Origin of the sequence: Pantoea sp. PNA 03-3, from assembly GCF_003201175.1 — a bacterium.
In the GTDB taxonomy this organism is placed as follows: Bacteria; Pseudomonadota; Gammaproteobacteria; order Enterobacterales; family Enterobacteriaceae; genus Pantoea; species Pantoea stewartii.
The window spans coordinates 1,208,156-1,265,495 of record NZ_QICO01000001.1 but is presented as its reverse complement, the minus strand read 5'-3'; the positions used below and the strand labels follow the sequence as shown (position 1 = coordinate 1,265,495).

Genomic DNA, 57,340 nt, shown 5'->3' with positions numbered 1-57,340 from the left:
GGCACCGGCAACATCAGCGCAGAAAGCCGCATTGTCGAAGCTGTCACCTGAAATGGTCAGTGCAGATACGCTGGCGGGCGATCCGATTACCGCGCGCTTAACGGCCGCTCCCGGTAATGGCGCGTCTATCGGTGGACTGAAAGTCATGACGGAAAACGGCTGGTTCGCCGCGCGTCCATCGGGCACCGAAGACGCGTATAAGATCTACTGTGAAAGCTTCCTGGGCGCAGAGCACCGTGCGCAGATCGAGAAAGAAGCCGTCGAGATTGTCAGCGAAGTGCTGAAAAACGCCTGATAAATCTGCTAAATAAAAAAAGCGCCGCTGGCGCTTTTTTTTATGGCATGAACCGGTAGCCGATACCGGTTTCCGTCAGCAGGTGAACGGGTTGTGTCGGATTGGCTTCAAGCTTTTGCCGCAGATGGCCCATATAAATGCGCAGGTAATGGCTGTGTTCGACAGCATTTGGCCCCCAGACCTGATTCAGCAACTGACGCTGCGTCAGAACTTTCCCCGCATTATTCAGTAATGTGGTCAGCAAACGAAACTCGATGGGCGTAAGGTGAACTTCTTCGCCCGCGCGCAGCACACGGCGTGCGGCAATATCGACGACCACGTCGGCGAAGCTGACCTTCGGATCGGGGTGCTTCCCGGCATGACGCCGCAGGGCGACCCGAACACGCGCCAGCAGTTCACCAATCCCAAAAGGTTTAGTCAGGTAATCATCGGCACCAGCATCCAGTGCGTCAATTTTGTCCTGCTCGTCAGTACGGGCAGAGAGAACAATAACCGGCAGCGTGCTCCACTGGCGGAGTTCACCAATAAACGTCTTGCCGTCGCCATCAGGTAAACCCAGATCAAGGATGACTAAATCGGGCTTTCGCGTGGCGGCTTCGATCAGCCCACGTTGCAGCGTCTCAGCATCGAAAACCTTCAGGCCTTCACTTTCCAGCGCGAGGCGCACGAAGCGGCGAATTTCTTTCTCATCTTCAATGATTAAAACCGTGGTCACACCAATCCTGCCATTGCCTGAAAAGGGAAAACACACTGTATCAACTTTTCTGGCGTTCGTCCGTGTTGCCATGAAATCCGTTGAAGGATCACCTCTGTAACTCATAATTAACCTGGGTATAACGGCCAGGTAAACTTACCCGTGCAGAACAAAAAAGACGCAAATTTAGTGGTCAGATGAGTAGTAAAATCATCCAACCCGGCGTAATATTAGACACAGATCACATTTATGACGTTTTTTTACTCAGGAGGCTGCTATGTACCGCACCTATCCACTTCACAAAATTATTTTGCGCCGAACGCTGGTCATCCTCTCAGGTCTGCTCGCTCTGCCAGTTATGCTGTTTCGCCAGGATCGGGCGCGCTTCTACAGCTACCTGCATCGGATGTGGTGCAAAACCAGCGCCAAACCGGTCTGGCTGGCGCAGTCTGAAGCAGCGGCGGGTATTTTCTGGTAAGTCCCTGCTGTGCGCTTGATTTTACGCCGCACAGGCCTGGGGACACATCCCGACAGCGGGGATTGCCAGCGTTTTCAGACGTGCTTATCTGTTTTTCACCTGCAGTGTGCTGTGGCCCGGTGTTAAGGTCGACACAGCGCCTCTTTTTTCCCTGTTCATTCCGTCACGCAGCTTAGTTGCGCCTTAGCTTTGCGCCAGTGACGCAGGAAATCTTCTCAGTGTCCGGGCAAGCCGCCCCGTCTGCCAGTGCCCGTTCACGGGCAGCCCTTCCTTATTATCTGACCGGTAGCCCCCACATCGCGGCCCGACGGGCACCGCACTTTACGCGCTTCAGAACCCGCTGCAATATCGCCCACAGGCAGAAGCACTGACGGCAGACCGCTAGCGTTTAGGCACCGGCGGGGCAAACTGCAGCGCGCCTGCGATACGGTTCCAGGCATTGATCGCGGCAACAGCCGAGGTAAGAAACGCGATCTCCTGTTTATCGAAGACGCGGCTGACCTCAGCATAAACCGCATCAGAAACCGGCTGCTGCGCCATTAAGGTCAGGGCCTCTGTCCAGGCCAGCGCCGCACATTCCCGCTCCGAATAGATACCGGCTTCGCGCCATACGGCGACCAGATCCATTTTTACCGGGCTCAAATCGGTCTTACGCGCCAGATTGAGATGGTACTGGAGGCAAAAAGCGCACGCATTCAGCTGTGAAGCGCGCAGTTTGATCAGCTCAGTGAGCGATTTTTCCAGCCCGGAATCGTCAACGGCTTTGCCCAGCATCGCTAAGGCTGCCACCACATCGGGTGCGGTATGTTCGAACGAAGACCAGTCGCTGCGACGGTGATTAAGTGATGTCACGATATACCTCATCTGTTAATATAAGAATTCGAACAACAATATACGAACTCTTATATTATGCGCAAGTCAGATCTGCAGAGCACCACCATCCCCGAACCCGGTGAAGGAAAACGCGGTGAGTCAGGCCATATTGGTTATCTGCTGCGTCAGGCCCATGCGGCTCATAAAATCAGAATGGAAAATGCGCTGAAGGATAAAGGCGTCACGTTGCCGCAATTTTCGGTGCTGACCATGCTTGCGGCCTATCCCGGCGCATCGGGTGCCGACCTTGCGCGTCTGTCGCTGCTGACGCCACAGACGATGAGCGTCATTGTGGCGAATCTGGAGCGGGCCGGAATGATTCGTCGTCGTCCGCACGCGGTGCACGGCAGAATTCAGGTGATTGAGATTGCTGACGCCGGGCGTGACGTTCTCGCGCAGTGCAAAGTAGCGGTTCAGTCGGTTGAGGCCAGCCTGCTTTCGGGTGTCACGCCTGAGGATGAAAAGGTGATTCGGCGCTGGCTGGTCAGCGTGGCAGTGGGAGAATAAACCGTTAAAAAAGACCACGGGCTGGTCATCTGAAAGGCTTCGCGGCGTTCACTTTTGCTACACAGAATCTGTACCATCCCGGTCGTTTTACGCTACACTTAAACCTCTACAAGTTTTCGGAGGTTGTACAAGTATGAGCGAAAAAATTCCCGTTGGGATCAGCGCTTGCCTGCTTGGTGAGAGCGTCAGATTTGATGGCGGCCACAAGCGGCTCGCGTTCGCCACTGAGCAACTGACGCCTTTTGTTCGCTTCGAACCCGTTTGCCCTGAAATGGCGATTGGGCTGCCCACGCCGCGCCCGGCGCTGCGCTTAGTTAAGCAGAGCGACGACGATGAACTGCATCTTTGCTTCAGCAAAGAGGGCGGCGATGACATCACCGATAAGATGCGCGACTGGTCCGAAAAACGCGTGAAATCGCTGCATCACCTGTGCGGCTACATACTGTGTGCAAAATCACCCAGTTGTGGGATGGAGCGCGTGCGTATCTACGAGCCCGCCACCAATAATAACCGTAAAGCGGGAACCGGTATATTTACCCGTTTTCTGCAACGTGAAATGCCCTGGTTACCGCTCGAAGAAGACGGGCGTCTGAACGATCCGACATTACGTGAAAACTTTATCGGCCGGATTTGCGCGCTGCACGAGTTTCATGAAATGTGGAAAAAGGGGCTGACCCGTCATGGCCTGATTGCCTTCCACAGCCAGTATAAATTGTTACTGCTGGCGCATTCGCAAAAAAAATACCGTGAACTGGGCCCCTTTGTTGCCTCGATGAACCAGTGGGAGTCACTGGAGGCGTTTGCCTTCGAGTACCGCAACCGCCTTATGGATCTGATGTCACAACCGGCCTCGCGCACTAACCACACCAATGTGTTGATGCATGTTCAGGGTTATTTCCGCAGTCAACTGAGTTCGCCGCAACGCAGAGAACTGACGTCACTGATTGATTGTTACCGTCAGGGCACGCAACCGTTACTGGCGCCGATTACGATTCTTAAGCACTACATGGCTGAATATCCTCATCCGTGGCTGACGCAGCAGCGCTACTTCGATCCTTACCCGGAAGCGCTGCGCCTGCGCTACGGACAATGAGTCGGGAGCATGATGACGACCCATCTTGTCTGGTTCCGTAATGACCTGCGCATCAATGATAACCTTGCGCTGCATGCCGCCTGCAGCAAGTCAGATGCCCGTGTCATAGCACTGTTTATTGCCACGCTGGGACAGTGGCAGCAACACGATATGGCCCCCCGGCAGGCCGCGTTTATTCACCAGAATCTCTGCAGCCTGCAGGCATCACTGGCCGAAAAAGGCATCCCGCTGCATGTTTATCAGTGTGATGATTTCGCTGCCAGCGTGGATTTTCTCGTCACGTTTTGTGAACAGCAAAACGTTGATCAACTGTTTTATAACTACCAGTACGAATTTAACGAACGTCAGCGCGATGCGCAGGCGGAAAAGCGGTTAGATGAAGCGGACGTGATCTGTCAGGGGTTTGATGACAGCGTACTTTTGTCGCCCGGCAGTATCCAGACCGGCGATGGTGAGATGTACAAAGTGTTTACCCCGTTCAGCAAAGCCTTTATTCGTCGCCTGCAGCAGGGGTTGCCTGAGTGTGTCCCGGCGCCTAAAGCCCGGGATGGCGCGCCCCTGAACACACCAGAAGCGATTTCGCCATTTGATTACGACCATGCTGAGGTTGATGATGCGCTGTTTCCGGCCGGTGAACAGGCGGCGATTAAGCGGCTACGTGCGTTTGCGCAGCATGCCGTGCTGGATTATCCAAAGCAGCGTGACCTGCCTGCGCGCGACAGCACCAGCCGGTTATCGGCTTACCTGACCATCGGCGTGCTTTCACCGCGCCAGTGTCTGCATCGGGTGTTGCATGAACATCCCGGGGCGCTGGAAGGCAGCCCGGCGGCTGTCTGGATCAATGAACTCATCTGGCGTGAGTTCTATCGCCATCTCATCGTTGCGTTTCCCCGACTGTGTAAGCATCAGCCTTTTGTCCACTGGACGCGTCATGTCGCGTGGCAACGAAACGAGGCGCATTTTGACGCCTGGAAAGCCGGGAAAACCGGTTATCCCATCGTCGATGCGGCCATGCGACAGATGTTGCAGACCGGCTGGATGCATAACCGGCTTCGCATGATCACGGCCAGTTTTCTGGTAAAGGATCTGTTAATCGACTGGCGCCAAGGCGAGCGCTATTTCATGCAGCAGCTTATCGATGGCGACCTGGCCGCCAATAACGGCGGCTGGCAGTGGGCGGCGTCCACGGGGACCGATGCCGCGCCGTATTTCCGCATTTTTAACCCTACGACGCAAAGTGAGCGTTTCGATGAACAGGGTGATTTTATTCGTCACTACCTGCCCGAACTGAAAGACGTGCCGGACAGTGCGATTCATCAGCCGCACGAATGGGCGCGGAAAAACAACAAGACACTCGATTATCCAACACCGATCGTGGAACATAAGGATGCACGTAAAAAGACACTCGACGCCTTCGAGCGCGCAAAAAATGCGGCCTGAGGTGGCAAGGAGCAGAAATGAATCACTATGCGTTAGAAAAAATCGTTAACGATCAGCTGGCAACCCATACCTTCAGCGATTATGCGCCAAACGGGCTACAGGTCGAAGGCCGACCTGAAGTGAAAACGATCGTTACCGGCGTGACCGCCTGCCAGGCGCTGCTGGATGAAGCGGTGGCGCGCAAAGCCGATGCGGTGCTGGTACATCACGGTTATTTCTGGAAAAGTGAACCGGCGGTGATTAAAGGCATGAAACGCCAGCGTCTGCGCACGCTACTGGCAAACGATATTAACCTCTACGGCTGGCACCTGCCGCTGGATGCGCACCCTGAGCTGGGCAATAACGCGCAGTTGGCTAAGCTGCTGGGTATTAATGTGATGGGCGAGATTATGCCGCTGGTGCCCTGGGGCGAACTGACTCAGCCTGTGAGCGGCCATGCGTTGGCACAGCGTATTACTGAGGTGCTGGGACGGGAGCCGCTTCACTGTGGTGATAATGCGCCAGCAGCGATCCGTCGTGTTGCCTGGTGCAGTGGCGGCGGTCAGGGATTTATTGATAATGCGGCCGCCTTTGGCGTAGATGCCTTTATTACGGGCGAGGTCTCTGAGCAAACCATTCACAGCGCCCGTGAACAAGGCCTGCACTTTTTCGCCGCAGGCCACCATGCCACCGAACGCGCGGGTATTCGGGCGTTGGGTGAATGGCTGGCGGAGCATCATGGCCTGGATGTCACGTTTATTGATATTCCCAATCCCGCCTGATCCCCCTGGGTTCTGCCATCTGCGCAGAACCCAAACCTGTTGACACATTACCGTCACTTTCGCATAACTACCTTCCTGGGTTGTAAAACACATTTGGCTTTTGCGCGCCAGAATCCTGTCTGAGTGCCGCAAAGCTGTTTACCAGGAGGTACGTGTTGCAAAAAACACGATGCTATATGCTCGGCGAGCGCGCGGTGGTACTGGAGTTGTCTCCGCCCGTTTCGCTGGCCAGTCAGCAGCGAATCTGGCATCTGTGCCAGCGTTTGCAGTCACACGACGCGACCCGGGAAGTGATTCCCGGCATGAACAACCTGACGCTGCTGTTACGGGAGCCGCCCAGAGATGCCCGACAGGCGACGGCGCAACTTGAACAGTGGTGGCAGGAAAGTGAGGCGCAGAACACAGAGTCGCGCCTTGTGACCTTACCGGTCATCTATGGCGGCGAGGCGGGGCCGGACTTGCGTCAGGTGGCCGACCACGCCGGCATGACGGAAAAGCAGGTCGTCGCGTTACACAGCAGCACGGATTACGCGGTTTTCTTTATTGGTTTTCAGCCCGGCTTTCCTTACCTGGCCGGCCTGGATGCGCGCCTGCATATGCCGCGCCGCGCCGAACCGCGCGTTGCGGTTCCGGCTGGATCGGTGGGCATCGGCGGCAGCCAGACCGGTGTTTATCCGCTGGTCTCACCAGGCGGCTGGCAGTTGATTGGCAGGACGCAGGTCGCGCTTTTCACACCCAGCCAGCAGTCGCCAACCTTACTTCGTCCGGGTGACAATGTCCGGTTTGTGCCGCAAAAGGAAGGGATATGTTAAACATTCTTCGCGCGGGTCTGGCAACCAGCATTCAGGATTTCGGACGCTATCACTGGCGACAGTATGGCATCGGCGTCAGTGGTGTCCTGGATCAGCCCGCCATGATCACAGCCAATCTGCTGGCAGGCAATCCGCCGGGCAGCGCCGTGCTGGAGATTGTCCTCGGACAGTTTAAAGCGGAATTCCGTCGGGATGGGTGGTTTGCACTAACGGGAGCGGGTTGTCAGGCCGAACTGGATGGCAAGCCTGTCTGGACAGGCTGGCGTTTACCGGTAAAAAAAGGGCAGGTCCTGGTGTTGAAGAAACCGATTCACGGCATGCGCAGCTACCTGGCTGTACACGGTGGATTCGCTATTCCGCCAGTGCTGGGCTCATGCAGCACCGACATTAAGGCCGGTTTTGGCGGCTTTGAGGGGCGGACGCTGCAGGACGGCGACGTCATTCCGCTGGGCAAACCGCAACAGCACTTCACGAGCAAAAAAGGCGTGCGCCAGTTGCTCTGGGGTAACCGTATTCGGGCGTTACCCGGACCGGAATACCACGAATTCAGCGAAGCGTCACAACAGGCGTTCTGGCGAGCAGCCTGGAAGCTGAACCCTCAAAGTAATCGCATGGGCTACCGTTTGCAGGGGCCTGCTTTGCAACGCGACGTGCCGCGCGAGTTGTTATCGCATGGTCTGGTGCCCGGCGTCATTCAGGTGCCTGGAAACGGTCAGCCTATCGTCCTGCTGGCGGATGCACAGACCACCGGCGGCTATCCACGTATCGCCTGCGTCATTGAATGCGATCTTTATCATCTGGCGCAGATTCGTCTGGGCGAGCCGATTCATTTTATGCCCTGTACGCCCGAAGAGGCGCTGGCGGCAACGCGACAGCAGCAGCACGTATTGGGGCAAATGGCCTGGGGACTGGCAAATGAAAATTGATTTAAACGCCGATCTGGGCGAGGGGAGCAGCAGCGATCGTGCGCTGTTGCAGCTGGTGAGTTCCGCCAACATCGCCTGCGGCTTTCACGCAGGCGACGCGCAGATGATGTTGCAGGCCATTCGCTGGGCCAGCGAATTTGGCGTGGCGATTGGCGCGCATCCCAGCTTTCCCGATCGTGAAAACTTTGGCCGCAGTGCGATGCAACTGCCGCCGGAAACCGTCTATGCGCAAATCATCTATCAGGTTGGTGCGCTCAAAAGTCTGGCGGAAAGCGAAGGGCAGTCGCTTGTTCACGTTAAACCTCACGGTATGTTGTATAACCAGGCGGCGGCGGATGTCACGCTGGCCGAGGCGATTGTGCGAGCCGTCAAAGCCGTCGATGCCCGGCTGATCATGGTGGGGCTGGCTAACAGTGAGTTGATTCGCGCGGCGGCCCATCACGGCCTGAAAACCCGGGAGGAGGTGTTTGCCGATCGCGGCTATCTCAGCAGCGGCGCGCTGGTGCCCCGTGGCCAGCCCGGCGCATTGATTGAAGAGGAAGACCAGGCGATTCAGCAAACCCTGATGATGGTGCGACAGGGGCAGGTCATCAGTGTGACCGGTGAGGCGGTTCAGGTGAACGCAGAAACCGTCTGCCTGCATGGTGACGGGGCGCATGCACTGACGTTTGCACAACGTCTGCGTGCCAGCTTTGCCAGCCATGCTATCACCGTCACCAGTCAATAAAAAAACGGCATAACCAGCCTGAACGTCTCGGGCTGACTATTTCACGAGGGGAAAAGTATGGACAGCGTAGTAAATCTCTGGCCGCTGCTGGGCATTGCTGCCATCGTCGTTGGCTTCGTTTTGCGTTTTAATCCGGTGCTGGTGGTCATTGTTTCAGGCTTCGTCACCGGGATCGCTGCCCTGATGCCGCTGGGCGATATTTTACAAAAGCTGGGTGAGGGATTTCTGAATACCCGTAACCTGCCGTTGATCCTGCTGCTGCCGCTGGCGGTTATTGGCTTACTGGAACGTCATGGTCTGAAACAGCGTGCGCAGGCGTGGATTGCCCAGATCAAAACGGCGACGGCGGGACGGTTGCTCATTGTCTATCTGTTTGTGCGTGAGGTGACTGCGGCCCTCGGGCTGACCAGTCTCGGCGGTCATCCGCAAATGGTGCGCCCGCTACTTGCGCCGATGGCCGAGGGGGCCAGCGAAAACCGCTACGGGGCCCTACCGCCCGAGGTCCGTCATCGCCTGCGTGCCATGTCCGCTGCCACCGACAACGTTGGGCTGTTCTTTGGTGAGGATATCTTTGTCGCCTTTGGCGCCATTATTTTTATGCATAATTTTATGCAGGAGTCCGCCGGTATCCAGACTGAGCCACTGCATATTGCCCTGTGGGGCATTCCCACGGCGCTCTCAGCCTTTCTGATTCATTCCGCCCGCCTGATCAGGCTGGACCGCCAGCTGGCACGAGAACTGCGCGTCATCAACAGCGAGGCCATGAAAGCCAAAGGAGAGCCGTCATGATTCAGCAACAGTATCTGATGTGGCTGGCTGGCCTGATTCTGCTGGTTGTCGCGGTTTTATCCTGGCGCGACAGCGCAAATCCGCGCCGTTTCACCACTGGCTTATTTTGGGGACTCTATGGCCTGATTTTTCTGGTGGGTGACTGGACAACCGCTCTGATGACCCAACTGATGGGCTCTGCCGAAAGCGGCACACGTACGTTGCAAATTAGCGTGGGCGTAGCGGTGGTTATCATGGGGATCCTTGCCGGTTGTGGTGGGGTAAAAATGGGCCGCTATCACCAGCGCAGTGAGGCGGAAAAACAGGCCAGTGCCCAGCGTCTGGGCAACAAACTTTTCCTGCCAGCCCTGGCGATCCCCGTCGTGACAGTGATCGGTGTGTTAGCGTTTAATAACCTTCCCGGTCTGCAAACGTGGGTGTTCGGCGCGGGCAACCATTCCACCCTGATTACGCTGTTCTCCATGGCCACAGGCTGTCTGCTGGGCTGGCTGATCGCCATGAAAATGACGCATGAAACCCCAGTGCAGTCGATGCAGGAAACCCGACGTTTGCTGGACTGCATCGGCTGGGCGTTTCTCCTGCCGCAAATCCTGGCAACCCTGGGGCTACTGTTTACGGCCGCGGGCGTCGGTGGCGCGATCTCCCATCTCACCGAACATTATCTTGCCGTGGATAACCGCTTCATTGCGGTCACGGTTTACGCGGCAGGGATGGCACTGCTCACCATGGTGATGGGGAATGCGTTCGCGGCGTTCCCGATTATTACCGCGGGCATCGGCATTCCCATTCTGGTGTTACAGCATGGCGGTAACCCGGCGGTCATGGCGGCAATCGGGATGTTTTCCGGCTACTGCGGTACGTTAATGACGCCGATGGCAGCAAACTTCAACATTGTGCCTGCTGCCTTGCTGGAGTTACCGGATCGCAACGCGGTCATCAAAGCTCAGGTGCCAACCGGTGTGCTACTGTTAATTGTTAACATTTTCTTACTCTACTTCCTGATGTTTTTGTGAGGCAGCATGAAAACGGTATTAATGACGGCATTTGAGCCCTTTGGCGGCGAATCCATTAATCCCTCCTGGCAGGCGGTCAGTGCCCTTGAAGGCCAGACTATTGCCGGCGCACGCATCGTGACGCGCCAGTTGCCCGTCGTATTCAGCGAGGTGCTGGATGTGCTGTATCAGGCGCTGGAAACGATCAGGCCCGATGCCGTTATCGCTGTCGGGCAGGCAGGCGGTCGCAGCGATATCACGGTAGAGCGAATTGGTATTAATGTGGATGATGCGCGCATCCCGGATAATGCGGGCAGGCAACCCGTGGACGAACCCATCGTTCAGGATGGCCCGGCCGGATATTTTTCACGCCTGCCGATCAAAGCCATTGTGGCCGCGGTCCGGGAAGCGGGCATTCCGGCATCGGTGTCGCAAACCGCAGGAACCTTTACCTGTAACCGGGTGATGTATGGTCTGTTGCACTGGCTTGAAAGCAACGGCAGCCCGGCACGGGGCGGTTTCATTCATATTCCCTACCTGCCTGAACAGGCGGTGCATCACCCGGGTGCACCCAGTATGCCCGCCGCAACCGTTATTGAGGCGCTGAAAATTGCCGTACAAACGACCCTGACCACCGCTCAGGATGTGAAGGAAGTGGGTGGCGCAACGCATTAAGAGGACGAGTGATGCCTGAAGGACCGGAGATTCGCCGCGTGGCGGATCAGCTTGAAGTGGCCATCGTCGGCCAGCCCCTGACCGACGTCTGGTTTGCGTTTCCCGAATTAAAAACCTATGAGCCCGCATTGCTGGGAGAACAGGTGGCGTCGATAGAGACGCGCGGTAAAGCGTTGCTGACCCATTTCAGTAACGGCCTGACGCTGTATTCGCACAATCAGCTGTACGGCGTCTGGCGCATCGTCCCGCCAGACATGCAGCCCGAGACAAAACGGCAGTTACGTGTGCGTCTCGCGACGGCCAATCAGGCGATATTGCTTTACAGCGCGTCGGATATTGAACTCCTGAATGCGGAAACGCTTGCCCGTCATCCGTTTCTCAACCGCATCGGGCCGGATGTACTGAATGCGGAGTTGACCGTAGAGGCGGTCAGGGAACGGCTGTGCTCGCCGCGTTTCTGTCGCCGCCGGTTCAGCGGACTGTTACTGGATCAGGCTTTTCTGGCCGGACTGGGCAACTATTTACGTGCTGAGATCCTCTGGCTGGCCCAGTTGCTTCCCCGGCATAACGCACAGTCGCTGAGTGAGGCGCAACTGACGGCTTTCTGCGAAGCGCTGTTGTCCGTGCCGCGTCATGCCTATCGCATGCGCGGCACCATGAAAAAATACCACAGCGAAGCGGCATTTCGGTTTGAAGTGTTTCACCGCCAGGGCAAGACATGTCGCCGCTGCGGCGAAGTGATCGAAAAGGGCGTCCTGTCCGCCCGACCGTTTTACTGGTGCCCTGGCTGTCAGAGATAAAAACGCTGGCCTGTCCCGCCGTTGCACGCGGGCAATGTCACTCGTCAGCGAAGGATATCGTCACCCGGTTTTCTTCACAGCATAAGGAATCATCATGACACCTGAGATTGTGACGGAAAGGCTGCGCTTAAAACCCCTGTCGCTGGAGGATGCCGATGCCATGCAGATCGCGTTTCCGCGCTGGGAAATTGTACGCTACCTGATCGATTCGGTGCCCTGGCCTTATCCCGAGGGCGGGGCACGAGACTATATTGCTAATGTCGCCTTACCGGCGGTCGCGGCCGGGACGGGCTGGTACTGGACATTGCGGCCTAAAACGGCGGAACAGCAACTGATTGGCGTTATTTGCCTGATGGAGACGCCGGATAATAACCGGGGCTTCTGGTTGGTACCGGAGTGGCAGGGGCAGGGCTATATGACAGAAGCCTGCCTGGCCGTGACGGATTACTGGTTTACCGATCTGAAAAAACCGCTGCTGAGAACGCCAAAAGCGGCACTGAATCAGCGATCTGTGAACATTTCAGTCAACAGTGGGATGCGCTGTATCCGCACAGAGAAAAAACAGTACGTTTCAGGCACACATGACTCGCAATTATGGGAAGTGACGCGAGAAGAATGGCAGGCCTTTCGGGCATCTCAAACGTCCGCCGTTCATCCTCTCACTAAGATTCGCTCACGCTGACCGGCGGCGTCAGTAAAAAAAAGCGGCGGTGCCCGTAAGGACACCACCGCTTTTCGCCTTACCGCCCGTTGCCGGACAGCTTATTTATCCAGCTTCGAGCTGAACTCGCGTTCGGTGTAACCGGTATACAGCTGACGCGGACGGGCAATTTTCATGCCTTCGTCGTGCATTTCTTTCCAGTGCGCGATCCAGCCAACGGTACGCGCCATGGCGAAAATCACGGTAAACATGGACGAAGGGATGCCCATGGCTTTCAGGATGATACCGGAGTAGAAATCCACATTTGGATAGAGTTTGCGCTCGATGAAGTACGGGTCGTTCAGCGCAATGTGTTCCAGTTCCAGCGCCACTTCCAGCAGATCGTCTTTCATGCCCAGTTCGTTCAGCACTTCATGGCAGGTTTCACGCATAACGGTCGCGCGCGGGTCATAGTTTTTATAAACACGGTGACCAAAGCCCATCAGGCGGAAAGAGTCATTTTTGTCTTTAGCACGGCGCACAAACTCAGGAATGTGCTCGACGGTGCTGATCTCTTCCAGCATACGCAGACAGGCTTCGTTCGCGCCGCCGTGTGCGGGTCCCCACAGGGAGGCAATACCGGCCGCGATACAGGCAAACGGGTTAGCGCCTGACGAGCCAGCGGTACGTACGGTAGAGGTCGAGGCGTTCTGTTCATGATCGGCGTGCAGAATCAGAATGCGATCCATGGCGCGTTCAAGCACAGGGTTAACCTTGTATTCTTCACACGGTGTTGCAAACATCATGTGCAGGAAGTTACCGGCATAGGAGAGGTCGTTACGGGGATAGACGAACGGCTGACCGATTGAATACTTGTAACACATCGCTGCCATGGTAGGCATTTTCGACAGCAGACGGAAAGCGGCGATTTCACGGTGGCGCTCGATGTTTACATCCAGCGAATCGTGATAAAACGCAGCCAGTGCGCCGGTCACGCCGCACATCACCGCCATCGGGTGTGAATCACGACGGAAACCGTGGAACAGACGGGTAATCTGCTCGTGAATCATCGTGTGGCGCGTAACCGTTTGTTTAAACTCTTCAAACTGGGCTTTCGTGGGGGCTTCACCATTTAACAGGATGTAGCACACTTCCAGGTAGTTAGAGTGGGTAGCCAGTTGGTCAATAGGGAAGCCGCGGTGAAGCAGAATGCCTTCATCACCATCGATAAAGGTGATTTTTGATTCGCAGGACGCTGTAGACGTGAAACCAGGATCGAAGGTAAACAGGCCGTTGGAACCCAGTTGACGGACATCGACGACATCCTGGCCCAGCGTGCCTTGCAGTACACCCAGTTCAATGGACGTTTCATCTGATAGGGTTAGCGTCACTTTTTTATCTGTCATTTTCGTCTCCATAGCGCCTTAGGCAGGTAAGGATCTTTCGACACCTGAAACGCGTGCATGTTGCAATTTGGCAGTACTTCACGGTGTCACTCTGCATTATAAGCAGCGAAGGGTACAGAGTGAGAGGCGCGTTCCACTGGAAATGTAAAGCCGTGACATGTGCATATCGCGGTTGTTAAAGATCCGGTCAGGACATAACTTCTTTGTAACCAATAACCTGATGGTATTTAAAGCGGTTACCGACAATGTTACATAACTTCAGCTTAGGAGAAAGTGTATCCCCATAACTTTTGTGCATCATAGGATTTTATCGGACTAGTTTGTAACTGAATTGTTGAACTATTGTCAAATCAGATAATTAAATTTGTATGAATTGTGAAAAACGTGAGTGGGATCACTGTTCCATCGAAAATTCTCCAAAGAGTTTGTAGGGGAATTGTAATCAGAATGTGATCGTCCTATACTTCCGGCCAGGTCTCCGGAACACCCTGACACCAGGAGCCACCCAGCGTTTGTACCACGTCATTTAACACTGGATGTTGCTATTTTGGTGACGGATTAAGACTGAACCTTTTTTTCGGGTTTGGGCCTGTCTTCCGGAGGAAGCAAAATAAAAAAGAGCTGTGTGGGCAAAACCGTGAAAAAACAAAGACCTGTCAACTTGGATCTCTCGACGATCCGGTTTCCCGTTACTGCAATATCGTCCATTCTCCACCGTGTCTCCGGCGTCATCACTCTGGTTGCTCTCGGCATCCTGTTGTGGCTTCTCGGTCTTTCTCTCTCCTCTCCTGAAGGTTTTCAGCACGCGGCATCTATCATGAGCGGCTTCTTTGTGAAGTTTATCATGTGGGGCATTCTGACCGCGTTGGCCTATCATACGGTGGGCGGGATACGTCATATGTTAATGGATTTTGGTTATCTGGCGGAAACGCTCGAAGCAGGTAAGCGTTCTGCGCAGGTGACATTTGGTATTACTGTCGTGCTTTCAATCTTAGCAGGAGTCCTCGTATGGTAAGCAATGCATCCGCGTTGGGTCGCAATGGCATTCAGGACTGGCTGTTGCTGCGCGCGTCGGCAATCCTTATTACGCTTTACATCATCTACATGCTCGGTTTCGTGGTGATGACAGACACGCTGACGTATGACATCTGGCGTGGCTTCTTTGCCTCAGCATTTACAAAAGTGTTCACGCTCCTGACGCTGTTTTCCATCCTGATCCACGGCTGGATTGGTATGTGGCAGGTCTTAACGGACTACGTGAAATCGCTGGCGGCGCGTTTGCTGTTACAGCTGGTTATCGTGGTGGCACTGTTGTCATATGCAATTTATGGGTTTGTTGTGGTGTGGGGTGTGTAAATGAAGTTACCAGTCAGAGAATTTGATGCCGTGGTGATCGGCGCAGGTGGCGCGGGTATGCGCGCGGCACTGCAAATCTCCCAGTCGGGCCAGACGTGCGCCCTGCTGTCCAAAGTGTTCCCAACCCGTTCTCATACGGTATCCGCGCAGGGCGGTATTACCGTTGCGCTGGGCAATACCCATGACGATAACTGGGAATGGCATATGTATGACACCGTCAAAGGCTCCGACTATATCGGCGACCAGGACGCGATTGAATACATGTGCCACGTCGGTCCGGAAGCGATTCTGGAACTGGAACACATGGGCTTACCTTTCTCCCGTCTTGATGACGGCCGCGTTTATCAGCGTCCGTTTGGTGGTCAGTCAAAAAACTTCGGTGGTGAGCAGGCGGCGCGTACTGCCGCGGCAGCTGACCGTACTGGCCACGCCCTGCTGCATACGCTGTATCAGCAGAACCTGAAAAACAAAACCACCATCTTCTCCGAATGGTATGCACTGGATCTGGTCAAGAATGACGACGATGCGATTGTGGGTTGTACCGCTATCTGCATGGAAACCGGTGAAACCGTCTACTTCAAAGCCAAGGCGACCATTCTGGCGACCGGTGGTGCAGGACGTATCTATCAGTCGACGACCAATGCCCACATTAACACTGGCGACGGTGTTGGCATGGCGCTGCGCGCAGGTGTACCGGTGCAGGACATGGAAATGTGGCAGTTCCACCCAACCGGTATCGCAGGTGCGGGTGTGCTGGTCACCGAGGGCTGCCGCGGTGAAGGCGGCTATCTGCTGAACAAACACGGTGAACGCTTCATGGAGCGCTATGCGCCAAACGCCAAAGACCTGGCAGGTCGTGACGTGGTGGCCCGTTCTATGATGGTGGAAATTCGTGAAGGCCGGGGCTGTGATGGTCCATGGGGCCCGCACATCAAGTTGAAACTTGACCATCTGGGTGCCGAAGTGCTGGAGTCACGTCTGCCGGGAATCCTGGAACTGTCCCGTACCTTTGCGCACGTTGACCCGATTAAAGAGCCGATTCCTGTTATCCCAACCTGTCACTACATGATGGGCGGCGTACCGACCAAAGTGACCGGCCAGGCGCTGCGCGTCAATGCGCAGGGCGAAGATGAAGTGATTCCGGGCCTGTTCGCTGTGGGTGAAATCGCCTGCGTATCTGTTCACGGCGCGAACCGTCTGGGCGGAAACTCACTGCTGGACCTGGTGGTCTTTGGTCGCGCGGCGGGTGTTCATCTGCTTGAATGTCTGGAAGAGCAGGGTGAACTGCGCGAAGCCAGTCAGGAAAACATCGATGCTGCCATGGCGCGCTTCAATCGCTGGGAGAACAACACCACGGGTGAAGATCCGGTTGAAATTCGTAAAGCGTTGCAACGCTGCATGCAGAACAACTTCTCGGTCTTCCGCGAAGGTGATGCCATGCGTGAAGGTCTTGAAGAGCTGAAAGTGATTCGTGAGCGCCTGAAGTCTGCGCGTCTGGATGACCGTTCACCCGACTTCAATACACAGCGTATCGAGTGCCTTGAGCTGGATAACCTGATGGAAACCGCCTATGCCACAGCGGTTGCGGCTAACTTCCGTACAGAAAGCCGTGGTGCACACAGCCGCTTCGACTATCCGGAACGTGATGATGCGAACTGGCTGTGCCATAGCCTCTATGTTCCGCAAACGGAAAGCATGACGCGCCGTGAGGTGAACATGCAACCGAAACTGCGTGCGGCCTTCCCGCCAAAAGCGCGTACCTATTAATTGCGGAGATCATCATGAGACTAGAATTTTCGATCTATCGTTATAACCCGGACGTCGATGATAAACCGCGCATGCAGGATTACAGCCTGGAAGCGGAAGATGGCCGTGACATGATGCTGCTGGACGCGCTGATCCGTTTAAAAGAAAAGGATCCTACGCTGGCTTTCCGTCGCTCGTGCCGTGAAGGCGTGTGCGGATCAGATGGCCTGAACATGAACGGTAAAAACGGCCTGGCCTGCATTACGCCGGTTTCCGCTTTAGGCAACGGTAAGCAGAAGATTGTGATTCGTCCTCTGCCTGGCCTGCCTGTGGTGCGCGACCTCGTGGTAGACATGAGCCAGTTTTATACTCAGTATGAGAAAATTAAGCCTTTCTTGTTAAACAACGGTGAAAACCCACCTGCGCGTGAGCATCTGCAGACGCCGGGCGAGCGTGAGCATCTGGACGGCCTGTATGAGTGTATTCTCTGCGCCTGTTGCTCAACCTCATGCCCGTCGTTCTGGTGGAATCCCGATAAGTTCATCGGGCCTGCGGGTCTGCTGGCGGCATACCGCTTCATTATTGACAGTCGCGACACCGAAACCGATGCGCGTCTGGATAATCTGAGCGATGCATTCAGCGTGTTCCGCTGCCACAGCATCATGAACTGTGTCAGCGTGTGTCCTAAAGGTCTTAACCCCACGCGCGCCATCGGCCATATCAAGTCGATGCTGCTGCAACGCGGGGCATAGTGATACAGCCGGGAACCTCAGGTTCCCGGTGTTTTACGGAAGCCTCTTTAAACGCGGTCCCGACCACGTTTACAAAGGTTCCCTTACGGGCCGGGCGCGCGCTGCGCACAGTGCTCGTATCGCTGAACTCACTACGGCAAACCGCGAAAGCGGCAACAAATGAAACCTCAATAAAGCATAACATTGCTTAAGGGATCACAATGCAGAACAGCGCGATGAAGCCCTGGCTGGACTCCTCCTGGCTGGCCGGCGCGAATCAGTCTTACATAGAGCAACTCTATGAGGATTTCCTGACCGATCCTGACTCTGTGGATGCAGTGTGGCGCTCGATGTTCCAACAGTTACCAGGCACGGGAGTGAAACCCGAGCAGTTCCACTCCGCGACCCGCGAATATTTCCGTCGCCTGGCGAAAGACGCATCTCGTTACACCTCCTCAGTCACCGATCCGGCAACCAACTCCAAGCAAGTGAAAGTGCTGCAACTGATCAACGCGTTTCGTTTTCGCGGCCATCAGGAAGCAAACCTGGATCCGCTTGGCCTGTGGAAACAGGACCGTGTTGCCGATCTCGACCCTGCTTTTCACGATCTGACCGACGCCGATTTTCAGGAAAGCTTTAACGTAGGTTCTTTTGCTATTGGCAAAGAAACCATGAAGCTGGCCGATCTGTTCGAGGCGCTGAAGCAGACTTACTGTGGTTCGATTGGTGCAGAGTACATGCACATCAACAACACCGAAGAGAAACGCTGGATTCAGCAGCGTCTCGAATCCGGTGCTGGCCACTGTTCGTTCAGCGGTGAAGAGAAAAAAGGTTTCCTGAAAGAGCTGACTGCGGCAGAAGGCCTTGAAAAATATCTGGGCGCAAAATTCCCGGGTGCCAAACGCTTCTCGCTGGAAGGCGGTGATGCACTGGTGCCTATGCTGCGTGAGATGATTCGTCATGCAGGTAAAAGCGGCACCCGCGAAGTGGTGCTGGGGATGGCGCACCGTGGCCGTCTCAACGTCCTGATTAACGTGCTGGGTAAAAAGCCACAGGATCTGTTCGACGAGTTCTCAGGCAAACATAAAGAACACCTGGGCACCGGTGATGTGAAATATCACATGGGCTTCTCATCGGATATCGAAACCGAAGGCGGTCTGGTACACCTGGCGCTGGCCTTTAACCCGTCTCACCTGGAAATTGTCAGCCCGGTGGTCATGGGGTCGGTGCGTGCCCGTCTGGATCGTCTGGCTGAGCCGGTCAGCAATAAAGTGCTGCCCATCACTATTCACGGTGATGCGGCGGTCATTGGTCAGGGCGTGGTGCAGGAAACCCTGAACATGTCTCAGGCCCGCGGCTATGAAGTCGGTGGCACCGTGCGTATCGTGATCAACAACCAGGTGGGTTTCACCACCTCGAATCCGAAAGATGCGCGTTCTACACCGTACTGTACTGACATTGGTAAAATGGTGCTGGCACCGATTTTCCACGTCAATGCGGACGATCCGGAAGCGGTGGCCTTTGTGACCCGACTGGCGCTGGACTATCGCAATACCTTTAAACGCGATGTGTTTATCGATTTGGTGTGCTATCGCCGCCATGGTCACAACGAAGCGGATGAGCCAAGCGCCACGCAGCCGTTGATGTACCAGAAAATCAAAAAGCATCCCACACCGCGTAAAATCTACGCCGATCGTCTGGAAAGCGAAGGTGTCGCGTCGCAGGAAGATGCCACCGAAATGGTCAATCTGTACCGTGATGCGCTTGATGCCGGCGAATGCGTGGTGCCAGAATGGCGTCCGATGAGCCTGCACTCCTTCACGTGGTCACCGTATCTGAATCACGAGTGGGATGAACCCTATCCGGCTCAGGTGGACATGAAGCGTCTGAAGGAGCTGGCGCTGCGTATCAGCCAGATCCCTGAAGAGATTGAAGTCCAGTCTCGCGTCGCCAAGATCTATAACGATCGTAAGCTGATGGCCGAAGGCGAGAAAGCGTTTGACTGGGGCGGGGCTGAAAATCTGGCGTACGCCACGCTGGTCGATGAAGGCATTCCGGTACGTTTGTCGGGTGAAGACTCCGGCCGTGGCACCTTCTTCCACCGTCATGCCGTGATCCACAATCAGACCAACGGTTCAACCTACACGCCACTACACCATATTCATAACAGTCAGGGTGAATTCAAAGTCTGGGACTCCGTCCTGTCTGAAGAAGCCGTGCTGGCCTTTGAATACGGTTATGCCACCGCAGAGCCGCGCGTGCTGACCATTTGGGAAGCGCAGTTCGGCGATTTTGCTAACGGTGCGCAGGTGGTGATTGATCAGTTCATCAGCTCCGGCGAGCAAAAATGGGGCCGTATGTGTGGCCTGGTGATGCTGCTGCCACACGGCTATGAAGGTCAGGGCCCTGAGCACTCCTCCGCCCGTCTGGAACGTTATCTGCAGCTCTGCGCTGAGCAGAACATGCAGGTCTGCGTACCCTCAACACCGGCTCAGGTTTACCACATGCTGCGTCGTCAGGCGCTGCGCGGTATGCGCCGTCCGCTGGTGGTGATGTCACCGAAGTCGCTGTTGCGTCATCCTCTGGCGATTTCCTCGCTGGATGAACTGGCAAACGGCAGCTTCCAGCCAGCGATTGGCGAAATTGACGATCTGGATCCGCAAGGCATCAAGCGCGTCGTGCTGTGCTCCGGTAAGGTCTACTACGATCTGCTGGAACAGCGCCGTAAAGACGAAAAAACCGATGTCGCTATCGTGCGTATCGAACAACTTTACCCGTTCCCGCATCAGGCGGTACAGGAAGCGTTAAAAGCGTATTCCCACGTACAGGATTTTGTCTGGTGTCAGGAAGAGCCACTGAACCAGGGTGCCTGGTACTGTAGCCAGCACCATTTCCGTGATGTGGTACCGTTTGGTGCAACGCTGCGTTATGCAGGTCGCCCGGCATCGGCTTCACCGGCCGTGGGTTATATGTCCGTACATCAACAACAGCAGCAAGACCTGGTTAATGACGCACTGAACGTCAATTAATTAAAAGGAAAGATAATGAGTAGCGTAGATATTCTCGTTCCCGACCTGCCTGAATCGGTTGCAGATGCCACAGTAGCAACCTGGCACAAGAAACCAGGCGATGCAGTCAGTCGCGATGAAGTCATCGTCGAAATTGAAACCGACAAAGTGGTTCTGGAAGTGCCGGCGTCTGCGGACGGCGTGCTGGAAGCCGTACTGGAAGAGGAAGGGGCAACCGTTACCTCTCGTCAGATTCTCGGCCGCCTGAAAGAAGGCAACAGCGCTGGCAAAGAAAGCAGTGCGAAAGTCGACAGCAACGAATCCACACCAGCCCAGCGTCAGACCGCTTCTCTGGAAGAAGAGAGCAACGATGCGCTGAGCCCGGCGATTCGTCGTCTGATTGCCGAACACAACCTTGATGCCTCACAGATCAAAGGCACCGGCGTGGGTGGACGTTTAACGCGCGAAGATGTTGAAAAACATCTGGCGAACAAACCGCAGGCAGACAAAGCCGCGGCACCGGCATCTGACGCGCAGCCTGCCCAGCAGCCTGTGGCTAACCGCAGCGAAAAACGTGTGCCAATGACGCGCCTGCGTAAGCGCGTGGCGGAACGTCTGCTGGAAGCCAAGAACAGCACCGCCATGTTGACAACCTTCAACGAAATCAACATGAAGCCGATTATGGATCTGCGTAAGCAGTACGGCGAAGCGTTCGAGAAGCGTCACGGTGTGCGTCTGGGCTTTATGTCGTTCTACATTAAAGCCGTGGTGGAAGCGCTGAAGCGTTACCCTGAAGTCAACGCCTCAATTGATGGCGAAGACGTGGTTTACCACAACTACTTTGATGTCAGCATCGCCGTTTCTACCCCACGCGGCCTGGTGACCCCTGTTCTGCGTGATGTGGATGCGCTGAGCATGGCTGACATCGAGAAGAAAATTAAAGAACTGGCAGTAAAAGGCCGTGACGGCAAGCTGACGGTTGACGATCTGACGGGTGGTAACTTCACCATCACCAACGGTGGTGTGTTTGGTTCACTGATGTCAACGCCAATCATCAACCCGCCACAGAGCGCAATCCTGGGCATGCATGCCATTAAAGATCGTCCTATGGCGGTGAATGGTCAGGTTGTGATCCTGCCAATGATGTACCTGGCGCTCTCTTATGATCACCGTTTGATCGATGGTCGTGAATCTGTCGGCTATCTGGTCGCAGTGAAAGAGATGCTGGAAGATCCGGCGCGTCTGCTGCTGGATGTCTGATTCATCACTGGGCACGCGTTGCGTGCCCAACCTCAATACTCTTTTCAGATCTGAATGGATAGAACATCATGAACTTACACGAATACCAGGCTAAACAGCTGTTTGCACGGTATGGCATGCCAGCACCGACCGGCTACGCCTGTACTACACCACGTGAAGCAGAAGAAGCGGCATCGAAAATCGGTGCAGGCCCGTGGGTAGTTAAATGTCAGGTTCATGCCGGTGGCCGCGGTAAAGCGGGCGGTGTGAAGGTGGTTAACAGTAAAGAAGACATCCGTGCTTTCGCTGAAAACTGGCTGGGTAAACGTCTGGTGACCTACCAAACTGATGCCAATGGCCAGCCGGTAAACCAGATTCTGGTTGAAGCGGCGACCGACATCGATCAGGAGCTGTATCTGGGTGCCGTGGTCGACCGTGCAACGCGTCGCGTGATCTTCATGGCGTCAACCGAAGGCGGCGTGGAAATCGAGAAAGTGGCGGAAGAAACCCCGCACCTGATCCACAAAATGGCGCTCGATCCGCTGACCGGTCCTCAGCCTTATCAGGGCCGTGAGTTGGCGTTCAAACTGGGCCTGACCGGCAAGCAAGTCAGCCAGTTCACCAAAATTTTCATGGGTCTGGCGACCATGTTCCTGGAACGTGACCTGGCGATGGTTGAGATCAACCCGCTGGTCATCACCAAACAGGGCGATCTGATCTGTCTGGATGGCAAACTGGGTGCCGATGGCAATGCCCTGTTCCGTCAGCCAGAGCTGCGTGAAATGCGCGATCCAAGCCAGGAAGACCCACGTGAAGCACACGCAACGCAGTGGGAACTGAACTATGTTGCGCTGGAAGGCAACATCGGTTGTATGGTTAACGGCGCAGGCCTGGCGATGGGCACCATGGACATCGTTAAGCACCACGGCGGTCAGCCAGCAAACTTCCTGGATGTCGGCGGTGGCGCGACCAAAGAGCGCGTAACGGAAGCCTTCAAAATCATCCTGTCTGACGACGCCGTGAAAGCGGTTTTCGTTAACATCTTCGGCGGCATCGTGCGTTGCGACCTGATCGCAGACGGCATCATCGGTGCAGTGGCAGAAGTGGGTGTGAACGTACCGGTTGTGGTACGTCTGGAAGGTAACAACGCTGAGCTGGGCGCTAAGAAACTGGCGGACAGTGGTCTGAACATCATTGCAGCAACCAGTCTGACAGACGCGGCACAGCGTGTTGTTGCTGCTGCGGAGGGTAAATAATGTCCATTTTGATCGACAAAAACACCAAAGTCATTTGCCAGGGTTTCACCGGCGGACAAGGGACGTTCCACTCTGAGCAGGCGCTGGCTTACGGCACGCAGCTGGTCGGCGGTGTGACGCCAGGCAAAGGCGGCACCACTCATCTGGGGCTGCCGGTGTTTAACACCGTGCGTGAAGCGGTTGAAGCCACTGGCGCAACGGCTACCGTCATCTACGTTCCGGCTCCGTTCTGTAAAGACGGTATCCTGGAAGCGATCGATGCCGGCATCAAGCTGATCATCACCATCACCGAAGGCATCCCGACGCTGGATATGCTGACCGTGAAAATGAAGCTGGATGAAGCGGGCGTTCGCATGATCGGGCCAAACTGCCCGGGTGTGATCACCCCAGGCGAATGTAAGATCGGTATCATGCCGGGCCACATTCATCAGCCAGGCCGCGTCGGTATCGTATCGCGTTCAGGTACGCTGACGTATGAAGCCGTTAAGCAGACTACCGATATCGGTTACGGCCAGTCTACCTGTGTTGGTATTGGTGGTGACCCGATCCCGGGTTCTAACTTCATCGACATCCTGAAAATGTTCCAGGACGATCCACAGACTGAAGCGATCGTCATGATCGGTGAAATCGGGGGCAGCGCGGAAGAAGATGCGGCTGCCTTTATCAAAGATCACGTGACCAAGCCGGTTGTGGGCTACATCGCAGGCGTGACCGCGCCGAAAGGCAAACGTATGGGCCATGCAGGCGCCATCATCGCCGGCGGTAAAGGTACGGCAGACGAGAAGTTTGCTGCACTGGAAGCGGCGGGCGTGAAAACCGTACGCAGCCTGGCTGACATCGGTGATGCTGTTAAAGCCGTTCTGCCAGCGAAGTAATCGCATCCACTGAAAAAGCCACCTTCGGGTGGTTTTTTTTATGGCTGGCAAAACATTGCCGCACAGCCACAAGGCCGGTCACGAACGTGGGTAGTGAAAAAAGGGCGCTGGCCGGACGGGCAGGGCGGATTGCAGGCAGGATGATTGCCTGTCACTCACTTAAAAAATACGCTGCCCTCAGGCCCGTTTTTAGATATTGAATAAGAACGTGAAATAACCATTAAATTAATTTAAGTATTGCCCCGTTTATTTGCTATGATGAATTCAGCCCACCGCATCGTCGTCGCGGATCGTTAAGTTATTAAAAAGGGATCAAAGTTAAATTTCTTTATAATTAAAAATTAATAAGAGACAATTTTTTAACAAAGAACGCTTAAGAACATATTTCTATCTTTGCTTCATTATTCCAGATCAACTTCCCCTTATATATAACAAACTTTACCGCTAGCAAAGCCTACCGTTAAGCGCTTAAATTGCGCTGCATCAATCCAGCCTTTTAAAAAAATAAACAAACGTTTGTTCAAATACGGGAAAGCATCAATTTTTATTTATCCCCCGTTAAGCGTTTGAACCACGCCGCTGCGTTGATGTTTAACCAGGTTAGATTAACCGCTACTCCCTCATCTCAGGCCGCACAGCGTTATGACCTGCCGATGATAAAACTGGAATCAATAATCAGTCGTTCCTGACGCTTATTCGGCCCACACGGCTCAGGCGTTCATGCGAGGAGCAAGGAGTTTTTATGCTAGATATCGTCGAACTGTCGCGTTTACAGTTTGCCTTGACGGCGATGTACCATTTTCTGTTTGTGCCATTAACGCTCGGTATGGCGTTTTTACTGGCCATCATGGAAACGGTATACGTCCTGAGTGGTAAACAAATCTATAAAGATATGACCAAGTTCTGGGGTAAGTTGTTTGGTATTAACTTTGCCCTGGGCGTGGCCACCGGACTGACAATGGAATTTCAGTTCGGCACCAACTGGTCTTATTATTCTCATTATGTTGGCGATATTTTTGGTGCGCCGCTCGCGATTGAAGGCTTAATGGCTTTCTTCCTGGAATCCACCTTTGTGGGCCTGTTCTTTTTCGGCTGGGATCGCCTGGGTAAAGTGCAGCATCTGGCGGTGACCTGGCTGGTCGCAATCGGTTCGAATATGTCGGCACTGTGGATTCTGGTAGCGAATGGCTGGATGCAAAACCCCATCGCCTCTGAGTTTAACTTTGAAACCATGCGCATGGAGATGGTGAGCTTCTCTGAGCTGGTATTAAACCCGGTTGCGCAGGTGAAATTCGTGCATACCGTGGCGGCAGGCTATACCACAGGAGCCATGTTTATTTTAGGCATCAGCGCCTGGTATTTACTGAAAGGCCGTGACATGGCGTTTGCAAAACGCTCTTTTGCCATCGCGGCCAGTTTCGGCATGGCGGCGGTGCTGTCGGTGATTGTGCTGGGTGACGAATCCGGTTACGAGATGGGCGACGTACAGAAAACCAAGCTGGCCGCTATTGAAGCGGAATGGGAAACCCAACCGGCACCGGCCGCCTTTACGCTCTTTGGCGTGCCCGATCAGTCAGCACAGCACAACAAGTATGCGATCCAGATCCCTTATCTCCTAGGGCTCATTGCCACGCGGTCGACCGATACGCCGGTGACCGGACTAAAAGAACTGCTGGCGCAACACGAAGTGCGAATTCGTAACGGTATGAAGGCTTACGCGCTGCTGGATGAACTGCGACAGGGCAATACCGATCCGGCCGTCCGCGATGCCTTTAACCACAGCAAAAAAGACCTGGGTTATGGCCTGCTGTTAAAACGCTATACCGCGAACGTGTCGGATGCCAGTGAAGCGCAGATTAAACAGGCCACGCAGGATTCGATTCCTCGCGTCGCACCGCTCTACTTTGCGTTCCGTATCATGGTGCTTTGCGGCGTGCTGCTGCTCGGCGTCATTGCACTGTCATTCTGGAGTGTGATTCGAAATCGCATTGGTCAACAGCGCTGGTTACTCAAAGCCGCACTGTACGGCATTCCGCTGCCGTGGATTGCGGTAGAAGCGGGCTGGTTTGTGGCGGAGTACGGTCGTCAGCCCTGGGCGATTGGGGAAGTCCTGCCCACCGCGATTGCGAACTCCACGCTGACCGTGGGCGATGTCCTGTTCTCAATGATACTGATCTGCGGACTGTATACCCTGTTTCTGGTGGCCGAGATGTACCTGATGTTTAAGTTCGCGCGTCTGGGGCCCAGCAGCCTGAAAACAGGGCGCTATCACCATGAACAGATCGTTAAAAACGCTCAGCCGGTGCGTGGATAAGGAGAAGCCCCATGTTTGATTATGAAGTTCTGCGCTTTGTCTGGTGGCTGCTAATCGGCATTCTGCTGGTGGGCTTTGCCGTCACCGATGGTTTCGATATGGGCGTCGGGATGCTGACGCGCGTATTAGGCCGGACCGATACCGAGCGTCGTGTGATGATCAATTCTATCGCGCCGCACTGGGACGGCAATCAGGTCTGGTTGATCACCGCCGGTGGCGCACTGTTTGCCGCCTGGCCGATGGTGTACGCCGCCGCGTTTTCCGGCTTCTACGTGGCGATGATTCTGGTGCTGGCCTCGTTGTACTTCCGTCCGGTAGGCTTTGACTATCGCTCAAAAATCGAAGATACACGCTGGCGCGGTGCCTGGGACTGGGGCATTTTTATCGGCAGCTTTGTCCCGCCACTGGTGATCGGCGTCGCCTTTGGCAATCTGCTGCAGGGCGTGCCTTTTCATGCCGACGAGTACATGCGGCTGTATTACACCGGAAACTTTTTCCAGTTGCTGAACCCCTTTGCGCTACTGGCCGGTGTGGTGAGCGTTGCCATGATACTGACGCAGGGTGCGACCTATCTGCAAATGCGCACCACGGGCGAACTGCACCTGCGTTCACGCATCACGGCGCAGATTGCCGCGCTGGTGATGATGGCGTGTTTCGCGCTGGCTGGCGTCTGGGTAAGGTACGGTATTGACGGCTATGTGGTGACCAGCACGCTTGATCACTTCGCTGCTTCTAATCCCCTGGGGAAAACCGTGGTGCGCGAAGCGGGGGCCTGGATGGTGAATTTCCAGCAGCATCCTGTGTTGTGGTTATTCCCGCTTCTGGGCGTGGTGTTGCCCTTACTGACCGTAATGTGTTCGCGCGGAGAGAAGGGCGGCTGGGCGTTTCTCTGCTCATCGCTGACGCTGGCCTGCGTCATCATGACCGCCGGCATCGCGATGTTTCCGTTCATTATGCCGTCCAGTACCGTTCCCGGCACCAGCCTGACCATGTGGGACGCCACCTCCAGTTTGCTGACGCTGGAAATAATGACCTTCGCAGCGATAATTTTTGTGCCGGTTATTCTGCTCTATACCAGTTGGTGTTACTGGAAAATGTTTGGTCGTATCACTAAAGAACATGTTGAGCGCAACAGTAACGCACTCTATTAATAAAGGAGACGACATATGTGGTATTTTGCCTGGATTCTCGGCACCCTGCTGGCCTGTGCCTTTGGCATCATCACCGCGCTGGCGATAGAACATATCGAAGACAGCGCCGACGCGGAACGCCAGTCGTAATGCGCACAGGCATTCAGACAGGTTATCGCCTGATGGATAAGGGCCCGCTCCGGGCCCTTTCTCTGATACTCGCCTTATGGCTGGCCGGCTGCCTGTTATGGGACCCCGCGCGCTATGCAACCCGCCCGGAAGGCATCCTGCTATGGCAGGGCATCGTACTGATTTGGGCGGTCTGCACGGGGGTTATTCACGGCAGCGGATTCCGTCCGCGCCGTTTACGCTGGCGTGCGTTCTTTGCGCCATTGCCCGCCTTACTGGTACTCTTCTGGGCGCTGAGTCATTTTTATCGCTGACGACCTGTCACCCTTCACCCCAGGCGCGTGAGTTTACTTCAGCGTCTGGTCAAGAAACCTCCATTAATGACGTCCGGTTGTAACCAACTGATAATTATTTTCTCCTGGCTCTGACAGCCCATTCCCAACCCTAATTGTCTTGCGTATAGTAGCAACGTTTAAAACGAGGCCGGGATGTAGAGTGAGTACAACGCTGTTTCGCTGGCCGGTTCGGGTCTACTATGAAGATACCGATGCCGGTGGTGTGGTTTATCACGCCAGCTATATCGCTTTTTATGAACGAGCACGTACCGAAATGCTGCGTCAGCACCATTTCAATCAGCAGGCGCTGTTAGAACAGCAGGTTGCTTTTGTGGTACGGCGCATGACGGTGGACTATCTTTCGGCGGCACGTCTTGATGACCTTCTGGAGATCCAGAGCGAAGTGACATCAATGACGCGGGCGACGATGACATTCTCCCAGCGTATCGTGAACGCAGAAGGCAAAGTGCTCAATGAGGCAGAGGTCCTGATTGCCTGCATCAACCCACACCTAATGAAGCCGATTGCGCTTCCCAAGTCTATTGTCGCGGAGTTCAAGCAGTGACTGACATGAACGTTCTTGATTTGTTCCTGAAGGCGAGCCTTCTGGTCAAACTTATCATGTTGATTTTGATCGGCTTTTCGATTGCCTCCTGGGCAATCATCATCCAGCGCACGCGAATTCTGAATGCGGCGGGAAGGGAAGCTGAAGCCTTTGAAGACAAATTCTGGTCCGGCGTTGAACTGTCTCGCCTCTATCAGGAAAGTCAGGGACGTCGTGAAGAGCTGGCGGGTGCCGAGCAAATCTTCTACGCCGGCTTCAAAGAGTTTGCCCGTTTACATCGCGCGAATAATCATGCGCCTGAAGCGGCTGTTGAAGGCGCGAGCAGGGCCATGCGCATTTCCATGAATCGCGAACTCGAAGCGCTGGAAACCCACATTCCTTTCCTGGGCACGGTTGGCTCAATCAGTCCTTATATCGGTCTGTTTGGTACGGTCTGGGGGATTATGCATGCGTTTATTGCCCTGGGGGCGGTCAAACAGGCCACCCTGCAGATGGTGGCACCGGGGATTGCAGAAGCATTGATCGCCACCGCGATCGGTCTGTTTGCTGCGATTCCTGCCGTAATGGCGTACAACCGACTGAACCAGCGCGTCAATAAACTGGAGCAGGGCTACGACAACTTTATGGAAGAGTTTACGGCTATCCTGCATCGTCAGGCTTTCTCCAGCGACAGCGCTAAGTAAACAGAGGTAAATGATGGCCCGAGTGCGTGGTCGCGGTCGCCGCGAGCTAAAGTCGGAAATTAACATCGTTCCACTGCTGGACGTTTTGCTGGTGCTGCTGCTGATCTTTATGGCAACGGCCCCCATCATCACGCAAAGCGTGGAAGTGGATTTGCCCGATGCAACAGATTCTAAGACGGTTTCCAGTGATGATAACCCACCCGTGATTGTTGAAGTGTCCGGCGTGGGACAATACAGCATGGTCGTCGATCACGATCGTTTGCCGCAGTTGCCGCCAGAACAGGTGATTAGCGAAGCGCAACGTCGTCTGGAAGCCAATCCGAAAACCGTCTTTTTGATCGGTGGTGCCAAAGAGGTACCTTATGATGAAATCATCAAGGCGCTGAACCTGCTGCATCAGGCAGGGGTTAAATCTGTCGGTTTGATGACGCAGCCGATTTAAAGTCGAACCGTTTTTGGGAACCGAGTGTGTCGAAGGCAACCGAGCAAAACGAAAAGTTAAAGCGCGCGATAATCATTTCGGTGATTCTGCATATCGTGCTGATCGCCCTGCTGATATGGAGCTCGTTTAATGAGCACATTGAGGCCAGCGGCGGCGGCGGCGGTAGCGATATAGAAGCGGTCATGGTCGATCCCGGTGCGGTGGTTGAACAGTATAACCGTCAGCAGAATCAGCAAAGCGACAGTCAGCGTGCGGAGCAGCAGCGCCAGAAACAGGCCCAGCAGCAGGCCGAAGAGCTTCAGCAGAAACAAGCGGCTGAACAGCAGCGGCTGAAAGAGTTGGAAAAAGAGCGACTGCAGGCACAGGAAGACGCGAAACAGCAGGCGAAAGCGCAGGCTGAACAGCAGAAGGCCGCCGAAGCCGCAGCGAAACAGGCCGAGGCGCAACAGAAAGCCGCCGAAGCGGCCGCGGCGAAAGCGAAAGCCGATGCAAAAGCGGAAGCGGATGCACAGGCGAAAGCCGCGGCAGACGCAAAGATGAAGGCGCAGGAAGAGGCGAAGAAGGCCGCAGCAGAGGCGAAGAAGCAGGCTGAGCAAGAGGCGAAAGCCGCAGCCGCAGAAGCGAAGAAGCAGGCCGAGCAGCAGGCGAAAGCTGAGGCTGCCGAAGCCGCAAAACAAGCTAAGGCCGAAGCGGCGAAACAGGCTAAAGCGGAAGCCGCGAAAGAAGCGAAAGCGGCTGAAGCCAAAGCCGCAGCGGAAGCGAAAGCCGCAGCCGCCCAGGAAGCGAAAGAGAAAGCGGCCGCCGCAGCGAAAGAAAAGGCCGCCAAAGAAAAAGCGGACGCCGCCGCCAAAGCGAAAGCGGAGGCTGCTGCCAAAGCAAAAGCGGATGCGAAGGCAAAAGCCGAGGCGAAAGCGAAAGCGGCCGCTGATGCCGCCAATGACAGCGACGTCGATGACCTGCTGGGCGGCTTAGCGTCCGGTAAGAATGCACCGAAAAGCGGCGCGTCGGGTGGAGCAGCAGGGCAGGGTAATCAGAAGAAGGCGGGTGCTTCTGGCGCAGATGTGAATGCGTATCTTGGGCAGATCACCAGCGCAATTCAGAGCCGTTTCTACGATGCGGACCTGTATAGCGGCAAAAGCTGTGACTTACGTATTAAACTTGCTCCTGATGGCATGCTGATTGATGTTAAATCAGAAGGCGGCGATCCGGCGCTGTGCCAGGCCGCCATTGCGGCGGCGAAGCAGGCACATATTCCGAAACCGCCTTCACAAGCGGTGTACGAAGTGTTTAAAAACGCCCCGATGCGTTTCAGACCGCAATAATGCAGTAACCTGCGGCAGGTTGATCTATGGTTAGCTTGCCGTACTCTAGTTGTACTCGTGGTTTTCAGGAACAGTGCCAATTATCGCGGACTCAGGTTCAGATAAGGGAGATAAAATGAAGCAAGCTCTTCGCGTAACGTTAGGCTTTTTTATCCTGCTGTGGGCAGCGGTGCTGCATGCAGAGGTTCGCATTGAAATCACCCAGGGCGTCAACAGCGCGCGCCCTATCGGTGTGGTTCCGTTTAAATGGTCTGGCCCAGGCGCGGCACCGGAAGATATCGGTGGTATCGTCGCAGCTGACCTGCGTAACAGCGGTAAATTTAACCCGCTTGATCGTTCACGTCTGCCGCAGCAGCCGACCAGTGCTCAGGAAGTGCAGCCTGCTGCATGGAGCGCACTGGGTATTGATGCCGTGGTTGTTGGACAGATTCAGCCGAATGCTGATGGTAGCTATCAGGTGTCCTACCAGCTGGTAGATACCGCAGGTGCGCCAGGTACCGTGCTGGCGCAAAACTCCTATAAAATTACGAAACAGTGGCTGCGCTATGCGGCGCACACCGTCAGTGATGAGGCGTTCCAGAAACTGACCGGCATTAAAGGGGCGTTCCGTACCCGTATCGCCTATGTGGTACAGACCAACGGCGGTCAGTTCCCGTATGAACTGCGCGTTGCCGATTACGACGGTTACAACCAGTTTGTCGTGCACCGTTCACCGCAACCGCTGATGTCGCCTGCCTGGTCGCCCGATGGCAGCAAACTGGCGTATGTAACCTTTGAAAGCGGCAAGTCAGCGCTGGTGATTCAGACCTTGTCTAACGGCTCTGTCCGTCAGGTCGCTTCATTCCCGCGTCACAATGGTGCGCCAGCTTTCTCACCGGACGGCACCAAGCTGGCCTTCGCCCTGTCTAAAACCGGTAGTCTGAATCTCTATGTTATGGACCTGGCCTCCGGGCAGATTCGTCAGATTACAGATGGTCGTTATAACAGCACTGAACCAACCTGGTTCCCGGACAGCCAGACGCTGGCGTATACCTCTGACCAGGCCGGTGCGCCGCAGATCTACAAAATCAGCATCAATGGTGGTGCATCACAGCGCATTACCTGGGAAGGCGCTCAGAACCAGGATGCGGATGTAGCCAGTGATGGAAAATCAATGGTGATGATTAGCACCAGTGGCGGTGCTCAACACGTCGCCAAACAGGATCTGGTAACGGGAGCCGTTCAAACGTTAACGGACACGTTCCTGGATGAAACGCCGAGCCTGGCTCCAAACGGCACCATGGTAATCTACAGCTCGACTCAGGGCATGGGTTCTGTGTTGCAGTTGGTTTCAACCGACGGTCGTTTCAAAGCGCGTCTTCCGGCAACTGATGGACAGGTCAAATTTCCTGCCTGGTCGCCGTACCTGTAATGTCTGAGCTTTCTGACATTACAAAAAAATAAACAATAATGGGAATTTTCAAATGCAACTGAACAAAGTACTGAAGGGTTTAATGCTGGCTCTGCCAATCATGGCAGTTGCGGCGTGTAGCTCACACAAAAATAACAACAACGACCAGTCTGGCGCAGGTGCTGACGGCGCTTACGGTGCTAACTCTGGTATGAACAACGGCAACATGTCTTCTGATGAGCAGGCGCGTCTGCAGATGCAACAGCTGCAACAGAACAACATCGTTTACTTCGGTCTGGACAAATACGATGTTCAGCCTGACTACGCTCAGATGCTGGATCAGCACGCTAACTTCCTGCGTAGCAACCCGTCTTACAAAGTGACCATTGAAGGTCATGCGGATGAGCGCGGTACGCCAGAGTACAACATCGCCCTGGGCGAGCGTCGTGCTAACGCCGTTAAGATGTACCTGCAAGGTAAAGGCGTGTCTGCGGATCAGATGTCTATCGTATCTTACGGTAAAGAGAAACCAGCTGTTCTGGGCCACGACGAAGCGGCTTACGCTAAAAACCGTCGTGCCGTACTGGTCTACTAAGAGAATCACATGGTTAGTAACTTCAGACATCACCTGTTGAGTCTGTCGTTACTGATTGGCGTAGCGGCCCCCTGGGCCGCTCATGCCCAAGCGTCAATCAGTAGCGTTGGCTCCGGCTCGGTCGAAGACCGTGTCACCAGTCTCGAAAGAATCTCCAATGCCCAGGCACAGCTGATGCAGCAACTGCAGCAGCAGATGAGTGATAACCAGCGGGATATCGACTCATTGCGTGGGGAAATCCAGCAAAATACCTATCAGCTGAATCAGGTTATTGAGCGCCAGAAGCAGATCTATCAACAGATCGACAGTCTGAGCAGCAATAACAGCAGCAATGCCAGTCAGTCTGCCGCGGGTGCCGGTGACAATGCGGCTGCGGGCGCTGCGACAGCGGGCAACGATGCAGGTGCGGCCGCGGCCGGCAGCAGTGCGCCTGTTCAGAGTGGCGATGCTAACAGCGATTACAATGCTGCTGTTGCGCTCATTCTGGAGAAAAAACAGTACGATCAGGCCATCACTGCGCTGCAGGCGTGGGTGAAGCGTTACCCGGACTCGACGTATCAGCCGAATGCCAATTACTGGCTGGGGCAGCTGTTTTATAACAAAGGTAAAAAAGACGACGCAGCGTATTATTACGCCACGGTGGTGAAGCAGTATCCAAAATCCCCCAAGGCGGCTGAAGCGTTGTTTAAGGTTGGCGTGATCATGCAAGAGAAAAACGACACGGCAAAAGCCAAAGCCGTTTATCAGCAGGTGATCAAACTTTACCCGAACACCGAATCAGCTAAGCAGGCACAAAAACGCTTGTCTGGTATGTAATTTGTGCAGGTTTGACCGGATATCGATGGATTTCTGGTCTTGCCGCATGAAAGGTAGGCAATTGAACCCCTTAACAGAAAATAAGGGTTGCGCTACCTCGGTAAATCAGTAATATATGCCGCCGTTGCCGGGACACATTGCAAATGTGTCTGGCAAGCCTGAAGATGGGTCGTTAGCTCAGTTGGTAGAGCAGTTGACTTTTAATCAATTGGTCGCAGGTTCGAATCCTGCACGACCCACCATCTCCCGCAGGACGCTGTTCCCCAAGAGAACCTTCAGTATTGCTTCACAACCATTAAGATGGGTCGTTAGCTCAGTTGGTAGAGCAGTTGACTTTTAATCAATTGGTCGCAGGTTCGAATCCTGCACGACCCACCATCTTATTCTCAGGCAGCATGCAGACATGTGTTTGAGCGGTTGTAAGCCCCGAGCGGGTCGTTAGCTCAGTTGGTAGAGCAGTTGACTTTTAATCAATTGGTCGCAGGTTCGAATCCTGCACGACCCACCAATACAGAAAAGCGCGCCCAACGGGCGCGCTTTTCGTTTATGGAGCAGTACAGTCAAGCGTGCATGATGAGAACCTGCAGCAGGTTCGACTGAATCGCGGTGCGATTCAGGCTGATGCGTCAGCATCACCCGCAGGGCGAGGCCCACGGGGCCGAAGGCCATCCTGCACGACCCACCAATACAGAAAAGCGCGCCCACGGGCGCGCTTTTCGTTTATGGGGCATTACAGCCAAACGTGCATGATGAGAACCTGCAGCAGGTTCGACTGAATCGCGGTGCGATTCAGGCTGATGCGTCAGCACCACCCGCAGGGCGAGGCCTACGGGCCCGCAAAATCTGTCGTACTCCCGTCAGGGCCCAACAACCTGCGTCCGCACTGTTCCTGTCCGGCAGCGTGCCGTTGAACGGGATCTAATCATCTGCCATAAAAAAAGCGCCCGACAGGCGCTTATAGGGCGTAATACGTCAGCCGGATTAGCGTGCGGCTGTCTGACCGGGTTCCAGGCTAAACTGTTTGACCAGCGTTTCAAGTCGGCGCGCCTGATCTTCCAGTGCGGTGGCTGAAAGGGCAGAGGCAGAGACCAGCGAGGCGTTTTGCTGGGTGGTGCTGTCCAGTTCTGAGACCGCACGCGCAATCTGCTCAATGCCACGGCTTTGCTCATCCGAGGCGGAAGAGATCTCACCCACGATGTCATTCACACGGGAAATCGCCTGAACCACCTGTCCCATTCTCTCGCCCGCGCGCGCAACGCGGTTATTGCCTTCCGCGATTTGACTGACCGATGCGCTGATCAGCTGATCGATATCCTTCGCCGCCTGCGCACTGCGCTGCGAAAGGTTACGTACTTCGCTGGCGACGACCGCAAACCCCCGGCCATGCTCGCCAGCGCGTGCCGCTTCCACGGCGGCATTCAGAGCCAGGATATTGGTCTGGAAAGCAATACTGTCGATAACGGCCGTGATCTCGGCGATTTTCTTCGAGCTGGCAGAAATATCGCCCATGGTTTGCACGACTTCCGTGACGGCGGCACCGCCTTGCTCCGCCGTTTTAGACGCTTCAGCAGCAATCTGGCTGGCGTGGCGCGCGTTATCTGCGTTGTGCTTCACCGTAACGGTTAACTGTTCCATGCTGGCAGCCGTCTGCACCACGGCGGCGGACTGCTGTTCTGTGCGTGACGAGAGCGTGTGGTTGTCGCTGTTAATACTGCTCGCCGCCTGCGACAGCGTGAGCACGCTGTCGCGGACCTCCAGAATCATTGTCCGCAGACGCTGATTCATCGCGCCCATCGCGCCAGCCAGTTTGCCCAGCTCATCACGGCCCGCCGGTTTGATATCGGCGCTTAAATCGCCCTTAGCAATGCGCTCCGCCAGCCATAAATTCTTTCTGACGGGATGAGTAATCTGTCGGCCAATCAGCCAGGCAATCAACATGCCCAGCAGCACAGCAAGGCCAACCGTCAACAGCGTCAGGTTAACAGAACTCCTGGTCAGGTCGCTGTTTTCTACCTTCATCTGCTGCAGAAGCGTTTTGAGGATAGCACTGCTCTTATCGCCATCGACCTTCACCGCGTTCTCCGCCTGACTGAGGGCCAGAAAGCCTGCCGCGTAACGTTCACTGAGTTGCTTAACCTCAAGGGTTGCATTCCACAGCGCGTTGAGCTGCGTCTGAGCATCGGGAGGTAATTGCGGTAGCAGGGTGGTGAGGGCGGTCTGGATGGCGTTGACCTGCGGGGTGAGCTGAGACTGAATCGCGCTGGCATGAGCGGGATCATAACGGAGTAACTGAAGCTGATCGCGCAACTGGCTGATTGCAAGCAGTTGCTGAAACAGTGCACTGGCATCGGTCATCTGGGTTTTAATCAACGCTTCGTACAGCGTTGACTGGCTCTGCATGTTGCGCTGATCGAGCTGCTTACCCGTTTCTGCCAGAGACTGCATGGCCTGGGTCATTGCGCTGATGCTGGCCTGAAAGTGGCTGAGCTGGCTGGCGATATCCTGGAGCTGTGTTTCCTCCTCGGGCAGCCATCGGTACTGTTGGGCATCATGTGTCAGCTGAGCGGCATGGGCGATATAATCCGCCATCACTTTCCCCGCTTTCTCATCGCCATACAGCAGTTTCAGCCGGTTAACCTTAGCCTGAAACACGTCAATATTAATGTCGTAAATCAGGTTGCTCTGTTCATAAACGTCATGGATAGTTTTAAAACGCGCGATGCTTACCGCGCCCGATCCCACCACCAACAGCAAAACGAGTCCAAATCCTAAACTGAGTTTGTGCGAAATTTTTGTATTTTCTAACCGCAACCCCATGACCTCTGCCTCCTGCCCATGTCAACGATGTTAAGCCAAATTGGTTATCGGTTGAGCAGGCCAGGAGTTTAGAGGCGAGGCGTGATATTTCTTTTCAGGACAACGGGCTGCTTACTTCGCACTGGCCGGTGACAGGCTTTTCCAGATATGCATCACGGCGTAGCTGCGCCAGGGACGCCATACCTGTGAGCGCGCGTCTGCCGCTTTGGGTGTTAATCCCCCCAGATTATTGCGCACGGCGATATCCTCTTTCGGGAAGGCGTCCGGCCAGCGCAGCGCCCGCATGGCAATGTAGTGGGCGGTCCAGGGGCCAATGCCCGGTAAGGCCACCAGGCGCGCCATGATGTCGTCAGGCGAAAGCGTCGCATTGAAACGCAGGCTGCCCTCGTTACAGGCGGTCGCAAAGGCCAGAATTGCTCTGGCGCGCGCACTGACAATGCCCAGGCGGGCAATCTCATCGACCGTAGCCTGGGCAATGCGCTGGGGTTGCGCAGAATAGCGCGACAGATCAGGGAACGGCGTGGTGCAGGGTTCACCAAATGCCTGAGCAAAGCGGCTGCTGAGCGTCGTGGCGGCTTTAACGGTGACCTGCTGGCCCAGGATGGCGCGTACGCCCATTTCGACACTGTCAAATGCTCCGGGGACACGCAGGCCGGGGTAATCCTGAATACTTTGCGCCAGCAGGGGATCCTGTTGCAGGTGTTCGGCAATGCGCTGTGGCTGAGCATTCAGGTCAAACAGGTCACGCAGCCGACGCAGCAGGGCAGGCAGCACAGGCGTGAGAGAGCGGGTGAATTCCACCTGGAGCGCCTGCTTTGCCGGAAGATGCGAAATGCTGACCCAACCCCGGTATTCGCCCAGCGCCACCGTCCGGCGGTAGGTTTCACCATCAACGGCTTCAATGTCGTTCATTAACCGCAGGCGTAAAAAGTCCAGCATCGCCTGCCAGTCGTAAGGCGGACGATAGCTGAGGCGTAACCGCATTGTGTCCGTTGCAGGTTGCGGCGACAGGTTGCCGCTTTTGCGCAGTGCGCCCGGCGTCATGCGATAGCGCGCCTGAAACACGTCATTGAAGCGCCGTAAGCTGCCAAATCCACTGGCGTAAGCGATCTCGGTTACCGGCAGCGTGGTTTCGGTCAGAAGCTGCTTAGCCAGCAACATACGACGTGTCTGTTTAAGCTCCAGTGGCGTGACGCCCAGCTCCTGCTGCACAATGCGCCGCAGCTGACGGGCGCTGATGCCAAACTCTGCAGCAATCGCATCCAGGCCGCTGTGGGCTTCCAGCAAGCCCTCTTCAATGCGCTGCACCAGTCGGTCGGCCACGCGGTGGGCGTTGTCCACGGGGGCGTTGCCGGGTGCCAGCTCCGGACGACAGCGCAGACAAGGGCGAAAATGCGCTTTCTCTGCCGCCTCAGCGCTGTTGAAGAACAGACAGTTTTTCTGCATTGGCGCTTTCACCGGGCAAATCGGGCGACAGTAAATGCCGGTTGAGGTCACGCCGACAAAAAACACGCCATCGAAGCGCGTATCACGCGAGGTCAGTGCCTGGTAAGCGGTATCTGAATCAAACATGGTTTTTCTCCGGCAAAGAGCGACAGCGTAGCGCGGGCATTGGATATTGACTGGCTGTTTTCGGACAGCACAACAGTTTATTGTAATGACCGAAAACAGCCAGTTTCGCGTGGCGAAAATGCGATAATGCCAGACAGCAATGTGATGGAGGGAACAGCATGTATTACTGCAAACCTGTGATAACGCCGGTGGGCGAACTGACCCTGATCGCCAGCGATCGCGGTCTGGCGGCCATTTTATGGCAGGACGAAGTGCGCAGACATCCCCGGTTGTCGCCGCGTGAGCGCGACGATAATCATCCTGTTTTACGCGAAACCGAAACGCAGTTACGTGAGTACTTTGCCGGCACTCGCCGCGTTTTTGACTTACCGCTGGATATGGACGGCACAGCATTTCAGAAAAAAGTCTGGCAGGCGCTACTTTCTATTCCGTTTGGCGAAACCCGCAGTTACCGCCAGATCGCCGAGCAGATTGGGCATCCGGCAGCGGTACGTGCCGTCGGTGCTGCTAACGGCAAAAATCCGTTGTCCATTGTGGCACCGTGTCATCGGGTCATTGGGGCCAATGGAAAACTGACGGGATTTGCCGGTGGCCTGACGGTCAAAGCCTTTTTGCTTCAACTGGAAGCCCCTCAGCCCGGTCTGGTGGGGCTTTCTGCATCGTCATGACCAAATAAAACGCGACAGGCTGCTGCTTTTTCGCTATCGTGTTTAGCATATAAAACACGATGGCGGTATTTACGTCCTGTTAAGCCAGAAACGGCTATTTTCGTTAATTTTACAGAACGAGAGCGGTGTCATGAGCGCAATCTTTGATCCTGAACATGCGGTGTATCCTTTTCCTCCTAAACCCGCCCGGCTGAGTGACGAGCAAAAAACGCTTTACCGGGAAAAAATTAAAGCCCTGCTGAAAGCCCGTAACGCCGTGATGGTGGCGCACTATTACACGGATCCGGACATCCAGGCCTTAGCCGAAGAAACCGGCGGTTGCGTCTCTGACTCGCTCGAAATGGCGCGTTTTGGCAGCCAGCATCCCGCCACTACGCTGCTGGTGGCCGGCGTGCGCTTTATGGGCGAAACCGCCAAAATTCTCAGCCCGGAGAAAACCGTGTTGATGCCGACGCTGGAGGCCGAATGCTCGCTGGATCTGGGCTGCCCGATTGAGGCGTTTACGGCCTTCTGTGATGCGCATCCTGACCGGACGGTAGTGGTATACGCCAATACTTCTGCGGCGGTAAAAGCGCGCGCCGACTGGGTTGTCACCTCCAGCATTGCCGTCGAACTGATTGAACATCTGGACAGCCTGGGGGAAAAAATCATCTGGGCACCGGATCGGCATCTCGGGCGCTATGTTACGCAAAAAAGCGGGGCCGACGTGTTATGCTGGCAGGGCGCCTGCATCGTCCACGACGAATTCAAAACTCAGGCGCTGCAGCGGATGAAAGCGCTGTATCCGGATGCGGCAGTGCTGGTTCATCCCGAGTCGCCGCAGGCGATTGTGGATCTGGCCGATGCGGTAGGTTCAACCAGCCAGCTAATTCAGGCGGCAAAAACCTTGCCACATCCGCAGATGATCGTTGCCACCGATCGCGGCATCTTTTACAAGATGCAGCAGGCGGTTCCTGACAAAATATTGCTGGAAGCGCCTACCGCCGGTGAGGGCGCAACCTGCCGAAGCTGTGCGCACTGTCCCTGGATGGCGATGAACGGACTGCAGGCCATTGCCGAGGCGCTGACGTCGGGTGGGCGGGCTCATGAGATCCACGTAGACGCGGCGCTGCGCGAGGCCGCGCTGGTGCCGCTAAACCGTATGCTATCCTTTGCAGCAGACCTCAAACATAACGTGAAAGGAAACGCGTAATCCGCGTCGTTGACAGGTGCCTGATATGGATTTTTTTAGCACGCAAAACATTTTAGTTCACATCCCGTTGGGCGCGACCGGGTACGATCTGTCCTGGATTGAAGCCGTTGGCACCCTGGCGGGCCTGTTATGTATCTGGCTGGCCAGCCTGGAGAAAATCGCTAACTACGCGTTCGGCCTGATAAACGTGACGCTGTTTGCGGTGATATTTTTTCAGATTCAGCTCTATGCCAGCCTGCTGTTACAGCTGTTCTTTTTTGTGGCCAACGTTTATGGCTGGTACGCCTGGAGCCGACAAACCATTGATAACCAGGCGGCGTTAACGATTCGCTGGCTCCCGCTGCCCAAGGCCATTGGCTGGGCGGCGGTTTGCGTTATAGCGGTGGGGCTGATGACGATCTACATCGATCCGGTGTTTGCCTTTCTCACCCGTACCGCGGTGGCCCTGATGAATGCACTGGGTTTTACGGTGGCGATGCCGACGTTGCAGCCGGACGCCTTCCCTTTCTGGGATGCCTGCCTGATGGTGCTGTCGATTGTGGCAATGGTGCTGATGACGCGGAAGTATGTTGAAAACTGGCTTTTGTGGGTGGCCATCAACGTGATCAGTGTGATGGTGTTTGCCCGTCAGGGGGTGTATGCGATGTCGCTGGAGTACGCCATTCTGACGTTAATTGCGCTGAACGGCTCACGCATGTGGATCATCAGCGCACGCAAACAGGGTTCGCGTGCGCTCTCGGCTCAGTGATGATGGCTGTGATGATGAACGTGGTCACTGTGGTGAGGTGAATGATCACTGTGCTGATGGGACGTTTCAGCAGCATGATCCGAATGCCCGCCATGATGATGGCCCTCTTCAATGACCTGTCCGTTCAGCTCACAGTCAGGGCCCACGCAGGGCTGAAACTCCATCTGTACCGTAGCATGCTCAATCTGATAATGGTCATGCAGGTACGTGTGGATGCGGCGCAGCAGGCCATCATGATCGCGCGGTGGAATGACCTGGACGTGCAGCGTTAAGATCGGTTGCTCGCCCACCTGCCAGACATGTACATGATGGACATCGCGCACCTCGGGAATGTTCCGCTTCAGATCGCGCCGCAGTTTCTTCACATCCAGCGACGCAGGCGCGCCTTCCAGCAACTCATGTAAACTTTCCCGCAGCAGCGACCAGGCGCTACGCAGCACCAGCATCGACACGACGATGGATAAGATGGGGTCAATGGGCGTCCAGTTGGTAAACAGAATAATCACCGCGGCGACAATCGCGCCCACCGAACCAAGCAAATCCCCCATGACGTGCAGCGCAGCCGCCCGCACATTCAGGTTCTTTTCTTCACTGCCGTGATGCAGCAACCAGAAAGACAGAATATTCGCCAGCAAGCCGGCAATCGCAATGCCGAGCATCAGGCCGCCTGTGACAGGTTGCGGATGGGTAAACCGTTCCACCGCTTCCCAGACAATCAAAATGGTGATGCCGATTAAGGCGAGGGCGTTTACAAACGCGGCCAGCGTGGTCAGACGTAGCAGGCCAAAGGTATGACGTTCATTGGGTTTGCGTTTGGCAAACTGAACCGCCAGTAAGGCCATTAACAGGGCGGCGGTATCGGTCAGCATGTGACCGGCATCGGCCAGCAGCGCCAGCGAGCCCGACAGCCAGCCGCCAATCACTTCTGCCACCATAAAGAGTGCCGTCACGGCAAACGCGGCCATCAGCCGCGTACGGTTAGTGTCCTGACCGCTATGAGAGTGGGTGTGTGCCATACGTGTCCAGTTTATGTAGTAATCTTTCGGTCAATGATATCAGCAATTGCCACTCTGCTGAGATGTTGTGATGCTGTCTGGCGCGATCGGTCAACTTCTGACAAAGCGCTACGCCCTCATCAATGCCAATCAGCAGCCAGCTTCCTTTCAGGCGATGCGCGGACTCGGCTAACTGTCTTTCGTCACCGCTGGCAATGGCCGCGCGCAGTTGTGCCATGTCTTTCTCCACGGTATCACGTAAGGTTTTGCCCAGTCGGCTAAGATAGTTCTCGTTTTGCTGCGCCAGTGTCCACAGGTTGTTATCCAGCGCGGCCAGCGGATCGTCATGGAAGGCGGTCAGCAGGTCGCTGATATCCTGTAGCTGTACCGGTTTAATCAGCACACGTTCATGCGGCTCAGTCTGTACATTCAGTAACTGCGCATCAGCAGAGCACAGCACCCGCAACGGTCTTCCGCCTCGCTGACGCTGGCGACGACGCAACACGCGCAGCAGGAGCATACCGTCCGGGCGCGGCATCATCTGATCGATAAACAGCAGGTCGTAAGGGCGCCGGGCATCGGCCAGCAACAGGTCTCGGCCCTGCTCAAAACAGTCCGCCTGAATCGCAAAGCGCGCCAGCTGCTGCTGCATCACGATCAGGTTTGTCGGATGATCATCCACTACGGCCACGCGCAGTTGCGGAAAACCTGGCAGCGTGGCCGGATCGCCCTCAGGGACGCTATCGCAGGGAATCAGCGGCAGGATAAGTGTGACCTCGGTGCCTTTGCCGGGCTGAGAATGCAGGTGAATCTCACCGCCCATGCGCTGCACCATTTCCCGACAAATAAACAGCCCCAGTCCACTGCCCTGAACGGAAAACGCTTTGCCCGACGGGGCCTGGTACCAGGGATCGAACAGTCTGGGCTGTTCTTCAGGGGGAATCCCGCTGCCGTTGTCGCTGACGGTTAACTGCAATTTGTCTGTAGCCGACAGCGTCAGGCGGATCAGGCCGTGCCGGGTGAATTTAAAGGCATTGGTCACTAAGTTGTTGACGATCTGCTGCAGGCGGTCCGCATCCAGCATCACTGCGTCAGGCAGCGGCGTCAGGGCCTCTACCTGTAAATGCGGGCCATCCGGCCGCATCAGCGGATGATAGAAATGGCGCTGCTGCGCCAGCCAGGGTGCCAGTGCCAGCGGGCGGGGCGACAGGGTGAAACTGTTGTTTTCAATGCGCGCGTGATCCTGCAAATCATTCAGCAACGTCATCAGGGACTGCGCGCTCTGGTACAGAAGCTGCAGGTTTTCACGGCTGCTTTGCTGTTTTTCCAGCTCCAGTAGCCCCAGGATCGCCTGCATCGGCGTTCGCAGCTCATGGCTGACCGTCGCTAAAAACTGGCTCTTCATGGCATTCGCGTGTTCCGCCTGTTCGCGCTGTTGGCGATCCCGCCGTTGCTGCCAGTAACGCCGGGCCAGTAACAGCAGTAACACGACAATAGCAACGCCTGCCGCCGCCAACACCGCGACGGGCAGCACGCGCATCGCGCCCACGCTGCCGGGCTGGGGCGGCATTGACCAGCGATCGCGCATCTGGTTTTGCGTATCGACGGGAATCTGCTGTAACGCGCGATCCAGCAGCCCACGCAGAACAGGCTCATCAGGTGCCACTCCGATGGCCACAGGCCAGGCGATATCGCTGGCCGCGAAAGCCAGATGAATGAGAGGATCGTTACGGCTGGCAATGCGCCAGCGCGCAGACAGGACGTTATCGACCAGCGCGTCAATCTGACCGGTAGCCAGCGCGTCGTACAGGCTGTTGCGATCCGCAAAGCGTTGAACCGGGATGGTGTCAGGGACGAGGCGCTGGGCCAGATCATCCTGCAGGATACCAATACGTTTGCCTGCCAGATCGCTCCAGTGAGAGCCGGCTGCGGGCTGGCGGCTGTAAATACCCCAGAGTGCCCGCCAGACGGGCAGGCTGGTGCTTTGAGTTTCACCGTTGAGCGGTTGCATCAGCTGTAACATCACCTGATGCTGTGCCAGCAGCGTGGCCGCCTGTTGCGGATTACTGACCCAGTGCGGCGTAAAACGTAAACCGGTGCTCTGTGCGACCGCATTGAGCAGATCGATACCGTAACCGCGGGGCGTGCCGTTGCTGTCGCGATAGCTCCAGGGATAGTTATCGGCTTCAGCGGCGTAGGTAACCTGGGGATGGGCTGCTATCCATTGCCGCTCGCTGGCGCTCAGCATCAGCGTTTGTGTGTCCTGATACCGCGGCAGGCTGCTGCTCCAGCGCGCCTGTAACGTGCTCATCAACTCTGCGGGTAACTGGCGCAGGCTCTGATTCAGCCACGCAATCAGCGCGGGATCGCGGGAAACCGCGCGCAGAGTCAGTTGCCCGGCATCAATCCCCGACGCGATTTGGTAAATTTGTCCCTGCTGTAGCTGACTCAGCAAAAATCCCGCGCTGGTTTCATCGGCGACCACATAGTCGTTTTGCTGATTGAGCAGCGTGTAGAGCGCCTGAAGATCGCTGCCGTAGGTGCGCCAGTGATGGCGGGCAGCCAGTGCAGGCGGAAGCTGTGCCAGGGTTTGCTCGCTGATCGCCAGTTGTGCATTATCACTGTTAAACATGACGGCACGCTGGTTCTGCTGATTACGGTAAATACGTAACGGGCTGCTAAACCAGCTGTCGCTGGCAACGGCGCCCGCAGGAAAGGGCGGGGCCAGCATGCCTAACGCAAAATCAATCTGCCCCGCCTGCAGGGCGCTCAGCAGAGCCGGCTGGGTGGCATAGAGGTGAAGGGAGAACTGCGCCCCGGTTAACTGGTGCAGCGCCGCCAGATAATCGGCGTCAATCCCGTACAGATCGTTGCCCACATGCATGGCCCAGGGCGCCGTATTCTCATCCAGCAGGCCCACACGCACCACTTTGCCCTGCATCAGCTCTGCACCTTTTACCGGCATCATCATAGGCAGATTGATACTGCTGACCGGACGCACGTCGGCCTGGGCCAGCGGCGCCAGCAGGAGCAGGAGAAGTAACCAGCGTATCACTGCTGTGCTTTCCACAGATCGGCCAGCTCGACAACAGAACGCGCGCCGGTTTTTTCCAGAATATTCTTTTTATGCGTACTGACGGTTTTATTACTGATATGCAACTGTTCGGCAATTTGCAGGTTGGACAGGCCGCTGGCCAGCAACGCCAGCACCTGGCGCTCTTTACTGGTTAACGGTAATTCGGGTTCGCTGCTGTGGCCTTCAGGAAAGGCTGACTGGCCGCCCAGTACGGCAAGAATGGCACTGAGTAAATGCGCCATCCGCTGGCTTTTCACCACATAACCCGCCGCCCCCAGCGCCTGCGCACGCCGGATATAGTGGCTGCTTTGCTGGGCAGAATAGATCAGTACAGGACAATCGGGTAAGTGCACTTTCAGGCGGCGCAGAATCTCCAGTCCGTCGCCATCGGGCAGGCCGATATCCAGCACAATGATATCCGGAGGAAGCTGGAAATAAGGGCGAGCGGCGTGCTCGCTGCTGGCCGAAATAAGCTGAATGGGGACAGGCGATTGCGAGAGTGCCGCGTCCAGCGCCACTTCAACCAGTGGATGATCGTCAATCAGAAGCAGTGAGGCCATGAACATTTCCCTGTAAATTTCACAGGCTCAGCATAGCGGAAGTCGCAGCGGGATAAAATAAAGGAGAGCCGCGGCTCTCCTCATAATGCACACAGTATACTTTACTGCGTCGTGCCGTCAGTTTTGGTATTGACGTGGCCGCCACCTTTTTTGGTGTGCACTTTTTTGTTGATATCAGGACATTTGCCATCTTTACACTGGCTGTTCTGATCAATTTCGTTCGCGGTCATATGCTTGCTGCTGGAGGTGCTGTCTCGGGTTGGAGACGACATCTCAGTACCGGTATTGTTAATTTTGCTGTTATCGACTTTATTCGGTGGCAGGTTCTCATTCGCCCCGCCCGCAACGGCACCTGCTGCTGCAGCCTGGTTAGAGTTTCCGTTGGCAGCCATTGCTGCGCCGCTGCCCAGAGTCATCGCTGCCGTCAGAAAAATTAGTGCAAACTTATTCATCATTATGCTCCCGTTAATCAATGATATTTGCTGTCTCTAACCCGCTGTCAGGTTTCAGACAAAAAGCGACCTGAGCGAAATAAAATTTCGCTGGTTAGCTTAAAGACAGGTATTAATAAACGTAAGCCACCGATCCTCAGTAGTTACCCTTAAAAGTCTAGACGCATAACCCATTTATGCAAATTTTACACATGCATTTTACATGGATTCAGAATTTACACCCTGTGCGCTTCCGGCTACATTGGCTGGGTTGAGCCCGGCGCGCGCCGGGCCAGAAATTATATGGAATCAGTATGAATTACCAGAATGATGATTTACGCATTAAAGAGATAAAAGAGCTGTTGCCCCCCGTTGCCCTGCTGGAAAAATTTCCTGCAACCGAACGTGCCGCGCAAACCGTTTCTCAGGCGCGTCAGGCCATTCACCAGATCCTGAACGGGGCCGATGATCGGCTGCTGGTGGTAATTGGACCCTGCTCTATCCACGATACCGAGGCCGCAAAAGAGTATGCCGCACGTCTGTTAAACCTGCGTGAGCAGCTGAAAGGCGAGCTGGAAGTGGTAATGCGCGTTTACTTTGAAAAACCGCGTACCACCGTTGGCTGGAAAGGGCTGATAAACGATCCCTATATGGATGGCACCTTCCAGTTAAATGATGGCCTGCGCCTGGCGCGTAAGCTGCTGCTGGAGATTAACGATTCTGGCCTGCCTGCGGCGGGTGAGTTTCTGGACATGATTACGCCGCAGTATGTCGCTGACCTGATGAGCTGGGGCGCCATTGGTGCCAGGACGACAGAGTCGCAGGTGCACCGTGAACTGGCTTCCGGTCTTTCCTGCCCGGTCGGTTTTAAAAACGGGACCGATGGCACCATTAAAGTGGCGATTGATGCGATCAACGCAGCCGGTTCACCGCACTGTTTCTTGTCCGTGACCAAATATGGCCACTCTGCAATTGTGGAAACGCGCGGCAACAGCGACTGTCATATCATCCTGCGCGGCGGAAAAGAACCTAACTACAGCGCCAGCCACGTCAGTGCCGTGAAGGCCGGACTGGAGAAGGCTGGCTTACCGCAGCAGGTGATGATCGATTTCAGTCACGCAAACAGCAGCAAGCAGTTCCAGAAGCAGATGCAGGTGGCTGATGATGTGGCACAGCAGATGATCAATGGCGAGCGCGGCATCATTGGCGTGATGATTGAAAGCCATCTGGTGGAAGGCAATCAGAGCCTGGAAAGCGGTGAACCGCTGGTTTACGGTAAGAGCGTGACCGATGCCTGTATCGGCTGGGAAGATACCGAAAAGGTATTACGTCAGCTGGCCGATGCGGTCAAACAGCGTCGCGGTTAACCGTGAGGCCATAAAAAAGGGCCAGACATCGCAGTCTGGCCCTTTTTACAGGTCAATTACTTCGCTTTACCCTGATTTGCCACGGCCGCCGCTTTCGCTGCGATCTCATCGGCATCACCCAGGTAGTAGTGTTTGACGGGCTTGAAGTTCTCGTCGAATTCGTAAACCAGCGGAACGCCGGTTGGGATATTCAGCTCAAGAATTTCGTCTTCGCTCATGTTATCCAGGTATTTCACCAGCGCGCGCAGTGAGTTGCCGTGTGCGGCGATAATCACTTTCTCACCACTTTTAATGCGTGGCAGGATGCTTTCGTTCCAGTAAGGAATAACGCGATCGATGGTCAGTGCCAGACTTTCCGTGGTGGGCAGTTGCTCAGGGGACAATGACGCATAGCGCGGATCGTGTCCCGGGAAACGCTCATCACTGCGATCCAGCTCCGGCGGGGTCACGGCGAAGCCACGACGCCACTGTTTGACCTGCTCGTCACCATATTTAGCGGCGGTTTCAGCTTTATCCAGCCCCTGTAACGCACCATAGTGACGCTCGTTCAGACGCCAGGATTTTTCAACGGGCAGCCAGGCCTGATCCAGCTCATCCAGAATATTCCACAGGGTATGGATGGCGCGTTTCAGCACGGAGGTGTAGGCGAAATCGAACACGAAACCTTCTTTCTTCAGCAGCTGTCCGGCTGCTTTAGCTTCGGTACGGCCTTTGTCAGAAAGGTCTACATCATACCATCCGGTGAAGCGGTTTTCGTTGTTCCACTGGCTTTCGCCGTGTCGCACCAGAACCAGCTTAGTTACAGCCATAGCTTAACTCCTTAATACTTGATGTTTCTGAGATAATGGAAACCTGTTGTCGCCAGCCCGCTGGCCGACCATTGCGCTCTACCATAGCGGAAAACAGCGCACTGCGTAAGTCTGTCTGTGACGCACTGCGCGTTTTTCACCCGGCGGCTCAGTGTGAGGTAAAACGATAGCGCGTAACGGATTCCCAACGATCCCCCGGCTGCAGCCAGCAATCATCCTGTGGCCACTCGGGATGATTGGGCGAATCCGGTAAAAACTCACTCTCCAGCGCAATCCCCTGGTAAGCAGTATAGCTTTCCTGCTCCCGGGCGCGCGTGCCAGCCAGATAGTTGCCGCTGTACAGCTGCAGGGCAGGGGCCGACGTCGTTACACTTAACTGCAGCTTGCCGTCCTGCGACCATAACGCTGCTGCGGGCTGGCTTGCATCGCCCGCGCTGTTAAGTAGAAAGGCATGATCGTAGCCTTTAACCGCCTGTTGATCGGCATCGGCAAGGAAATCCTGTGCCAGGCTTTTGGCCTGACGGAAGTCAAAGCTGGTGCCGTCCACGGCTTTCAGCGGGCCGTTGGGAATACCCTCGCTATCGACGGGCAGATAACGATCGGCGTGCAGTTGTAAGCGATGCTGGCGCGCATCGCCATGATGCGCATCAAGATTAAAGTAAGCATGGTTAGTGAGATTCACCGGACAGGGTTGATCGCACCGGGCTTCATAGTGGATGGACAGGCAGTTATCGTCATCCAGCACATAGCGCAAATCCGCGATCAGATTTCCCGGATAGCCCTGATCGCCGTCAGGCGAATCCAGACGATAATGCACTTCGTTTTCTGACTGGCTGATAATCTGCCAGCGGCGTTTATCGAACCCGTCCGGACCACCGTGTAACTGATGCTCACCCTGGTTGGCGAGCAGTTGTCGGTTGAGGGTATTGAGTTTTGCCCCGGCGATACGGTTAGCATAACGGCCAACGGTCGCCCCCAGATAGGCGTCCTGATGCAGATAATCGGACGGCGTGGCACAGCCTAAGAGGGCCTCGCGCACGCTGCCGTCCTGAAGTGGCACGCGCGCCGACAGCCAGGTTGCTCCCCAGTCCATAAAGGTGGCCACCATTCCGTGCGCATTACGCAGCACGGTGATGCGCCATGGTTGACCATCCGGCGCATGGGAATTGACATCGCTTAACATTGACCTGCTCCTTCTGAAGCTTTACACACGTAGAAGGTCTCCTTGATGCCCGTTTTAGCTTCGTACTGGCTGGCGACGGCGGCCTGCACCTGATCAACCAGCTCAAGCGGCATCAGCGCAACGATACAGCCCCCGAAGCCGCCACCGGTCATACGGACACCACCACGATTGCCGATCTCGGCTTTAACAATTTCAACCAGCGTGTCGACAGGCGGCACGGTGATTTCAAAGTCATCACGCATTGAGGCATGCGATTCCGCCATCAGTTCCCCCATGCGCGTTAAATCGCCACGCGAAAGCACCTCTGCGGCTTCCAGCGTACGGGCATTTTCGGTAATGACATGGCGCACGCGCTTCGCGACGTCAGGATCTAACTGCGCGACCGCCGCCTCAAATTCCGCCAGGCCGACATCGCGTAGTGCTTTCTTATTAAAAAAGCGCGCACCGGTTTCACACTGCTGGCGGCGGGTATTGTATTCGCTGCCCACCAGGTTTCGGCGGAAATTAGAGTTAATGATCACCACGGCCACGTCTTCCGGCAGGGAAACCGGTTTGGTGCCGAGTGAGCGGCAATCCAGCAGCATGGCATGATCTTTTTGCCCCAGCGCGGAAATCAGCTGATCCATAATGCCGCAGTTACAGCCCACGAACTGGTTCTCCGCCTCCTGACCGTTTACCGCAATGGCGGCGCCATCCAGCGGCAGGTTGAACAACTGCTGAAAAACGGTCCCGACGGCCACTTCCAGCGAGGCAGAGGAGCTGAGGCCCGCGCCCTGAGGCACGTTACCGCTAATCACCATATCCACGCCGTTAAAATCAGGCGCGCGCTTCTGTAAATGCTTCACCACGCCGCGCACATAGTTTGCCCACATCGGCTCGCTCACGCTGGTAATGGGATCGTCCAGTGAGAAGCTGTCCTGAGCCTGATCGTAATCCACGGCCACAACGCGTACCTGACGATCGTCGCGTCTGGCACAGGCGATAACGGTTTGGTAGTCAATGGCACAAGGCAAAACGAAACCATCGTTATAATCCGTATGCTCGCCAATCAGGTTGACGCGGCCGGGTGCCTGAATCGTGTGAGTGGGCGCATAGCCAAAGGTGTCGGTAAAGACCTGCTGCGTGATGGTTTTTAAGCTCATTGTTGTGCCTCACGGAAATGAATGTCACTCACGGCGCGCAGACGTTCTGCTGCCTGCTCCGCGGTTAAATCGCGTTGGGTTTCAGCCAGCATCTCGTAGCCGACCATAAATTTGCGCACCGTGGCTGAACGCAGCAGCGGCGGATAAAAATGGGCATGAAGTTGCCAGTGGGCGTTTTCCTCGCCGTTAAACGGCGCACCGTGCCAGCCCATGGAGTAGGGGAAAGCGCACTGGAACAGGTTGTCATAGCGGCTGGTCAGCAGCTTAAGGGCTTTCGCCAGATCGTTGCGTTGCGCCTCGCTCAAATCAGTCATGCGTTTCACGTGCGCTTTGGGCAGTAGCAGGGTTTCAAAGGGCCAGGCGGCCCACCACGGCACCACGGCGATCCAGTGCTCGGTTTCCACTACGGTGCGGCTGCCGTCTTGTTGTTCACGCGCACAGTAATCCACCAGCAGCGGCGAGCCGGTTTTTGCAAAGTACTGACGTTGATGGTCATCTTCGCGCTGGGCCTCGTTAGGCAGGAAGCTGTTGGCCCAGACCTGGCCATGCGGATGCGGATTCGAACAGCCCATGGCAGCGCCTTTGTTCTCAAACACCTGCACCCACGGATAATGCTGGCCCAGCTCTGCGGTCTGCTCCTGCCAGGTGCGCACGACCTCTTCCAGCGCGCTCAGGGACATTTCAGGCAACGTTTTACTGTGATCGGGCGAAAAGCAAATCACGCGGCTGGTGCCGCGCGCGCTTTCGCAACGCATCAGGAGATCATCGCTTTCGGGCGCATCCGGCGTATCCGTCATCAGCGCAGCAAAGTCATTGGTGAAAACGTACGTACCTTTGTAATCCGGGTTCACATCGCCGGTAATGCGCGTATTTCCTGCACACAGAAAACAGTCTGGATCGTGTGACGGCAGGGCATTTACCGCGGGCGTTTCCTGCGCACCCTGCCAGGGACGTTTGGCCCGGTGAGGTGAAACCAGAATCCATTGGTCGGTCAGGGGATTGTAACGGCGATGGGGATGATCGGCCGGGTTAAATTTTTGCATGTCGCATCCTGGTCAGCGTCAAAATAAAAAATCATCGCTAAAAAATAGCACATCAAACGGCATGAAAGCGTGATCGAGTCTGAATAAATGGTATCGTTTACACAAGATGACTATTCTTATTTAAAGGCGAAAAGGCACATTATGGTCATGGAATGGGGTTTTAAATGGTAACGTTTACATTGCAGGTAATATCCCCGCCGTTTGCACGGCAGGGTTGTGTCAGATCACATCTTGCTGATAACGGTAGCCGCCTGTGCCATCAGGGAGAAAATGCAGGCGATGCGTAATACAGTGCGGGGCATCTTCGGCATGATGCGAAACAAACAGCAGCTGGGTCCGGCCTTCCCCAATCAGAATATCCACAAAGCGGCGCACCAGTTGCCGGTTAAGCGGATCCAGCCCCTGCAAGGGCTCGTCAAGGATCAATAACGTGGGATGCTTAACCAGCGCGCGGGCGATTAAGACCAGCCGTTGTTGCCCCCAGGACAAACTGTGGAACGGCGCATTCGCCATCGCATTATCCATCCCTGTCAGCGCCAGCCACTGTTGCGCCAGCGCCATCTGGCGGTCAGATACAGCCTGATAGAGACCAATCGAATCGAAAAAGCCCGATAAAATCACGGTGCGCACATTCACGCTGACCCGGTAGTCCAGATGCAGGCTGCTGCTGACATAGCCGATATGTTGCTTGATGTCCCAGATGGTCTCGCCGCTGCCGCGGCGAATGCCGAACAGGGTCAAATCATTGCTGTAACCCTGCGGATGATCACCCGTCACAAGGCTCAGTAAGGTGGATTTACCCGCGCCATTGGGGCCAATGACGTGCCAGTGCTCACCGGGATTCACCTGCCAGTTCAGGCCGTTGATCACGGGCTGATCGTTATAAGACACCACCGCGTTGCGCAGGATCACGCGCGGCGCATCATCCGCCAATGCGGGCAACTGATCGGGCACATCGGCCTCCGGCAACGCCATACCGTCCAGCTGTTCACTGCGAGCCAGCTGGGCGACCAGCGTCTGGGCCAGAATGGTCTCGCGTGGCCCGACCTGCGTCAGGCTGCATTCGGCCAGAACGCCCACCTGATCGACATAATCCGGAATATCGTCAAAGCGGTTCAGCACCAGCACCAGCGTGACGTCAGCCTCATGCAGCGTTGCTAAGGTGGCCGTCAGATTCACGCGGGAATCCACATCCAGGCCGTCAAAAGGTTCATCCAGAATCAGCAGATCAGGCTGTGCCATCAGCGCCTGGCACAGCAGCGTTTTTCGCGTCTCGCCTGTCGACAGGTATTTAAAGCGGCGACTGAGCAGACTACTGATGCCAAACTGCGCCGCCAGACGTTCACAGCGTGCGGCATCTTTCACCGCATCCTGAATAATTTCCGCCGTGGTGCGGCCGCTGTCGTCCTCACCTTCGCTGAGTAAATCGGTATTGTTACGTTGCCATTCCTCGGCGACCAGCTTCTGTAGCTGCTCCAGCGACAGGCGCCACGGGCGCTGAAAATCGTGCGTCACCTTACCCGATAACGGGTGAAGCTCGCCAGAAAGCGCGCGTGCCAGCGAGGACTTGCCGCTGCCGTTTGCGCCAACAAACGCCCAGCGCTCACCCCGGCGAAGATGCACATCGGCCAGGGACAGCACCCGGGTATCATTAAGGTGAAATATGCCTTGCGAAATTTGCAATGAAGCCATGATTTGTTCCATTTTATGCAGCGTTAACTGACGTTTTAGCGACTGCAAACAGGGATGTCAAACCGGCCGGTGAAAATCACCGCAGTGAGGCAACAATCGCATGACTGGCGCTGAAGCTGGCGATAACATTCATGCCGATGTGAAGCTGACGCTGTTCCGTTTCACGGTTATCCAGCGTGGCACACAACGTTTCGCCACTGGGTAAGGTCATCAGCACTTCACTCACCTGCTGGCCTTTTTCGATAGCGGTCAGCGTTGCGGCAAGCTGATTCTCGGCATCAGTGGGCGCGGTATGCACACTGACCCACGGGGCCTTGATTAATACCAGCACCTCTTTTCCGGCGTGCAAATTCAGCCGTTCTGCGCTGCGCTCGGTTAGGGCAATGTTGAGCCGCGTCACGCCATCGGCAAGCAGAATCGTCAGATGCTGTATCACCTGCTGAGCATCATTGTGCACGACGGTACCAAACAGTTGATTACGTGCACTGGTTTGCAGGGAGGAACGGGCGATAGCCGCGAGTAAGCTGTCGAGCGGCAGGGTATCCTGCTGCAGCGCATCGAAGGCATGTTGCTGAATCTTTTCCATCAGGCCAAACAGCTGTACCAGTCGTTCGCCGTAGCGGGTTAACTGCGCGCCGCCACCGCCTTTGCCCCCGGTCGCGCGTGCCACGACTTCCTGCCCGGCCAGGTGGTTCATGTCGCTGATGGCATCCCAGGCGCTTTTGTAACTGATGCCCGCCAGTTTAGCGCCCTGACTGATGGAGCCGGTTTGCTGCACGCGTTGCAGCAAGGCAATGCGGCGGGGATCGGCAAACAGTTTCTGCTGCAGGCGAATATGAAGGGTGAGGTCGGCTTGCATGGTGGCTCCTGCAAAGGGTAAGTCGCGTGATCGGGCTGATGATAACGAGCTTTGCGCCTCAAAGTAAAAGCACGAAAAGGTCTGCGCAAATTTTTACTGAGCCGTTACAATCTCTTTTTTATCCGCAAAGTGGGACTTTCCATGCTGGAACTCATTAAAAGCCTCGCCGTGGCAGTGATTATGGTACCTGTGGTTATGGCGATTATGTTAGGCCTGATTTACGGTCTGGGTGAAGTGTTTAACCTCATCTCTAAAACGGGTCGCCGCGACAACACTAACGCCCGCTCTCAGCATTAATCCTCCTGCAACGTCCGTCTCAGCACGGACGTTGCTGTTTTACGTCCACGCTTTTCTTCCTCTTTTAATCATTTTGTCTGGCTGTCAGGCCGTTCGCTGTATTATTTTATATATAACGATCACTGGAGAAAAATCATGCGTTTAACCTTACTACGTTCCGCAACTGCCGCCGTAATGGCCCTGTCACTGGCCGTTCCGGCGCTGGCAGCCGATAAAATCACCATCTTTGCGGCGGCCTCACTGACCAATGCGCTTAACGAGATTGCGGCACACTATAAGAAAACACATGGGACAGAGGTGGTGTCGTCATTTGCCTCGTCGTCAGTCCTGGCCCGTCAGATTGAGCAGGGCGCGCCCGCCGATCTGTTTATCTCAGCCGATCAGCAGTGGATGGATGATGCGGTCGCGAAAAAAAGCATGATCGACACAACCCGCTATACCCTGTTGGGCAACGATCTGGTTCTGATAGCGCCACGCAGTGAGAACGCCAGGCCGGTAACGATTAACGATAAAACCGACTGGAAACGTCTGTTGAAAGGCGAACGTCTGGCGGTCGGCGATCCCGATCATGTGCCGGCGGGCATCTATGCCAAAGAGGCACTTGAGAAGCTGGGTGCCTGGTCTTCACTGTCACCTGTGCTGGCGCGCGCCAACAATGTCCGTGCCGCCCTGGCGCTGGTGGAACGTAATGAAACGCCTTACGGCATTGTGTACGGCTCTGATGCGGTCGCCAGCCAAAAAGTCCAGGTGGTCGGCACCTTTCCGGAAGACAGCCATAAACCGGTCGAATATCCTGTCGCGATTGTTAAAGATCACGACAACGCGGCCGTTAAGGCTTTTTATAACTACCTGAAAGGGCCGGAAGCGGCCGCAGTGTTTACCCAATACGGATTCACGCCTAAAAAATGATACTCAGTGATGTTGAATGGCAGGCCGTGATGCTCAGCCTGCAGGTCTCCGGCATTGCCGTCCTGTGCAGTCTGCCCTTCGGCATCCTTATGGCATGGGTTCTGGTCCGCTGCCAGTTTCCGGGTAAAGCGCTTCTGGACGGTGTGATTCACCTGCCGCTGGTGCTGCCGCCGGTGGTGGTCGGTTATCTGTTACTGATTGGCTTGGGCCGACGCGGCTTTATTGGTGAAAAGCTGTATGAATGGTTCGGCTTTAGCTTCGCGTTTAGCTGGCGCGGTGCGGCACTGGCGTCGGCGGTGATTGCCTTTCCGCTCATGGTGCGGGCCATTCGCCTGGCGCTGGACGCCGTGGATATCCGGCTGGAACAGGCGGCCCGGACGCTGGGCGCGGGCCGCTGGCGGGTCTTTTTTACCATTACGCTGCCGTTAACGCTGCCCGGTATTATCGTCGGTACGGTGCTGGCCTTTGCCCGCTCGCTGGGGGAATTCGGTGCCACTATTACATTTGTTTCCAACATTCCTGGCGAAACGCGCACGCTGCCGCTGGCGATGTATACGCTGATTGAAACGCCCGGGGCAGAAGGGGCCGCTGCGCGTCTGTGCGTTATCGCGGTGGTGCTGGCACTGGCCTCCTTGCTGGTGTCTGAATGGCTGGCGCAATGGGGCCGGAAACGGATGGGGGCCGGATGCTGACGCTCGATTTCACACAACGACTGGGCGAACACGAGCTGGAAATCAACGTGACGGTTCCCGCCAACGGCATCACGGCAATATTTGGCGTGTCGGGTGCGGGTAAAACCTCGTTAATCAACGCGATTGGTGGGCTGACCCGGCCGCAGCGCGGGCGCATTCAGCTGCATGACCGTGTGTTGTTTGACGCCGAACAGCAGATTGCCTTGCCGCCTGAAAAGCGCAACGTGGGTTACGTTTTCCAGGAGGCGCGACTGTTTCCGCACTATCGTGTCCGGGGTAACTTACGCTATGGCCTGGCAGCCAGTATGAAAGGGCAGTTTGACACGCTGGTGGACTTACTGGGACTCGAACCCTTACTGGACCGTTTTCCGCTCTCGCTCTCGGGCGGCGAAAAGCAGCGGGTGGCCATCGGGCGGGCGTTGCTCAGCGCCCCTGATATCCTGTTAATGGATGAACCACTGGCCTCGCTGGATTTGCCGCGCAAGCGTGAGCTGATGCCATATCTGCAAAAACTGGCAAAGCAGGTGGATATCCCGGTGCTGTACGTTTCTCACAGCCTCGACGAAATTCTGCAACTGGCCGAGACGGTGCTGGTTCTGGATCACGGCAAGGTGAAGGCCTTTGGCCCGCTGGAGCGGGTCTGGAGCAGCAGTGCGATGCGCCCCTGGCTGCCGGTCAGCGACCTGACCAGCGTACTGCGCGTTCAGGTGCTAGAGCATCATCCAGATTACCCGATGACGGCGTTATCGTTGGGCGATCAGCATATCTGGGTCAGTCGGGTAAATCAGCCGGTCAAAACGCCGTTACGGATACGGATTGCGTCGGCCGATGTTTCGCTGACGCTGCAACCGGCAAAACACAGCTCTGTTCGCAATGTGCTGCCGGCACAGGTGGTGGAGTTAATTGAGGTGGGCGATCAGGTGGAGGTTAAGCTGCGCATCGGTATCAGCGAACTCTGGGCGCGCATCTCTCCCTGGGCCCGGGACGAACTTAACATTCGCCCGGAGCAGTGGCTGTACGCGCAGATTAAAAGCGTCTCTGTCACACCGGAATGACCCGCTGAAACCGTGCTCACCGGGTCAGTGAAACTTACAGAACGAGCTGATAAAGCGTCTCGGCAATGCCGGTTTCCAGATTCGTACCGATGACCCTCTTCGCCCGGGCTTTAATGGCGTCATCCGCATTGCCCATGGCCACGCCCAGCCCCACCGTTTCCAGCATGCTCAGATCGTTGTAGTTGTCGCCAAAGGCAATGACGTCCTGCATTGTCAGCCCGATGGATTCTACCCACTGCGCCAGGCGCTTGCCTTTACTGTTACCGCCGCGGGCAACGTCGACCTGATCGTGCCAGGACCATTCGCAGGCCAGACCCAGCTCGTCTTGCGCACGCTGCGCAAACTGCTGCAACGCTGCTGTATTGTCGTGAGACAGGGCAAACTTCCAGATCG

General features: G+C 55.7%; 57 protein-coding genes, 3 tRNA genes and 1 other RNA gene (2 of these 61 cut by a window edge). 45 read left to right on the top strand and 16 right to left on the bottom strand.

What is annotated here, in order from left to right; all coding sequences use genetic code 11:
* Positions 1-295, top strand: the end of a protein-coding gene (pgm, locus tag C7433_RS05895) for a phosphoglucomutase (alpha-D-glucose-1,6-bisphosphate-dependent) (RefSeq protein WP_033739321.1). The gene continues 1,346 nt to the left of window position 1, outside the view; only the last 295 of its 1,641 coding nucleotides appear in the window; the start codon falls outside the window, past its left edge; it ends in the stop codon at positions 293-295.
* Positions 296-335: 40 nt separating this feature from the next.
* On the opposite strand, the gene kdpE is transcribed toward pgm, so the two are convergent.
* On the bottom strand, positions 336-1,010 hold the full coding sequence (gene kdpE / locus C7433_RS05890; RefSeq protein WP_006118436.1) for a two-component system response regulator KdpE: 675 nt from the start codon (positions 1,008-1,010) through the stop codon (positions 336-338).
* Between the two features lie 256 nt (positions 1,011-1,266).
* On the opposite strand from kdpE, the gene C7433_RS05885 reads away from it, so the two are divergent.
* Entirely contained in the window at positions 1,267-1,467 is a 201-nt protein-coding gene (locus C7433_RS05885) for a YbfA family protein (protein ID WP_054634317.1), read from the top strand.
* Positions 1,468-1,848: 381 nt separating this feature from the next.
* Here the strand turns inward: C7433_RS05885 and C7433_RS05880 are convergent, their stop codons facing one another.
* Positions 1,849-2,319 (bottom strand): carboxymuconolactone decarboxylase family protein, encoded by a 471-nt coding sequence (locus C7433_RS05880; RefSeq protein ID WP_110267778.1) that lies wholly within the window; start codon positions 2,317-2,319, stop codon positions 1,849-1,851.
* A 57-nt stretch (positions 2,320-2,376) separates the two neighbouring features.
* Between C7433_RS05880 and C7433_RS05875 the strand changes: the two genes are divergently transcribed.
* From C7433_RS05875 to C7433_RS05820, 12 genes are all read left to right on the top strand, one after another.
* Positions 2,377-2,847, top strand: coding sequence for a MarR family winged helix-turn-helix transcriptional regulator (locus C7433_RS05875; protein ID WP_054634316.1), 471 nt, complete (start codon positions 2,377-2,379; stop codon positions 2,845-2,847).
* Between the two features lie 133 nt (positions 2,848-2,980).
* Positions 2,981-3,940 (top strand): 2-thiouracil desulfurase family protein, encoded by a 960-nt coding sequence (locus tag C7433_RS05870; RefSeq protein WP_006118440.1) that lies wholly within the window; start codon positions 2,981-2,983, stop codon positions 3,938-3,940.
* Between the two features lie 12 nt (positions 3,941-3,952).
* Complete coding sequence (gene phrB / locus C7433_RS05865; RefSeq protein WP_110267777.1) at positions 3,953-5,380, top strand: deoxyribodipyrimidine photo-lyase; 1,428 nt, start codon at positions 3,953-3,955, stop codon at positions 5,378-5,380.
* Positions 5,381-5,397: 17 nt separating this feature from the next.
* Positions 5,398-6,141 (top strand): type 2 GTP cyclohydrolase I, encoded by a 744-nt coding sequence (locus C7433_RS05860; protein ID WP_033739329.1) that lies wholly within the window; start codon positions 5,398-5,400, stop codon positions 6,139-6,141.
* Positions 6,142-6,296: 155 nt separating this feature from the next.
* Positions 6,297-6,953, top strand: coding sequence for a 5-oxoprolinase subunit PxpB (pxpB, locus tag C7433_RS05855; protein WP_110267776.1), 657 nt, complete (start codon positions 6,297-6,299; stop codon positions 6,951-6,953).
* Positions 6,947-7,879, top strand: coding sequence for a 5-oxoprolinase subunit PxpC (gene pxpC, locus C7433_RS05850; protein WP_039337974.1), 933 nt, complete (start codon positions 6,947-6,949; stop codon positions 7,877-7,879). The genes pxpB and pxpC overlap by 7 nt, the downstream gene beginning before the upstream one ends.
* Positions 7,869-8,606, top strand: coding sequence for a 5-oxoprolinase subunit PxpA (gene pxpA / locus C7433_RS05845; protein ID WP_039337976.1), 738 nt, complete (start codon positions 7,869-7,871; stop codon positions 8,604-8,606). Before pxpC ends, pxpA begins: the two co-directional genes overlap by 11 nt.
* A 57-nt stretch (positions 8,607-8,663) precedes the next feature.
* The gene (locus C7433_RS05840) at positions 8,664-9,395 is read left to right on the top strand and encodes a DUF969 domain-containing protein (RefSeq protein WP_006118446.1); all 732 of its coding nucleotides are present in this window, start codon (positions 8,664-8,666) and stop codon (positions 9,393-9,395) included.
* On the top strand, positions 9,392-10,408 hold the full coding sequence (locus C7433_RS05835; protein WP_110267775.1) for a DUF979 domain-containing protein: 1,017 nt from the start codon (positions 9,392-9,394) through the stop codon (positions 10,406-10,408). Before C7433_RS05840 ends, C7433_RS05835 begins: the two co-directional genes overlap by 4 nt.
* Before the next feature lie 6 nt (positions 10,409-10,414).
* The gene (pcp, locus tag C7433_RS05830; RefSeq protein WP_033739338.1) at positions 10,415-11,062 is read left to right on the top strand and encodes a pyroglutamyl-peptidase I; all 648 of its coding nucleotides are present in this window, start codon (positions 10,415-10,417) and stop codon (positions 11,060-11,062) included.
* Between the two features lie 11 nt (positions 11,063-11,073).
* The gene (gene nei / locus C7433_RS05825) at positions 11,074-11,862 is read left to right on the top strand and encodes an endonuclease VIII (protein WP_039337980.1); all 789 of its coding nucleotides are present in this window, start codon (positions 11,074-11,076) and stop codon (positions 11,860-11,862) included.
* A gap of 94 nt (positions 11,863-11,956) precedes the next feature.
* The gene (locus C7433_RS05820) at positions 11,957-12,544 is read left to right on the top strand and encodes a GNAT family N-acetyltransferase (RefSeq protein WP_110267774.1); all 588 of its coding nucleotides are present in this window, start codon (positions 11,957-11,959) and stop codon (positions 12,542-12,544) included.
* A gap of 80 nt (positions 12,545-12,624) precedes the next feature.
* Here C7433_RS05820 and C7433_RS05815 read toward each other — a convergent pair whose 3' ends face one another.
* Entirely contained in the window at positions 12,625-13,908 is a 1,284-nt protein-coding gene (locus C7433_RS05815; protein WP_006118451.1) for a citrate synthase, read from the bottom strand.
* Between the two features lie 625 nt (positions 13,909-14,533).
* Here C7433_RS05815 and sdhC point away from each other — a divergent pair.
* The 23 genes from sdhC to C7433_RS05700 all read left to right on the top strand — a co-directional run bounded on the left by sdhC (position 14,534) and on the right by C7433_RS05700 (position 34,525).
* Complete coding sequence (gene sdhC / locus C7433_RS05810; RefSeq protein WP_033739345.1) at positions 14,534-14,923, top strand: succinate dehydrogenase cytochrome b556 subunit; 390 nt, start codon at positions 14,534-14,536, stop codon at positions 14,921-14,923.
* The gene (gene sdhD, locus C7433_RS05805; protein ID WP_006118453.1) at positions 14,917-15,264 is read left to right on the top strand and encodes a succinate dehydrogenase membrane anchor subunit; all 348 of its coding nucleotides are present in this window, start codon (positions 14,917-14,919) and stop codon (positions 15,262-15,264) included. The genes sdhC and sdhD overlap by 7 nt, the downstream gene beginning before the upstream one ends.
* Positions 15,265-17,031, top strand: a complete 1,767-nt coding sequence (gene sdhA, locus C7433_RS05800; protein WP_006118454.1) for a succinate dehydrogenase flavoprotein subunit — start codon at positions 15,265-15,267, stop codon at positions 17,029-17,031.
* A gap of 14 nt (positions 17,032-17,045) precedes the next feature.
* Entirely contained in the window at positions 17,046-17,762 is a 717-nt protein-coding gene (locus C7433_RS05795) for a succinate dehydrogenase iron-sulfur subunit (protein ID WP_006118455.1), read from the top strand.
* A gap of 200 nt (positions 17,763-17,962) precedes the next feature.
* Positions 17,963-20,770: a 2-oxoglutarate dehydrogenase E1 component gene (gene sucA / locus C7433_RS05790; protein WP_006118456.1), complete on the top strand. Its 2,808-nt coding sequence runs from the start codon at positions 17,963-17,965 to the stop codon at positions 20,768-20,770.
* A gap of 15 nt (positions 20,771-20,785) precedes the next feature.
* Complete coding sequence (gene odhB, locus C7433_RS05785) at positions 20,786-22,009, top strand: 2-oxoglutarate dehydrogenase complex dihydrolipoyllysine-residue succinyltransferase (protein WP_006118457.1); 1,224 nt, start codon at positions 20,786-20,788, stop codon at positions 22,007-22,009.
* 68 nt (positions 22,010-22,077) lie between these two features.
* A complete protein-coding gene (gene sucC, locus C7433_RS05780) occupies positions 22,078-23,244 on the top strand; it encodes an ADP-forming succinate--CoA ligase subunit beta (protein ID WP_006118458.1) in 1,167 nt (388 codons plus the stop codon).
* Positions 23,244-24,119, top strand: coding sequence for a succinate--CoA ligase subunit alpha (gene sucD, locus C7433_RS05775; protein WP_110267773.1), 876 nt, complete (start codon positions 23,244-23,246; stop codon positions 24,117-24,119). The genes sucC and sucD overlap by 1 nt, the downstream gene beginning before the upstream one ends.
* Before the next feature lie 742 nt (positions 24,120-24,861).
* A complete protein-coding gene (gene cydA, locus C7433_RS05770; RefSeq protein WP_006118460.1) occupies positions 24,862-26,433 on the top strand; it encodes a cytochrome ubiquinol oxidase subunit I in 1,572 nt (523 codons plus the stop codon).
* An 11-nt stretch (positions 26,434-26,444) separates the two neighbouring features.
* On the top strand, positions 26,445-27,584 hold the full coding sequence (cydB, locus tag C7433_RS05765) for a cytochrome d ubiquinol oxidase subunit II (protein ID WP_058701092.1): 1,140 nt from the start codon (positions 26,445-26,447) through the stop codon (positions 27,582-27,584).
* A 15-nt stretch (positions 27,585-27,599) separates the two neighbouring features.
* Positions 27,600-27,713 carry a cytochrome bd-I oxidase subunit CydX gene (gene cydX, locus C7433_RS05760; RefSeq protein ID WP_006118462.1) on the top strand — a complete coding sequence of 38 codons (114 nt, stop codon included), beginning with the start codon at positions 27,600-27,602 and terminating at the stop codon, positions 27,711-27,713.
* Positions 27,713-28,006 (top strand): cyd operon protein YbgE, encoded by a 294-nt coding sequence (gene ybgE / locus C7433_RS05755; RefSeq protein WP_006118463.1) that lies wholly within the window; start codon positions 27,713-27,715, stop codon positions 28,004-28,006. Before cydX ends, ybgE begins: the two co-directional genes overlap by 1 nt.
* Positions 28,007-28,187: 181 nt before the next feature.
* Entirely contained in the window at positions 28,188-28,592 is a 405-nt protein-coding gene (gene ybgC / locus C7433_RS05750) for a tol-pal system-associated acyl-CoA thioesterase (protein ID WP_006118464.1), read from the top strand.
* A complete protein-coding gene (gene tolQ / locus C7433_RS05745; RefSeq protein WP_033739349.1) occupies positions 28,589-29,275 on the top strand; it encodes a Tol-Pal system protein TolQ in 687 nt (228 codons plus the stop codon). Before ybgC ends, tolQ begins: the two co-directional genes overlap by 4 nt.
* 13 nt (positions 29,276-29,288) lie before the next feature.
* Entirely contained in the window at positions 29,289-29,717 is a 429-nt protein-coding gene (tolR, locus tag C7433_RS05740; protein ID WP_006118466.1) for a colicin uptake protein TolR, read from the top strand.
* Between the two features lie 26 nt (positions 29,718-29,743).
* Entirely contained in the window at positions 29,744-31,039 is a 1,296-nt protein-coding gene (gene tolA / locus C7433_RS05735) for a cell envelope integrity protein TolA (protein ID WP_006118467.1), read from the top strand.
* Between the two features lie 115 nt (positions 31,040-31,154).
* Positions 31,155-32,450, top strand: coding sequence for a Tol-Pal system beta propeller repeat protein TolB (gene tolB / locus C7433_RS05730; protein ID WP_033739351.1), 1,296 nt, complete (start codon positions 31,155-31,157; stop codon positions 32,448-32,450).
* A 52-nt stretch (positions 32,451-32,502) separates the two neighbouring features.
* Positions 32,503-33,024 (top strand): peptidoglycan-associated lipoprotein Pal, encoded by a 522-nt coding sequence (pal, locus tag C7433_RS05725; protein ID WP_006118469.1) that lies wholly within the window; start codon positions 32,503-32,505, stop codon positions 33,022-33,024.
* Positions 33,025-33,033: 9 nt separating this feature from the next.
* Entirely contained in the window at positions 33,034-33,840 is an 807-nt protein-coding gene (gene cpoB / locus C7433_RS05720) for a cell division protein CpoB (RefSeq protein WP_110267772.1), read from the top strand.
* A gap of 166 nt (positions 33,841-34,006) precedes the next feature.
* Positions 34,007-34,082: transfer RNA gene (locus C7433_RS05715), tRNA-Lys, on the top strand.
* A gap of 60 nt (positions 34,083-34,142) precedes the next feature.
* Positions 34,143-34,218 (top strand) — tRNA-Lys (locus C7433_RS05710).
* Positions 34,219-34,272: 54 nt separating this feature from the next.
* Positions 34,273-34,348: transfer RNA gene (locus C7433_RS05705), tRNA-Lys, on the top strand.
* A gap of 44 nt (positions 34,349-34,392) precedes the next feature.
* Positions 34,393-34,525, top strand: a non-coding RNA gene (locus C7433_RS05700) — RtT sRNA.
* A gap of 296 nt (positions 34,526-34,821) precedes the next feature.
* On the opposite strand, the gene C7433_RS05695 is transcribed toward C7433_RS05700, so the two are convergent.
* Both C7433_RS05695 and C7433_RS05690 read right to left on the bottom strand, forming a co-directional pair.
* Positions 34,822-36,657 (bottom strand): methyl-accepting chemotaxis protein, encoded by a 1,836-nt coding sequence (locus C7433_RS05695; protein ID WP_110267771.1) that lies wholly within the window; start codon positions 36,655-36,657, stop codon positions 34,822-34,824.
* A 111-nt stretch (positions 36,658-36,768) separates the two neighbouring features.
* Positions 36,769-38,229 carry an AlkA N-terminal domain-containing protein gene (locus tag C7433_RS05690; RefSeq protein WP_110267770.1) on the bottom strand — a complete coding sequence of 487 codons (1,461 nt, stop codon included), beginning with the start codon at positions 38,227-38,229 and terminating at the stop codon, positions 36,769-36,771.
* A gap of 158 nt (positions 38,230-38,387) precedes the next feature.
* On the opposite strand from C7433_RS05690, the gene C7433_RS05685 reads away from it, so the two are divergent.
* From C7433_RS05685 to pnuC, 3 genes are all read left to right on the top strand, one after another.
* Entirely contained in the window at positions 38,388-38,897 is a 510-nt protein-coding gene (locus C7433_RS05685; RefSeq protein WP_058701088.1) for a methylated-DNA--[protein]-cysteine S-methyltransferase, read from the top strand.
* A gap of 130 nt (positions 38,898-39,027) precedes the next feature.
* Entirely contained in the window at positions 39,028-40,089 is a 1,062-nt protein-coding gene (gene nadA, locus C7433_RS05680) for a quinolinate synthase NadA (RefSeq protein ID WP_006118473.1), read from the top strand.
* Between the two features lie 25 nt (positions 40,090-40,114).
* The gene (gene pnuC, locus C7433_RS05675; protein ID WP_110267769.1) at positions 40,115-40,837 is read left to right on the top strand and encodes a nicotinamide riboside transporter PnuC; all 723 of its coding nucleotides are present in this window, start codon (positions 40,115-40,117) and stop codon (positions 40,835-40,837) included.
* On the opposite strand, the gene zitB is transcribed toward pnuC, so the two are convergent.
* The 4 genes from zitB to C7433_RS05655 all read right to left on the bottom strand — a co-directional run bounded on the left by zitB (position 40,831) and on the right by C7433_RS05655 (position 45,923).
* Positions 40,831-41,853: a CDF family zinc transporter ZitB gene (zitB, locus tag C7433_RS05670; RefSeq protein WP_033737748.1), complete on the bottom strand. Its 1,023-nt coding sequence runs from the start codon at positions 41,851-41,853 to the stop codon at positions 40,831-40,833. The two genes, pnuC and zitB, sit on opposite strands and share 7 nt — an antisense overlap.
* Positions 41,831-44,902 carry a transporter substrate-binding domain-containing protein gene (locus C7433_RS05665; protein WP_110267768.1) on the bottom strand — a complete coding sequence of 1,024 codons (3,072 nt, stop codon included), beginning with the start codon at positions 44,900-44,902 and terminating at the stop codon, positions 41,831-41,833. Before C7433_RS05665 ends, zitB begins: the two co-directional genes overlap by 23 nt.
* Entirely contained in the window at positions 44,884-45,468 is a 585-nt protein-coding gene (locus C7433_RS05660; RefSeq protein ID WP_110267767.1) for a response regulator transcription factor, read from the bottom strand. Before C7433_RS05660 ends, C7433_RS05665 begins: the two co-directional genes overlap by 19 nt.
* A 101-nt stretch (positions 45,469-45,569) precedes the next feature.
* Positions 45,570-45,923 carry a YbgS-like family protein gene (locus C7433_RS05655; RefSeq protein WP_006118479.1) on the bottom strand — a complete coding sequence of 118 codons (354 nt, stop codon included), beginning with the start codon at positions 45,921-45,923 and terminating at the stop codon, positions 45,570-45,572.
* 290 nt (positions 45,924-46,213) lie between these two features.
* Here C7433_RS05655 and aroG point away from each other — a divergent pair, with 290 nt between their 5' ends.
* Entirely contained in the window at positions 46,214-47,266 is a 1,053-nt protein-coding gene (aroG, locus tag C7433_RS05650; protein WP_006118487.1) for a 3-deoxy-7-phosphoheptulonate synthase AroG, read from the top strand.
* 56 nt (positions 47,267-47,322) lie between these two features.
* Here the strand turns inward: aroG and gpmA are convergent, their stop codons facing one another.
* The 6 genes from gpmA to modE all read right to left on the bottom strand — a co-directional run bounded on the left by gpmA (position 47,323) and on the right by modE (position 53,994).
* Entirely contained in the window at positions 47,323-48,075 is a 753-nt protein-coding gene (gpmA, locus tag C7433_RS05645) for a 2,3-diphosphoglycerate-dependent phosphoglycerate mutase (RefSeq protein ID WP_006118488.1), read from the bottom strand.
* Positions 48,076-48,223: 148 nt separating this feature from the next.
* Positions 48,224-49,258: a galactose-1-epimerase gene (gene galM / locus C7433_RS05640; RefSeq protein WP_006118489.1), complete on the bottom strand. Its 1,035-nt coding sequence runs from the start codon at positions 49,256-49,258 to the stop codon at positions 48,224-48,226.
* Complete coding sequence (galK, locus tag C7433_RS05635; protein WP_006118490.1) at positions 49,252-50,400, bottom strand: galactokinase; 1,149 nt, start codon at positions 50,398-50,400, stop codon at positions 49,252-49,254. Before galK ends, galM begins: the two co-directional genes overlap by 7 nt.
* Positions 50,397-51,443: a galactose-1-phosphate uridylyltransferase gene (galT, locus tag C7433_RS05630; protein WP_039341534.1), complete on the bottom strand. Its 1,047-nt coding sequence runs from the start codon at positions 51,441-51,443 to the stop codon at positions 50,397-50,399. Before galT ends, galK begins: the two co-directional genes overlap by 4 nt.
* A 219-nt stretch (positions 51,444-51,662) precedes the next feature.
* Entirely contained in the window at positions 51,663-53,135 is a 1,473-nt protein-coding gene (modF, locus tag C7433_RS05625) for a molybdate ABC transporter ATP-binding protein ModF (protein WP_110267766.1), read from the bottom strand.
* Between the two features lie 76 nt (positions 53,136-53,211).
* Complete coding sequence (modE, locus tag C7433_RS05620; protein WP_006118493.1) at positions 53,212-53,994, bottom strand: molybdenum-dependent transcriptional regulator; 783 nt, start codon at positions 53,992-53,994, stop codon at positions 53,212-53,214.
* Between the two features lie 141 nt (positions 53,995-54,135).
* On the opposite strand from modE, the gene C7433_RS05615 reads away from it, so the two are divergent.
* From C7433_RS05615 to modC, 4 genes are all read left to right on the top strand, one after another.
* Complete coding sequence (locus C7433_RS05615) at positions 54,136-54,291, top strand: AcrZ family multidrug efflux pump-associated protein (protein ID WP_006118494.1); 156 nt, start codon at positions 54,136-54,138, stop codon at positions 54,289-54,291.
* 135 nt (positions 54,292-54,426) lie between these two features.
* Complete coding sequence (modA, locus tag C7433_RS05610) at positions 54,427-55,200, top strand: molybdate ABC transporter substrate-binding protein (protein WP_199227837.1); 774 nt, start codon at positions 54,427-54,429, stop codon at positions 55,198-55,200.
* A complete protein-coding gene (gene modB / locus C7433_RS05605) occupies positions 55,197-55,892 on the top strand; it encodes a molybdate ABC transporter permease subunit (protein WP_006118496.1) in 696 nt (231 codons plus the stop codon). The genes modA and modB overlap by 4 nt, the downstream gene beginning before the upstream one ends.
* Positions 55,886-56,947 (top strand): molybdenum ABC transporter ATP-binding protein ModC, encoded by a 1,062-nt coding sequence (gene modC / locus C7433_RS05600; RefSeq protein ID WP_006118497.1) that lies wholly within the window; start codon positions 55,886-55,888, stop codon positions 56,945-56,947. Before modB ends, modC begins: the two co-directional genes overlap by 7 nt.
* 34 nt (positions 56,948-56,981) lie before the next feature.
* On the opposite strand, the gene C7433_RS05595 is transcribed toward modC, so the two are convergent.
* Positions 56,982-57,340 carry the end of a pyridoxal phosphatase gene (locus C7433_RS05595; RefSeq protein WP_058701081.1) on the bottom strand. Its footprint extends 460 nt past the window's final position, so 359 of the gene's 819 nt are visible here — the last part of the coding sequence; its start codon lies off the right edge, out of view — the gene reads right to left on this strand; it ends in the stop codon at positions 56,982-56,984.

Bases quoted from the DNA above. Each gene is read 5' to 3' on its own strand.
- nadA (WP_006118473.1), top strand. From the start codon at position 39,028: ATGAGCGCAATCTTTGATCCTGAACATGCGGTGTATCCTTTTCCTCCT.
- C7433_RS05860 (WP_033739329.1), top strand. From the start codon at position 5,398: ATGAATCACTATGCGTTAGAAAAAATCGTTAACGATCAGCTGGCAACC.
- pxpA (WP_039337976.1), top strand. From the start codon at position 7,869: ATGAAAATTGATTTAAACGCCGATCTGGGCGAGGGGAGCAGCAGCGAT.
- aroG (WP_006118487.1), top strand. From the start codon at position 46,214: ATGAATTACCAGAATGATGATTTACGCATTAAAGAGATAAAAGAGCTG.
- C7433_RS05875 (WP_054634316.1), top strand. From the start codon at position 2,377: ATGCGCAAGTCAGATCTGCAGAGCACCACCATCCCCGAACCCGGTGAA.
- C7433_RS05820 (WP_110267774.1), top strand. From the start codon at position 11,957: ATGACACCTGAGATTGTGACGGAAAGGCTGCGCTTAAAACCCCTGTCG.
- galK (WP_006118490.1), bottom strand. From the start codon at position 50,400: ATGAGCTTAAAAACCATCACGCAGCAGGTCTTTACCGACACCTTTGGC.
- zitB (WP_033737748.1), bottom strand. From the start codon at position 41,853: ATGGCACACACCCACTCTCATAGCGGTCAGGACACTAACCGTACGCGG.
- sdhD (WP_006118453.1), top strand. From the start codon at position 14,917: ATGGTAAGCAATGCATCCGCGTTGGGTCGCAATGGCATTCAGGACTGG.
- C7433_RS05870 (WP_006118440.1), top strand. From the start codon at position 2,981: ATGAGCGAAAAAATTCCCGTTGGGATCAGCGCTTGCCTGCTTGGTGAG.
- sucD (WP_110267773.1), top strand. From the start codon at position 23,244: ATGTCCATTTTGATCGACAAAAACACCAAAGTCATTTGCCAGGGTTTC.
- modF (WP_110267766.1), bottom strand. From the start codon at position 53,135: ATGGCTTCATTGCAAATTTCGCAAGGCATATTTCACCTTAATGATACC.
- galT (WP_039341534.1), bottom strand. From the start codon at position 51,443: ATGCAAAAATTTAACCCGGCCGATCATCCCCATCGCCGTTACAATCCC.
- sucA (WP_006118456.1), top strand. From the start codon at position 17,963: ATGCAGAACAGCGCGATGAAGCCCTGGCTGGACTCCTCCTGGCTGGCC.
- C7433_RS05885 (WP_054634317.1), top strand. From the start codon at position 1,267: ATGTACCGCACCTATCCACTTCACAAAATTATTTTGCGCCGAACGCTG.
- C7433_RS05795 (WP_006118455.1), top strand. From the start codon at position 17,046: ATGAGACTAGAATTTTCGATCTATCGTTATAACCCGGACGTCGATGAT.
- odhB (WP_006118457.1), top strand. From the start codon at position 20,786: ATGAGTAGCGTAGATATTCTCGTTCCCGACCTGCCTGAATCGGTTGCA.
- sdhA (WP_006118454.1), top strand. From the start codon at position 15,265: ATGAAGTTACCAGTCAGAGAATTTGATGCCGTGGTGATCGGCGCAGGT.
- galM (WP_006118489.1), bottom strand. From the start codon at position 49,258: ATGTTAAGCGATGTCAATTCCCATGCGCCGGATGGTCAACCATGGCGC.
- C7433_RS05615 (WP_006118494.1), top strand. From the start codon at position 54,136: ATGCTGGAACTCATTAAAAGCCTCGCCGTGGCAGTGATTATGGTACCT.
- nei (WP_039337980.1), top strand. From the start codon at position 11,074: ATGCCTGAAGGACCGGAGATTCGCCGCGTGGCGGATCAGCTTGAAGTG.
- ybgE (WP_006118463.1), top strand. From the start codon at position 27,713: ATGCGCACAGGCATTCAGACAGGTTATCGCCTGATGGATAAGGGCCCG.
- modC (WP_006118497.1), top strand. From the start codon at position 55,886: ATGCTGACGCTCGATTTCACACAACGACTGGGCGAACACGAGCTGGAA.
- cydA (WP_006118460.1), top strand. From the start codon at position 24,862: ATGCTAGATATCGTCGAACTGTCGCGTTTACAGTTTGCCTTGACGGCG.
- pal (WP_006118469.1), top strand. From the start codon at position 32,503: ATGCAACTGAACAAAGTACTGAAGGGTTTAATGCTGGCTCTGCCAATC.
- pxpC (WP_039337974.1), top strand. From the start codon at position 6,947: ATGTTAAACATTCTTCGCGCGGGTCTGGCAACCAGCATTCAGGATTTC.
- cydX (WP_006118462.1), top strand. From the start codon at position 27,600: ATGTGGTATTTTGCCTGGATTCTCGGCACCCTGCTGGCCTGTGCCTTT.
- C7433_RS05695 (WP_110267771.1), bottom strand. From the start codon at position 36,657: ATGGGGTTGCGGTTAGAAAATACAAAAATTTCGCACAAACTCAGTTTA.
- modB (WP_006118496.1), top strand. From the start codon at position 55,197: ATGATACTCAGTGATGTTGAATGGCAGGCCGTGATGCTCAGCCTGCAG.
- cydB (WP_058701092.1), top strand. From the start codon at position 26,445: ATGTTTGATTATGAAGTTCTGCGCTTTGTCTGGTGGCTGCTAATCGGC.
- cpoB (WP_110267772.1), top strand. From the start codon at position 33,034: ATGGTTAGTAACTTCAGACATCACCTGTTGAGTCTGTCGTTACTGATT.
- C7433_RS05815 (WP_006118451.1), bottom strand. From the start codon at position 13,908: ATGACAGATAAAAAAGTGACGCTAACCCTATCAGATGAAACGTCCATT.
- C7433_RS05835 (WP_110267775.1), top strand. From the start codon at position 9,392: ATGATTCAGCAACAGTATCTGATGTGGCTGGCTGGCCTGATTCTGCTG.
- C7433_RS05660 (WP_110267767.1), bottom strand. From the start codon at position 45,468: ATGGCCTCACTGCTTCTGATTGACGATCATCCACTGGTTGAAGTGGCG.
- tolR (WP_006118466.1), top strand. From the start codon at position 29,289: ATGGCCCGAGTGCGTGGTCGCGGTCGCCGCGAGCTAAAGTCGGAAATT.
- pcp (WP_033739338.1), top strand. From the start codon at position 10,415: ATGAAAACGGTATTAATGACGGCATTTGAGCCCTTTGGCGGCGAATCC.
- modA (WP_199227837.1), top strand. From the start codon at position 54,427: ATGCGTTTAACCTTACTACGTTCCGCAACTGCCGCCGTAATGGCCCTG.
- modE (WP_006118493.1), bottom strand. From the start codon at position 53,994: ATGCAAGCCGACCTCACCCTTCATATTCGCCTGCAGCAGAAACTGTTT.
- pnuC (WP_110267769.1), top strand. From the start codon at position 40,115: ATGGATTTTTTTAGCACGCAAAACATTTTAGTTCACATCCCGTTGGGC.
- C7433_RS05840 (WP_006118446.1), top strand. From the start codon at position 8,664: ATGGACAGCGTAGTAAATCTCTGGCCGCTGCTGGGCATTGCTGCCATC.
- gpmA (WP_006118488.1), bottom strand. From the start codon at position 48,075: ATGGCTGTAACTAAGCTGGTTCTGGTGCGACACGGCGAAAGCCAGTGG.
- C7433_RS05685 (WP_058701088.1), top strand. From the start codon at position 38,388: ATGTATTACTGCAAACCTGTGATAACGCCGGTGGGCGAACTGACCCTG.
- C7433_RS05690 (WP_110267770.1), bottom strand. From the start codon at position 38,229: ATGTTTGATTCAGATACCGCTTACCAGGCACTGACCTCGCGTGATACG.
- C7433_RS05655 (WP_006118479.1), bottom strand. From the start codon at position 45,923: ATGATGAATAAGTTTGCACTAATTTTTCTGACGGCAGCGATGACTCTG.
- phrB (WP_110267777.1), top strand. From the start codon at position 3,953: ATGACGACCCATCTTGTCTGGTTCCGTAATGACCTGCGCATCAATGAT.
- sucC (WP_006118458.1), top strand. From the start codon at position 22,078: ATGAACTTACACGAATACCAGGCTAAACAGCTGTTTGCACGGTATGGC.
- tolB (WP_033739351.1), top strand. From the start codon at position 31,155: ATGAAGCAAGCTCTTCGCGTAACGTTAGGCTTTTTTATCCTGCTGTGG.